The following is a 57671-nucleotide window of genomic DNA, read 5'->3' on the forward strand; positions in this document are numbered from 1 at the left end:
CTGTGAGAGTAGGTCGTTGCCAGGTCTATGCCCGGTTCCATCTTCACCGATGGAACCGGGCTTTTTTTGTGCCATCGTTTAACGCTCTCGTTGGCCCAACCCCAACGCTCTAAGCCAACTCGAATGTTCTAACTAAACTCGAAAGCTTGTGCTCAGCTCAAGGCCCCACGAGCCGACAACAACCTTGGTCTGGTCCCATCGCCCTGAATCAGATGGGCTGACATGCCATACAAACTGACATGGTATACAACGCATGCCGATCTGACACAGCCATGTGTTGGAATACACCATAACTTGGAAGCTCGCGCTGAATTCGGCCACAAATGCGCGAGAGTTAGGATGAATTCAGTCACAAATGCTAACTGGAGAGTTGAACATAACCGGCCCCTTTGCCCGTTAATTGAATGTCAACCGAATCGATCAGCAGACCGGCGAGGCTTCTTGCTCACCGGGGCGCGGGATGATCGGACACTTACTGTAGGTGGTAATGAAATCTCGATGTTTTTATGGCTTCATGGAGAGATGAGATTGACTGCTTAGGTCAAAACGGGCAGCTTGAGAGCGTGCAGGCAATGCTGATTTGGTTGAGCTAAAATTGTGCATACTGAATTGTAACTAAGCCATGATGAGGGAACTAAGAATATGGGTCGTGTTCATGCTGGTGGGGATGTGTTCCACTGGTTGGGCATGGGCTGAAAAGCCGAAGATGGCCACTGTGGATATGCAGAAGCTCTTTAAGGAGTATCATCGCACGGTGACGGCTCAAAAGCACTTCAATGCCGAGTATGCGAGCATCCAAAAGGACTTGAACGAAAAGTCAGAGGCTGTGAATCGGAAGCGGGCGCAACTGCAGAAAATAGCCGAAGAAATCAAAGGGAACGATCTGAGTGATGAGCAGAAGTTGCAACGCCGTTATGAAGGCCAGTTGGTTGCTCAAGAGATCAAGATTCTACAACGACGCTTGAGTGCCATGACTCAGGCCGAAAAAGGCAAGGTTGCTCGGAAAAAGGCGGCGAGTATGCAGGGCATCATGACTGACATCAAAGCCAAAGTGGTGGAGCTTTCTGATAAACTCGGATATGATTATGTCTTTGATCGTTCGGGTCTAAATACCAACCAGGTCTCGTTTTTTCTCTACTTGAAAGATGTTCCCGATGTCACTGCAAATGTGCTCAAAGAATTGAACAAATTCGCCCCTGGCGCGGATTCCGAATAAAGCATCATGACACCGCTTCTGCGTAAAATTCTGGGCATGAACTGGCTGCTGGTGCTGACCATGCTAGGACTGTGTATTTTTGGAGTTTACGCGATTGAGAGTGCCGCCCGCCATCTTCCTAATGGGGGGGGGTATTATGCTGAGCGACAGAAGATCTGGATCATTGGTGGCTGCGTTGTGTTTTTCATCACAGCCTTGGTGGATTACCGTTGGATTCGCTGGTTGGGTATCCCGATGTATCTCGTGGGCTTGGCCTTGATGATAGTGGCCATGCTCAAAGGGAGTGAGGTTCATCAGTTGACTTTTGGTGGGCTGTCGTTCCAACCCACCCAGCTGGGTATTGCAGGGGGAATCGTGCTCATGGGTTCGTTGCTGCAGGATCTGCCCCGACTGAATCCCTTTTTTAAACTGCCCTTTGTTAAAGTTGGGATCATCGCTATTTTGGCAGGAATTCCATTTTTGGTCGTTGTGAAAATGGGCGATATGGGGTCCGCGCTGGTCTGGCTACCGGTGACCGCAGTCATCATGTTTGCTGCGGGAGTTCCCTACCGTTATCTGCTCACGATGGCGATCGTGGCATTGGGGTGTTTGGCATTGGCTTATTACATTGTGCTACCCAAGGAGTCGCCTCGGGGAGCAAGCCGGATTGAGCTTTATCTGGCAATGATGCATGACCGCGAAGTGGACATTAATGGTGATGCTTACGCCCCTTATTGGGTTTCCACCGCCATTGGTAAAGCAGGTTGGAAAGGCTTGGGCTGGAATGCCACCAGTGAACAGGGATCTCTACACGATAAGAAATACATCCCGTGGAAAACGGCCCACAATGATTTCATTTTCGCTGTGATTGGCGAGGAGCAGGGCTTCCGAGGGAGCTTGTTGCTGCTGACCGGTTATGCGCTGCTCTTGATTCAGTGCCTATTCATTGCCTTTTACAGTCGAGACAGCTCCGGGCGGATCATTGCCGGGGCGGTTGTGGCCTTATTGTTTGCACACATCTATGAAAACATCGGCATGTGCGTATTGATGACGCCGATTACCGGGATTCCTCTTCCACTGGTAAGTTATTCTGGAACCTTCGTTTTGATGTGTATGTTTCTGCTCGGCCTGGTGCAGAGCGTTTGGGTACACCGCAATGTGGAAACGATCACCGAAGAAGAGGACAAACCTGAGCGACGCTTCCTCTAAAATCAGGGGAGCTTTGGTCTCACGCATGGTGGCTTGTGACGGCCTCGCTCGACGATTCGGAGTCTGGCCCAAGCTTATGGTCGCCGGTGAGTGTGCGAGGCATCATCTTCCCATGGGGTGTCGCGTGTTTCCGGGGACGAAGGATGGAGTACGTCGATTTGTGCCCCTTTGCTGCGGCTGAGCGACCGTCGCATGCGCCGATAGTCATCGTGCAACTGGCTGTTGACGTAATCAAAGGTGACTGCCAAGGCCATTAGGATGGGGGCACTTACCAGAAGGTGGAAGAGCGATGCCTCAAGCTCACCGCGGATGATGGATGAGATCCCTTGAAAAATTTCCCAACATGACGCGAGCACTGCTACGATGGTAGAGACGGTGAGAATGAATTGGCGCATAGGTTGGAAACGGAGGAAGACGCTCGGATGAGCGAGCTTCCCGTGATGTTTTACCACTCGATGGCTGAAGCGGCCCAAGTGAGGCCGGCTCCGAAGGCCACCATGATGATGTTGTCGCCGCGCTTGATTCTGCCTTCGCGGTTGGCTTCATCCAGAGCGATGGCGATCGCTGCCGCTGAGGTGTTGCCGTATTTGTGAAGGTTGACGAAAACTTTTTCATTGGGGACGTCGAGGCGTCCTGCAATGGCATCGATGATGCGCAAGTTCGCTTGATGGGGGACCACCAGTGAGATGTCTTCTGCAGACAGGCCCGCACGTTCGATGACCTTCTCCGACGCCTGGCGCATGGCGGTGACGGCGAGTTTGAAGACTTCACGGCCCTGCATGGAAAGTGTGGCCAGTTTGTCGTTGGCGTTGCTCATGCTGATGGGGCAGGCCGAGCCACCTCCCTTGATGTCGAGAATGGCGGTGTGACGTCCGTCGGTGCCTGTTTCCGAGGCAAGGATGCGGCCTTCACCTTCTTCCGACTTGCGCAAGACGGCCGCTCCGGCGCCATCGCCGAAGAGCACGCAGGTGTTGCGGTCCTCCCAGTTGACAAAGGCGGAGAGTTTCTCGGCACCGATGATCAGGGCATTTTTGTAAGCTCCGTCAGAAATCAGACGTTTGGCCAGCTTCATCGCGTAGAGGAAGCCGGAGCAAGCGGCGGAGATATCAAAGGCGACGGCGGAAAGGGCTCCAAGGTTCGCCTGAACGTAGCAGGCTGTCGATGGCGTCAAGGTGTCCGGCGTGATGGTTGCGACGATGATCAGTTCGATGTCTTCGGCGGCCATGTTGGCCTGCTCCAGTGCCTTTCTGGCGGCATTGGTGGCCATGTGCGAAGTGAACTCATCGGCGGCGGCGATGCGACGCTCTTTGATGCCGGTTCGGGAAACAATCCATTCATCGCTGGTATCGACAATTTGTTCGAGGTCCGCGTTGGTGAGGACTTTTTCCGGAACGTAGCTGCCGGTTCCGGCAATGGTGACAGGGATGACAGAAGTGGTTTCGTTCATTGAGAAAATTCAGACGTTAATTGACTGCGGGGCAAGGGTAATCGGCTTTTGGCAGATGAACAGCGAAAATAGAATACGCCTGTCTCAATTTCCGCTAAACCCTTGGTATTCAAGATCAGGCATTGGCCGCTTCGTCTTCACTTGGACGATGCATGGCGGCCAAGGTCTCCTCAATATGGGGATTCACCTTCAAGCTGACGGTCTCACGGGCGACCCGGATGGCGTTCTGGATCGCGAGGGCCGACGAGCTGCCGTGGCCGATGATGCAGACGCCGTTGACGCCGAGTAGGGGAGAGCCGCCGACGTATTCGTAGCTGCTTTTCTTTTTCACCGCCTTGAAGGCACCGCGGGCAATGGCAGCCCCCATGATGCGGAACGGGCTGCGTTTGAACTCGAGTTTGAGCCACTTGGACATGGCTTTGGCGGTGGCTTCACAGCTCTTGAGAATGATGTTACCGGTAAATCCGTCACAGAGCACGACGTCGAGTTTGCTCTCGAACAGATCGTGGCCTTCGACATTGCCGACGAATTCAAAAGGTGCGCGGCCGGTGGACTGAAGGTGTTTCAGTAGAGCAAAAGTTTCCTTGGTAAACGTGGTTCCTTTTTCGTCCTCCTCGCCGTTGGACATCAGGCCGACTCGTGGGACGTCGACTCCGAGCACGTTCTTGGCGTAGACGGCGCCCATCACCGCGTAGGTAATGAGGTGTTGAGGTTTGGCCTCTGGGTTGGCTCCGGCATCGAGGATCTGGCAGATGCCGTGCTCGTTGGGAATGGCGGAAGCGATGCCAGCGCGATCGACACCTTTGAGGGTGCGCAGTTTGACCGTGGCGGCTGCGACGGCGGCTCCGGTGTTGCCGGCACTGACGACGGCATCGGCCTCGCCGGACTTGACCATATCGGTGGCGATGGAAATTGAGGACTTCTTCTTTCTCCGCAGCGTTTTGGCTCCGGACTCATCCATGCCCACCACTTCGGGGGCGTGGGTGATGACGGCTCTAGGGTCGGTCAGTTTGCACTCGGCCATTTCCTTTTCCAGAGCATGGGCGTCGCCCACGAGAAACAGCTTATCAATGTCAGCATAAAGTTTAAGCGCGTTGCGGGCGCCGAGGACGGTGACGTGCGGGGCGTTGTCGCCGCCCATGGCATCGAGTGCTATCTTCATAGAGAGGAGAAGGGTAGATATGAAACAAGCGGAATGCCTGGGCATTCCGCTTATGAAAAATTATGGATGGAAGCGGAGGGAGCCTTAGAGGGCGTCCACTTCAAGTACCTGGCGCTCACGGTAGGTGCCACAGTGAGGGCAAGCAATGTGAGAAGGAACGCGGCTTTCGCACTCCGGACAGGTTTTGAGCTTAGGTGCACGCCAACGGTTTGCGCCGCGACGCATTTTTTGCTTCATTTTGGATGTTCTACGCTTAGGAACGGCCATGGTATTGGTAGGTTAAGTGTTTAAGGTTGAGTTGATTAAATGGTCTTTATCGAGGTCTTAGCTGCTAGTGTCAGCGTCATCATCGAAGGCGTCAAGTGCGTCCCAAGGATTGGGTGCTTCATCGCGGGGGGGCGTCTTTACCTCATCTTCGGTGGGTTTGTCCACTGCTAAATAGCGGGAATCTAAAATACATTCCTTCGGCTCGTCGCCTTCATCGCAGTGGGGGTAGTCTGGGTAGAGCACCACAATTTCCTCGCGGAGGTCATCGGCAAGGTCCACCTGGGAGGCGGTGATCTCGCTGGAGATGGCGCAGTCTTCGATGGCAATCGTCTTCACATAACGGCTCAGGCAGCGCACGCAGCTGAACTCGATGGGTACGGAAATGCTCCCGCGGACCAGTAATTCCTGGTCAAAACGCTGCACATGCAAGTCGTAGAACAACGGATCAGTGGCGACGGGGGCCTCTTTGTTGCGCTTGTGGCTATGCGTCGGTTGCAGAGCGAAAATAGACGGGTCGAGCTCACCGGAGTAGACTTTGCCTTCTTCGGGGAGCGAGTTGAGGTCGATGTTGAGATGTTTTTTCACAGGAAATTGGGAGGGCTGGCGTTGATCAGATTAGGCACTGCTGCTGACGTAAATCGCTTGATCGCGCTGTTCGGTGGTCTTGCCGATGATCACTGCGCACGGAGCACCGGTTTCTTCAAGTGTTTCCATCACTGCATCCAGATTTTCGTCTGGCACGCTGAGCAGTAGGCCACCCGAGGTTTGGGCGTCGGCAAAGATGAGCTTTTCGCGATCGCTCACGTGCTTGTCAAAGTGGGTGTGCGGTTCGCTATGGCTGAGGTTTTTCTTGCTGCCACCCGGCACGCAACCGGCGTCGATGAGATCTAGCACTTCCGTAGACATCAGTGGCAGGAGATGGGCATCGATTTCTGCCGAGACCTGACTGCCGTGGCACAGTTCGATCAAATGACCGCCTAGGCCGAATCCGGTGACATCGGTGCAGCAGCGCACCAGGTCCCGCTCGGCCAAGGTGGCGCCGGGTTTGTTCAGGGTTGCCATCAGTTCGCTGGCTTTCAGTGCGAGAGCTTCGCTGCATTCGCCGCGCTTGATTCCGGTGGAGACGATGCCGCTGCCGAGTGGTTTGGTCAGCACGAGGGTTTCTCCGGGGCGGGCATTGGCGTTGGCCAGATGGCGCTCCGGGTGCACCAGGCCGGTGACGGCGAGGCCGTAGATGGGCTCCGGATTTTTAATAGTATGCCCACCTAACAGGCTGCACTCCGCCTCCACGCACATCTCAGCACCCCCGCGGAAGATGTCTTGGATGGTCGCGTTATCAATGATGTCCGACGGCATACCGGCGATCGCCAACGCCGTGATGGGCCGTCCGCCCATGGCGTAGACGTCCGAGAGTGCATTTGCTGCGGCGATGCGACCATAGAGAATCGGGTCGTCAACAATTGGGGTGAAGAAATCGGTGGTCTGGACCAGTGCGAGCTCGTCGCTGATTTTAAACACACCGGCATCGTCAGCGGTGGCGGAGCCAACGAGTAAGCGGTCGTCCTGAAATTGAGGCAGCCCATGCAAAACTTGCGTGAGTGACTCTGGGTCAAGCTTGGAAGCTCATCCGGCGCAGGATGCCAGTGAGGTAAGGCGTTTGATATCTTCGCGGGTCATAAGAATGGTGGCAGTGTCGTTTCTAAGAGGGGAGATGGCCAGATCATATTGCATCGTTTTTTGCTTCTAGCCAGTGGGGTTTTTCTTCAAGCTTTGCGCATCTAACGACATGAGCTCTACCAGTCCCACCCAAGAAACGATTATTTGCAAACCAACCAAGTGGTTTTTGTGGCGGGCACTCGCCATGCTGACGATGTTTAGCGTCTTCGCCTTCCTCTTTTTCCAAGACGGAATGTGGGGCTACCGCAAAAAGAATCTGCACTTCTACGTCCATCAGGCGTTTATTCAAGCGGGGGTGGAATTCCAGAAGATGCAAAATGAGGCATCGGGCAGTAAGTTGCTCGAGACCGATTGGGAAAGCTTCGCCTCTCAGCAGACCGTCAACCTGCCTGATGATGCCGAGGCCATTTTGCCGAAAGACACCGAGCTGCCGATTGCTTGGCCCGAGATGTTGGTCGATGGGCATGCGGTGATGGCGGAAAAAGGTGGCCAGAATGGTGCCACTCAGCTGTGGGAGGACTACACGGCGTCGATGGAGCAGGTCGAAGGTAAAGCCTGGGACATCGATCCGGGTGAAAAGCCGATGAAGGCGGGTAAAATCCGCGAACAATTCATCGCCATGGGGGTGGCCTTGGCGCTGATTGCCGTCACCTTATTCTTCCTGATCCGGACCTTGGGGCGCAGCATTCGCGCGGATGGCACTAAGCTCTACACCCAGGACGGGCGGGAAATCCCCTACGCCGATATGGTCAGGATTGATAAGCGCAAGTGGGACAGCAAGGGGCTGGCCTTGGTCTATTACACCGAGGACGGCGAGGAGAAAAAGGCCAAGATCGACGGCATGGTTTACGGCCAGTTCAAGGAGGAAGACGGAGCCCCGGCGGAGCAATTGTTCTCGCGGATCATGGAAAACTTCAAGGGCGAGGTCATGGAATACGTCAGTGCCGATGAGCTGGATGACGATGACGATCAGGGGACTGAAGCAGAATCCCCTGCAGATAGCGCCAAAGCGTAGAAGAATATTCACTATTTCTGGGTTGCCAAGCCCAGCACGTGAGGGTAAATCACTTGCAAGTAACACCCGTTATTAATCAACCCAAACTATACCTATCAGTATGTCTGACAACATCGAAGCCAAAGTAAAAGATATCATCGTCGAGCAACTCGGCGTCAGTGCCGATCAAGTGAAGCCCGAAGCCAAGTTCATTGAGGACCTCGGCGCAGACTCCCTCGACACCGTCGAGCTCGTCATGGCATTCGAAGAAGAGTTCGGAATCGAAGTTCCTGACGAAGACGCTGAGAAGCTTCAGAGCGTTGGTGACGTTGTCACTTACGTTGAAAAGGCCAATGCCTAACACATAGCAGGTAACTGTTTTAATTTTCAAAACAGGGCAGGCTCATTGTGAGTCTGCCCTTTTTCTTGCAAGACTCCCACGCTGGGCGAGCGTGGGAATGAAGAATTCGCCCACACCTAGCCTCATATCGCAGATGGAACATTCACCAGACAGCATTCAATACGCCATGGAAACGGCCCGCCTCCTGCGCGAGCCAGACCGCAGGATTGATACCTTCGGGTCCACACGATTCAAATTCACCATGCTCAGCGAGCCGATGGATACGACTGGTCAGGTGCGTGTCCGCCGAGGGGAAATGGAAGCCCAGAAGCCGCAGATCATCCGCCCCCAGGACATGGGCGGGGTGGAGCTGGACGGTTTCAATGACAAGGCGGCAGAATATCTCGATTTCCTCAAGGAGAAGAACCTCGAGCCCGTCTTCTTTCAGTATGGATTTATGTTCAAGCGTGGCAACGTCACCGAGGAATTGATTCACGATCGGATTGAGGCCGTGCGCGAACGGGTGCTGGAGGATGTGCGTATTTCCGGCGATCCCATGCTAGCCGTGATGGAAGGGGTCGATGATGCTTGGGAAATCGGGTTGCTAAAATTTGCCATCGATATGATTAGCAAGTCGTCCGATATCAATACCTTTGATTTTAAACGAAAAGGTTTGCTTTAGAGTAGCGCCAGACCGAATTTTCATTATCATCTGGGCATGCGGATCATGTTACTCATCAAGGCGATTGCCGGACTCCTCGTGCTTGGCGCGATGGGCGGCACCGCTTATTTGATGAAGCAATACACTGGCACCGTGAAAGACCTGCCGGGCACCATGATGGAGCGTCAGCGCGAGATCGAACTGTCGCTGAAAAAGAAAGCCGAAGAAGGCGTCCGCTCCGATAACGAACCGGGCGAAAAGGCCTTCCAGCGCGCGCGCGAGCTGCTGGCGATGGAATCGATGGCTGAAGCGGAAGAAAAGCTGAAGTACATCGTCAGTTTTTACCCCTCGGCCAAGTCGGCTACCGAGGCACGTCATATCCTCGGGGAGATCAATATGGATCGATTGTTAGACCCTGAGTGGAAGGAGGGCAAGCGGACCATTACCGTGCAGCGTGGCGATAGTTACTCGGCGATTATTCGCAAAAATAAAACCACGATGGATAGCATGACCCATCTCAGCAAGCTGCGCGATACGGATGCTCGAGGTTTGCGCCCCGGGCAGAAGTTATTGGTCATGCCGCTGGATTTGCGGATCAGCATTGATCTCCGACGCAAGAATCTGACGCTCTGGAAAGAGGGGGACTTTGTGAAGGAATATCCGCTGCTCAAGGTGGAATACGAGCACAAGGGGAAGGATAAACACCTTCAGGTCGGCAGCATTCGTGGCTGGTACAATGACGAATATGTGTCGGTGCATTCACCGCACTACCGCGCCGCCACCAAGACCATTATTCTCAGCGATAAATCACTCGCCATCCGCGCTTTACCCAGTGATCCTGAGCAGGATCTGGGTCGTGGATTTTACCTTTCACCGGTCGATATGGAAGAGCTCCCGCTGGTTCTTCGTCCGGGCAACGATGTAGAAATCAAAAACTGAACACCTAATCCGCATACTGAAATATGAAACCTCTCGATTTTGAAAAACCGATTGCCGAGCTCGAAACTGAACTCGAAAAACTCAAGAATAAGGCTCAAGGTCAGGATATTGACATGTCCGATGAGATCACGGCCATGGAAGGAAAACTGACGGATACCAGAAATCGTATTTACGACAATCTCTCGCCATGGCAACGTGTGCAGATCGCTCGTCATACCAGCCGCCCGTTCATGCTCGATTACATTTCCCACGTGTTCGATGACTTCTGTGAGCTTCACGGAGATCGCCACATTGGAGATGATAATGCGATGCCTGGTGGCTTCGCCACTCTCGGTGGTCAGCGGGTTGTGGTGATCGGTCACCAGAAAGGCCGCGATACCAAGGAGAACCTCAAGCGCAACTTCGGCAGCGCCCATCCGGAAGGTTACCGCAAGGCGCTTCGCTTGATGAAGTTGGCCGAGAAATTCCACCTGCCAGTAGTCGCCATGATCGATACTCCTGGTGCTTTCCCTGGCATCGGTGCCGAGGAGCGGAACATTGCGGAGGCAATTGGCTTCAACCTCAAGGAAATGATGACTCTCAAGACCCCTACCGTGGCCATCGTGCTGGGTGAGGGTGGCTCCGGCGGAGCTCTCGGAATCGGCGTCACCGATCGCGTGCTGATGATGGAAAATGCTTACTACTCGGTGATTAGCCCCGAAGGTTGTGCTGCGATTCTCTGGAAGCACCGCAAGCATGCTCCGGAAGCGGCCGAGGCGATGAAAATTGCCGCGCCCGACCTTGGTGCACTGAGTTTGATCGATGAGGTCATCTTGGAGCCGAAAGGCGGAGCCCATCACGATCACGTGCAAGCAGCGGAAAACCTCCGCCACGCCGTGAACTCCCAAATCCACGCGCTACAGCAGCTGAGCATGGACGAACTTCTCGACCAGCGGTATGAAAAATTCCGCAAATACGGCGAGTGGCAAGGTGAGTAAACCGTGGTTCGTTTCAAGGCGAAGGCTCAATGGCCTTCGCTTTTTTTATGCCTTCGATACATAGTTGTTAGAAGGAGATGTTTCAGCCGATCACCGAGGAAGAGAACCTAAGCTGCTCGATTCGGTGGGGGCGCACGATGCCTATGTCTAAAGCTCTCGCTTCAGTGCCGCAGGCGGTGCCAGCTGGAGATGTCCGGGTGGATCAACATCTCTACCGATGCGTCGGTGAGCTGGAATTGCTCGATGAGGTGCTCTAACAAGATCAGCGATGCGGTGGCGTCGTAGAGGGCGTCGTGCCAGGTTTTGTCCGGGATGAGTGCGCTGACTTTGTCTGTCAGTTGGAAATGTTCGCAGAGCTCGCCCAGTGCGTGCGACGGTAGTTCCGGCCAAGCAGCGCGTGCGATCAGCAGGGTGTCGACCCACGGCCCAAAGCCGTGACCAGGGAAGGCTCGGAGGTAGCGTTTTTCCGTGCCGTGACCGTGGGCCACGACAATTCTGTCTCCCAGTGTGCCCTTGATCTGCGACCAGAGTAGCATCAATTTCGGCGCATCGGCCAGGTCATCGCTGGTGATGCCGTGCACTTTTTGTGCTGCCCAAGTGATTGAGCGGTCGGTGTGGATGAAGGAGGTGAAATGATCCGCGTGTCCGGCGGTGGTGGACCAGGTGGCCATGCCAATTTGCACCGGCACATCAGTTTTCCCCCGCGCGGCTCCGGCCGATTCAAAATCGATGGCCGCGAAGGTGAGATCAGAGATGGTCATCAAGGCTAGCGGATATCGTGCGCTTGCAGAGAGCTTGAGCGTTTTTCGAGCTTAGCCTGCGACTCCGGCAGCTTTCAGCTGCTCGGCGGAGTTGCGCACTAAGATTTCGGTCGTTTCCCAGTCGATGCACTGATCGGTGATGGATTGGCCATAGGTGAGCTCTTCTATTGGGCGTGGGAATTTCTGGTTTCCAGCCACCAAGTTGCTTTCTAACATCGCGCCAATCACTTGCTGATTCCCGGCCGCGCGTTGACGCACGATCTCGCGGAACACCGCGGGCATTTTCTCCTGCTGCTTACCACAGTTCGCGTGTGAGGCATCGATCATCACCGATGGCTGCAGGCCGTGTTTTTCGAGCAGGGCGGTGGTTACGGCGACGTCGTCGGCGCCGTAGTTCGGTCCGTTGTCGCCACCGCGTAAAATGATGTGGCAGTCCGGGTTTCCGGAGGTGGTTACAGCGGAGGCCACGCCTTGCTCGCTGACGCCGAGGAAGGTTTGCGGTTGGGTGGCCGCCTTGATGGCATTGACCGCCGCCACGAGATCGCCGGTGGTGGTGTTTTTGAAACCGAGCGGCATCGACAGTCCGGACGCCATCTGACGGTGGGTCTGGCTCTCGGTGGTGCGGGCGCCGATGGCGGACCAGCTGATCAGGTCGGCAATGTACTGCGGCGTGATCGGATCGAGAAGTTCGGTGGCGGTAGGCAGGCCGAGGTCAATCACCTCGCGCAGGAACAGGCGCGCTTGGCGCAGTCCTTCGGGGATGTTGTCGGAGCCATCGAGTTTGGGATCCATGATTAGACCCTTCCATCCGGTGGTGGTGCGCGGTTTTTCAAAGTAGACACGCATCACGATGTAGATCTGGTGCTTCACCTCCTCCGCAAGCTGGGCAAGTTTTTTGGCGTATTCGATACCGGCTTCGGTGTCGTGGATCGAGCATGGTCCGCAGATCAGCAGGAGGCGGTGGTCTTCACCGTTGAGGATGTTGCGGATATGTTGTCGGGACTCCGCCATAAACTCCGCCTGCTTTCGCGAGCGCTCCACTTCGGAAAGCAGAAGGGCTGGAGCAGGCAGGGGGATGTTGCTGGAGATATGAAGGTCGGTGACTTGAGCCATGGTTTGAGAGTTATGAAGGATCCACGAACAATCAAGATTGAAGTGTGCCCGTTGCCTGTTAAATTCGCCACATGCGAGAAAGAGCGATTGGATTATTACGCGAGTTGACAGAGGCCCATGGAGCACCTGGATTTGAAGATGAAGTGAGAGCTATTTTTGCCGATGAAATGGCAGAGACGGGCGAGATCAGCACGGATGGGTTAGGTTCTGTCTTTTGCGAGCGTGGTGAAGGTCCGCGTGTAATGGTCGCTGGCCACATGGATGAGATCGGATTCCGCGTGCAAAACATCACTCCGGAAGGTTTCATTCAGTTTGTCACCCTCGGCGGCTGGTGGCCACACACCTTGTTAGCTCAGCGGGTGGAAATTAGCACCCGCGATGGGCGTAAGATCCTTGGCGTGGTATCGTCCAAGCCCCCACATTTCCTCCCTGAATCAGAGCGGGGCAAGGTGCTGAGCATCGAACAAATGTTCATCGATGTCGGCGCTCAGAGTGATTTCGATTTGGAAAAAAACTACGGTGTTCGCGTGGGCGATCCGGTGGTGCCTCTGACTCCGTTTTCAGTGATGCAAAACGAAGACCTTCTAATGGCCAAGGCCTTCGATAATCGGGTCGGCATGGCCTGCGCCATTCAGGCTTGCCAAGCTGTCGCAGCCACGGGTCACCCCAATACCATGATTTCCACCGGCACGGTGCAGGAAGAGGTCGGCGTGCGCGGGGCCACCGTGGCGGCGAATTATGCCAAACCGGATGTCGTGATCGTGCTCGAAGGACCTCCGGCGGATGATACTCCGGGTTTCAATCGTCATGCCTCCCAGGGGGCGATGGGAAAAGGTGTGCAAATCCGCATGCAAGACCCGTCCGCGATCATGAACCCGGCCTTGTCCGATCTTGCGGTGAAGGTGGCGGAGGAAGAGGGGATTCCCTATCAGGTGACCGTGCGCAGCAGCGGCGGCACGGATGCGCGCGCATTCCAGCTCTCGGGCATCGGCGTTCCGGTGATCGTGCTCGGCGTTCCGGCCCGCTACATCCACTCGCATAACTCGATCATCGATGTGAACGATTACCTTGCCATGGTGAATCTGACGATGGCGATGGTGCAGCGCCTCGATCAGAAGCAGGTGGATGCCCTGACAACCTTTCTGTAGACCCTGTTCAATCGGATAAAGACAGCTCTTGCCAGCGGGTTTGAAATGGTGTGAGTTGGCGACGTGTTCGCTACTTACATCCACAACATGGACCCGGTGCTCTTCGATGTCGCCGGGCCAGTGAAACTTCGCTGGTATGGGCTTGGCTACTTGCTGGGATTTGTCCTCGGTTATTACTTGCTGCGCTGGCAGGCACGAAAAAAGCTTTGGGTCCTTCCGGAGACCAAGGTGGCGGACTTCATTGCCTATGCCGCAGTGTTCGGTGTGTTTGTCGGTGGCCGACTTGGCTACATCCTCTTCTACCAGATTCCCAAGGAAAACGGTTGGGCTCAGTTAGTGGCGGACCCCTTCATGGTGTTCCGCGTTTGGGACGGGGGCATGGCAAGCCATGGCGGCATCTTGGGGCTCACCATTTTCACCCTGATTTATGCCAGGATGCAAAAGGTCTCGTGGACTGGTGTCGGCGATGGTCTTTGCGTGGTGGCACCTTTGGGGATTGGTCTCGTGCGTGTGGCCAATTTCATCAATGGCGAGCTCTATGGCCGCGTTGCGCACGGCTTTAGCTGGGGCATCAAGTTCCCAGCCTCCCTGCATGAAGATTGGCAGGATAACCCGGCGATGATTGATAAGGCCTACGATGCCTGCCGACAGGTGGACCCCAGCATCGATGGGCATTCCTACGAGTATCTGGTGGCGCAGTCGCGTGAGAACCCGGAGCTGCTGCAGACGCTCGGAAGTTTTCTGAAAGCGCGCCACCCTTCCCAGCTGTATGAGGCGGCCTTGGAGGGCTTGGTGCTTTTCCTGATTCTGTTCATCACACGGATCAAATTCCCCAAGCTGCCTCACGGCGTGCTCACTGGGATGTTTTTCCTTTTCTACGCCATCTTCCGCATCATTGTGGAAAACTTCCGCCAGCCGGATGAGGGCCAGGCCTTGGTGATGGGGCTGACCAAGGGGCAGTTCTACTCGACATTTATGGTGGTTGCCGGATTGGCATTTATCATCACCGCATTCCGCAAAAACAACGGCTCGGTGAGCTCGCTGCGTCCCTAGGAAGCTTCGGGCAGCGGTTCGAAACTACGCTGTCTCTGGTCGAACAGCACTGTCTCGGTGTAGCCGGCCTCACGCGCCCAAGTGATGGCGCGATCGAAGTCTCTGGCCACTTCGCTGGGGTGGTGGGAGTCCGATGAAATGACCAATGGGATTCCGGCGGAAAATGCCAGGTCGAGAAAGTCGGGTTCCGGATAGGCTTCTGCACAGGGTTTGTGCCAGCCGGCTGTGTTCAGCTCGATGGCGCAGCCGCTGGAGGCGATGGCATCCACCGCGGGCTCATAATAGCGACGGAGGTCGCCGGTGGGTTTGTAACCAAACTTTTTGATCAGATCGGCGTGCCCCATGATGTCGAACATGCCGCTGTCTGCCATCTTGGCGTAGGTTTTCCAGTAGCGATCCCAGGCATCCTCGACGTCGGTCTTGGCCCACTTTTCCAGCCAGGCCGGGTTGTCGAAATCCCAGTCGGAGAGGTAGTGCACGGAGCCGATCAGGTAGTCCCAGCTGGTGAATTCCGCCAGGGTGTCGATCCAGCTCTCGTGGCCGCTTATCCAGTCGCATTCCAGTCCGATGCGAACTGGGATTTTTCCTTCTGCTGCCGACTTGGCGCGGTCGATCCACTGCATGTAGTCGTCGAGCTCGGCGAAGTCCATGCGCCAGTCGTCAAAGCCGTCGACATGAGCGGGCGCGTGATCCGAGATGCCGTATTCGCTCACTCCGGCGGCGATGGCGGCGGCGATGAATTCCTCCGGTTCGCCCTCGGCGTGTTTACAGAGAGGGGTGTGCGTGTGGTAATCGGCAGGCATGCGGGGATTTAAGCTCTAAAATGGAAATGCAAAACTCTAAATTGTGGAAAAACGGAGGCTGAAATCGAGGTGCGTGCACGCAGAAAAAGGGACACAGCGCAAGGCCGTGTCCCTCTTTTTAAAGTGCGTTTCAACACTACAGATCCTAGAAACTAGGACTTGTAACGAAGACGCTTCTTGTGGCGATTAGCCTTCATACGCTTTTTACGCTTATGTTTGCTAATTTTCGTCTTACGACGTTTTTTAAGACATCCCATGGTATTTAGTATTCTAGGTTGGGTTGATCAGCTTGTTACGGCTGGAGAGTAGGCAGGAAAGTGGTTGGTTCCGAGAGAGGGGGGGGAATTAAAGGACGATTTTTGAGAGTGGATACTCAATGATGCCTTCGGCTCCCAAGTTTCTGAGATCGGGGATGAGCTCTCGGGCTACATCGTCACGAATAATGGTTTCAATGGCCACCCAATTTTCTTCACCCTCAGTGACTGCGAGGTGAGAAACCGTTGGACGGCGGAGAGAAGGTAGTGTATCTAGGACGGCTTGCAAGGACTTTTCTGGCAAGTTCATCTTCAGGCCCACTTTACCGCGTGCTTCGAGGGCTGCTTTCAGCATCAGCACTATGCGATCCATCTTCTGGCGTTTCCAGTCGTCTTCATACGCTTCCTTGGAGCCGTAGAAGTGCGGGAAGGAGGTCAGCAGGGTGTCGACGATGCGCAGGTTGTTGGCGCGGATCGAGTTACCGGTTTCGGTGACATCCACGATGGCGTCGACCAGATCGGGCACTTTCACCTCGGTGGCACCCCATGAATATTCCACATCGGCGGTGACGCCGTGCTTTTTCAAGTAGTTCTCGGTGATCTCCACCCCTTCGGTGGCGATGCGCTTGCCTTCCAGGTCCTTCACGCTCTGGATGGGGGAGTCCTCAGGGACAACCAGCACCCACTTGGTGGGGCGGACGGTGGCGCGGGAATAGGGGAGTTCGGCCAGATCAACCAGAGCTTCGTCATGCGCGGTGGCCCAGTCGAGACCGGTGATGCCGCAGTCGATGAACCCTTGGGCGAGGTAGCGGCCGATTTCCTGAGCGCGAATCAGATAGATATCCAGATCCCCGTCATCCGAATCGGGGCGCAGGCCGCGGGAGGATAAATAGACATTGAATCCCGCCTGCTCCAGCAGTTTGATCGTTGGATCTTGCAGGGAACCTTTGGGGAGTGCTATTTTTAGTTTCTGGGACATGGTCTGATGAGCCAAGGTCGGCGGGCGGCCTGTTTACCTTTAAAATCACAGGAATCAACGCGAAATTTTGTATTTATCGTCAAAATGACGTGAAAATCGCGTCAAGCCGTGAGTTGACAAGTTTCAGGCTTGCCGCCAGCGCCTCTGATGTGGATTCTGCGCGCGACATGAATCAGGAAATTCTCGCACAATCCGCCAACGAGGCCAGAGGTCTCGCCATCGACGCCGTTCACGCATGCTCATCCGGTCACCTTGGCCTGCCACTGGGCTGCGCAGAGATCGGTGCTGTTCTTTTTGGCAATAGCCTCAACTTCAACCCCGACGCCCCCAAATGGCTCAACCGCGACCGTTTCATCCTCTCCGCAGGACACGGCTCCATGTTCCTCTACAGCTGGTTGCACCTTTCCGGTTATGATCTGCCACTTGAAGAGCTGAAAAACTTCCGCCAACTCGGCAGCAGCACTCCCGGTCACCCGGAAAACTTCATGACTCCCGGCGTGGAAGCCACCACCGGCCCACTCGGCCAGGGGGTTGCCAATGCCGTTGGTTACGCACTCAGCGGAAAACACGCTGCGGCCAAGTTCAACACCGCCGAGCACACCATCTTCGACAACCACATTGTGGCTCTGTTGGGCGACGGCTGTCTGCAGGAGGGCGTTGCCAAGGAGGCCATCGCCTTCGCTGGGCACAACCACCTCGACAACCTCATCCTGATCTACGACAGCAATGACGTCACCCTCGACGCCATGGCGGAAATCAGCCAGGGCGAAGATGCCGAGCAGTATTTCAAATCCCAGTGCTGGGATGTCGCTACCATCGACGGCCACGATCTCACTGCGGTCGCTGAAGCGGTCGACCAAGCGAAGAAAAACGACAACGGTCGCCCCACAGTCATCATCGCCAAAACGGTCATCGCCAAGGGCATCCCTGAAGTTTCCGGCACCTCCGCCGGTCACGGTGAAGGTGGTGCCAACCACGCCGAGTCCGCCCGCAAGGGACTGGGTCTTCCCGAAGAAACCTTCTACATCTCCGATGCCACCAAATCCTTCTTCGCCGAGCGCAAGGAGCAACTCATCGCTGAGTTCAACGCGTGGAACGAAACTTACGAAGCCTGGAGCCAGGCTAACAGCGAGCTGGCCGAAGAGCTGTCTGCTAACATCGCCAACGCCGTGCCTAGCGACCTGCTAGACCAGATCCCTGAGTTCGATGCCGATTATAAAGGTGCTACCCGCGCCTCTGGTGGCGAAGTCATCCAGCACGTGGCCAAGGCCATGCCATCCCTGGTCACCGGTTCGGCCGACCTTTACGGATCGACCAAGAACTACATCAAGGACGGTGGCGACTTCAACCAGAACAACTACGCCGGACGCAACATCTGGTATGGTATCCGCGAGCACGCCATGGGAGCGATTTCCAACGGCATCGCCTACGACGGTCTGTTCCGCGCCAGCTGCGCCACCTTCGCGGTGTTCGCTGATTACCTGCGCCCATCGATCCGTATTGCGGCACTGTCTCACCTGCCTGTGACGTATATCCTGACTCACGACTCCGTGGGTGTGGGCGAAGATGGACCTACCCACCAGCCGGTGGAAACCGTCAGCGGCCTTCGCGTGATTGCTGGTCTCGATGTCTTCCGCCCTGCGGATGCCGAGGAAACGGTCGGCGCCTGGGCAGCTTCCATGCACCGCACTGACGGACCGTCCGCTCTCTTCCTGACACGTCAGAACGTGCCAAACTACAGCGAAACCCCAGTGACCGTTCGTCGCGAGGGTGCCTACTTCGGTGGTTATGTGCTGAAGAAGGAAAGCGGTGAGCTCACCACCATTATCATGGCCACTGGCTCTGAGGTGGAACACGCCATGAATGCCGCCAAGGAACTTGGCGACGGCGTCCGCGTGGTCTCCATGCCCTGCCTTGAGCGCTTCGATCGTCAGAGCGACGAATACAAAGAAAGCGTGCTTCCTGCTTCCTGCAAGAAACGCGTCTCCATCGAAGCCGGTGTCACCGGTCTCTGGTGGAAATACGTCGGCTGCGAGGGCAAGGCTCTCGGCATCGACCGCTTCGGCATCTCCGCTCCCGGCGGCACTGTGATGAAAGAGCTCGGCATGACCGCCGACCACGTCGTAGCCGCCGTCAAGGAACTCGGCTAAGCCGATTTTCTGAATACTGAATACTTCTAACTGAATACTACCAAGATGAACATTGCCTTAGGAGCCGACCACGGTGGCGTGGATCTCAAACACGCCATTGTCACTCACCTGCAGTCCGCTGGTCACAGCGTCAAGGACTTCGGCACGGACAAAGAGGAATCTGTCGATTACGCCGACTATGCCAATGACGTCGCTCGCGGCGTGGCCTCCGGTCGTTTTGACCAGGGGATTCTGATTTGCAAATCTGGCATCGGCATGTGCCTGGCTGCGAACCGCTTCAAGGGCGTTCGCGCTGCCAATGTGCGCACTGTCGAGGAAACTCAGACAACACGTGAGCATAACGATGCCAACGTGCTCTGCCTCGGTGCCGGGCATCTGGAAACGGATGTGGCCCTAGCCATGGTGGACGCGTTTATCGCGACTGAGTTTGCCGGTGGTCGTCACGAGCGCCGCCTGATTAAAGCCTCCGGCAGTCGCCTTGCGGTGACCGACCCGGAACTCTATGCCGCGATCGAGAAGGAGGAAAAACGTCAGAACCAGAACATCGAGCTGATTGCGTCTGAAAACTTCACCAGCGAGTCCGTGATGGAAGCGCAGGGGAGTTTGCTGACCAACAAGTATGCTGAAGGTTACCCCGGCCGCCGCTGGTATGGTGGTTGTGAGTATGTCGACGTGGCCGAGCAATTGGCCATCGATCGGGTGAAGGAAATCTTCGGTGCCGAACACGCCAACGTGCAGCCGCACTCCGGTTCCCAGGCGAACACCGCTGTTTACTTCTCCGTGCTCAAGCCTGGTGACAAGATCCTTACCATGGACCTTGCCCACGGCGGTCACCTGACCCACGGCCACAAGGCTAATTTCTCCGGCAAATTCTACGAGGTCACCCACTACGGTGTCAGCGAGGAGGACGAGCGCATTGATTACGATGCTCTGGAAAAAGTCGCCGAAGAGGTCAAGCCGAAGCTGATCACCACCGGTGCCAGCGCCTATCCTCGCGAGATTGATTTCAAGCGTATGGGCGAGATTGCCAAGAAGGTGGGAGCCTACCTGTTTGTCGATATGGCGCACATCGCCGGACTCGTCGCCGCCGGCGTGCACCCGAACCCCGTGCCTCACGCGGACTTTGTTACATCGACCACCCACAAGTCCCTGCGCGGACCACGTGGCGGAATCATCCTGTGCAAAGAAGAGTATGCGAAAAAAATCGACGGCACCGTCTTCCCTGGCATTCAGGGTGGACCGCTGATGCATGTCATCGCTGCCAAGGCTGCCTGTTTCGGTGAGATCCTGAATACCAACTTCAAGGCCTACTCCGAGCAAGTGGTGAAAAATGCCCAGGCCATGGCCGCACGCCTGTCTGAGCACGGATACCGCATCGTTTCCGGTGGCACTGATAACCACCTGATGCTGGTCGATCTCCGCCCGGCGGGACTCGATGGTTCCATGGCCCAGCACGCGCTGGACGAGAGCGGTATCACCGTGAACAAGAACTCCATCCCGTTCGATACCGCAGGCCCATTCAAGCCCAGCGGCATCCGCATCGGAACGCCTGCTGTCACCACCCGTGGCATGAAGGAAGCCGATGTCGAGCAGGTGGCCGATTTCATCCACGAGGCGCTGCAGAACCACGATAACGACGAGAAACTGCACGAACTGCGCGAGAAGGTCTACACCTTCAACCGCGACTTCCCTCTGCCGAAGTAGTCAGGAAATACCAATCATCCCAAAAGGCCGCATCCTAACAAGGTGCGGCCTTTTTTTGCCCGGGTTTGAAATATTCCTCACCTCAAGGTCTCTGATGAGTTCGGACACCTTCTGAGTGCGGAGATTGCAAATCACCGGTTTTTCATATTCGGCTGATGCCATTTCATCAAACAGGCGCGGCTATGATTGGCAAAGGGATCTATGATCGTGGTTTTACAATGCCCTCTGCGCCTAGAGCCGCCAGATATCAGGGATTCGAGATCAGGGGATGATGAATTGGACATCGGAGGCATGCTCCGGATACTCTGGCAACGCGGAAGTGGTTCACGCAAAAGGCCGCATCCGGTGAGGATGCGGCCTTTATTTTGAATAGGCTGGAGTAGGCAGGTGTTGGGTATGCCGTAAGCTTGGGCTTACGCGCCTTTGATTTGAAACTCCTCCACCGGCTTGCCGCCGATGAGATGCTCGTCGATGATTCGCTCTAACACGTAAGGGGTGCAGGAGTGATACCAGACACCTTCCGGATAAACCACGGCGATCGGTCCCTGGGTGCAGACTCGCAGGCAGTTTGCCTTGCTGCGGAAGACCTTGCCGGCAGGTTGGATATCGAGCTCGTTGAGGCGCTTTTTCAGGTAGTTCCAAGCGACGATGCTGTCGCCTTTGTTACAGCATTTGTCCTTGGTCTGATCGGCGCAGAGGAAGATGTGGCGTTCGATTTGGTCGGGAACCCCCAGGCTTTGGGCGGCTTTGGCAGTCGCAGGTAGCATCATAATGTATCGTGATTAGTCCCAATCGAGCACAACTTTGCCCGACTGTCCGGAGAGCATGGTTTCGAAACCTTTGGCAAACTCGGTGTAGTGATACTTGTGAGTGATCACCGGGGAAATATCAAGTCCGGCGCGGATCATTGATGTCATCTTATACCAGGTCTCAAACATCTCACGGCCGTAGATTCCCTTGAGCACGAGACCTTTGAAAATGACCTTGTCCCAGTCGATGGCGACGTTCTCCGGGAAGATGCCCAAGAGGGAAACTTTTGCACCGTTCGAGGAGTGCGTTAGAATGTCGTTGAGCCCACTTGGGTGACCGGACATTTCCAGACAGACGTCGAAGCCCTCGTTCATGCCGAGCTCCTTTTTGACCTCATCGAGGGACTCCTTGGAAACGTCCACCACGCGGGTGGCACCGAGAGTTTTGGCCAAATCGAGGCGGTAGGGGTTCACATCGGTCACCACCACGTGACGGGCACCGGCGAACTTTGCCACGGCGGCGGCCATGCAGCCGATCGGGCCGGCACCGGTGATCAGCACGTCTTCGGCCACCATGTCCCAGGAGAGGGCGGTGTGCACGGCATTGCCGAGGGGATCGAAGGTGGAGATGATGTCTTCCGGGATGGAGGCATCCACCTTGTAGGCATTGCGTGCGGGGATGGAAAGGTATTCGGCAAAGGCGCCGGTGCGGTTGACTCCCACGCCCTGGGTGTTCGGGCACAGGTGGCGTCGACCTGCCAGGCAGTTCCGGCAGTGGCCGCAGACGATGTGGCCTTCACCGGAAACGCGCTCGCCGACTTTGAAATCGGTCACCCCGGAGCCAACTGCGGCGATGGTGCCACTGTATTCATGGCCCACGGTCATGCCCACGGGGATGGTTTTTTGTGCCCACTTGTCCCATTTCCAAATGTGCACATCGGTGCCGCAGATGGAGGTTTTGTTGATTTTGATCAGAACGTCAGCCGGTCCCACTTCTGGTTCCGGAACGTCCTCCAGCCACAGGCCTTCTTCGGCCTTCGATTTGACAAGTGCTTTCACGCCGCCCTTTCAAGCGGCGAAAGCGCAAAATTGCACGCGATTTCTTTTGAGCAGAGGGATCAAATTTGATCGCTTTTTCGGTCGGGGCCGCGAATTCGATCCCACATGCGATTACTTTTTCTGCCAGAGGTCGCCCGGTTCCAGAAGCTTCTTTGGCTGTCTGCCGTTGAGCCATGCGCTGGCCTGGTGGTTCTGCTTGAGGGCACTGTCCCAGAAGGCGGTGCTGATGAGTTGGATGACGCGGTGGTGGTTGGGGTTTTTGTTCGCTGCTTTACCTGTTCGGTGATCGGAAAAGGCGGCGTGTTCGGCGTCCTTGAGCACCAGTTCGTAATGTTTGGTGGCGACCGATGGTTCGGACTTGGGCAAGGCCACAAAGACACCGCGACGCGACTCCGGGGGCTCGTTGTTCATCGGGTTTCCGTCTTTGGTGCCGGTCATCAGGAGCATGGGCACGGAGACTTGGCCGTAGGCCCGGGCGGCATCCCCCTTACGCGGAACGCTGGGGCTCATGGCGAAGCCGGCATCGATTCTTTCGTCTCTGTAGCGTGGTCCCAAGCGGCCAAAGTGCTGACCCACCAGAGCCTGAGTGGTTACCGCGCCGTAGGAATGACCGGCGATACCAATGTGCTCCATGTCCATTCGCTTCTCTAACACATGACCCTTTGATACATTCCATTTTTCCAGTTGATCAAGCGTGGCCGGCACGTCCTTCATGCGGTCAACAAAGGTGGAAAAGCTGGCGGCTTGCTTCAGAGCACGCTTGCGCTGCAGGGCGGGGGTGTCTTTCCAGATGCTTTCATCACTGCCGATGTGTTGCATGGCGACCACCACATAGCCGGCACTCGCCCAGCGAACACCCAGATAGGTGCCAATCTCACGCGAACCGCCAAGGCCGTGGCTGAGTAGGATCAGCGGGGCGGGCTGCTGGGTCGGGGGAAGGTAAATTTTCAGCGGCACCTCACGGCCGTTGTAGGAAAAGGAGGTCAGCCGAGTGACGATCTGGCTGTCTGCCGCAGTCGGCTGGTAAGGTTTTTCTTCCTTGGCGATGAGGCAGGTTGAGAGAGCGAGGAGGGCGAGCAGGGATTTCATAGGAAATCAAACCACCGCCGGACGGAATAGTTTCGGTTCTCCACCCAGCAGCGGCCCTAAGGCGTCCGCACCGGCTGGATGCGCCGATTGACAAAGCGGATGGCGAGGAAGCATTTCCCCTTGCTGATGCCGGGCCCCATGAGGATGGATTCTCCTGAGCCCTTGTGCCAGATGTGGGAAATGAGGATGTCGCTATTTTTAAAGTCTGACTGGCTCGGATAGCCTGCATTCTGAGCTGGCGCATTGTAGACGCGAGTGAACAGCGTGTCGGCCTCGGACCAGGCATTCTTGATGGAACTGCCATACTCGGACATCGGCACCTCCGCCGAGCGCAGGGTGACCTCGTTCAACCCTCCATTGTCGTCCCAGCCGAAGTAGAGGTGATAGCTTAGTCCGGCAAGCTGAGCCTTGCACTTGAACACGCCGTTTAATCCGGTCCTGCCAAAAAAGGTGCTGTCGAGCTTCTGCTCCACGAGTTCACTGGACTGGAGTTTTTTCGTCACCGTCTCCCGGCTGTCGCCAAACTCGAGGCTACCATACACTCCGGCCTGGAGGAATGGAATGAAACCGAGGAAGGTGATGATGAGGATTTTGAACATGGCGTGAGAAGCTGTTGGAGAGTGATGAGTGGGTATCGACAGTATCGTGAGTTAGGCCTCGCTCCGGGCCGCAGGGCGTTCAACTCGGTTGGACGCTAAAAGTTGCTATGGAAGTTCGGCTTTTACCAGTTTCTCGAATGGGAGCATCCTCGTTGGCCTCTCGCTGCTGTGATGAAACTCGGCGCAGTCATCCTCGCTGAAGTTAGGATAGCGGGGAGGTTGGAAAGTGCGGTCCGGAAGACCCAGTGAGTTGTATTAGAGGATTTTGGATTTGATGGTATCGGTCACCATCTTGGGGTTGGCCTTGCCTTTGGAGGCTTTCATCACTTGTCCGGTTAGGAAATTGAGCAGCTTCTCGTTGCCCCCCTGAATCTCGGCGACCTTGTCTGGGTTGGCGGCGATGACTTCATCGATGATCCCTTCGATGGCTCCGGTGTCAGCCGGTTCAAAGCCCATGGCCTTGGCGGTTTCAGCCGGTTTGGCATCAGGTTTTTCCCACAGGGCGGCGAACACTTCGCGGGCCTGGTTGTTGGAAATGGTGCCCGCTTCGACGAGCTGCACGAGTTCCAGAATGTGGCCGGCGGGCAGGGGACAGTCGGTGATGCTGGAGTTGTCTTCGTTGAGCTTGGCGAGCACGCTGTTGGTGATCCAGTTGGCGACTTTCTTGCCGAGTTTCGGGTCGCTGGCGGCTTCTTCAAAGTAGTTCGCCAAGTTCTGGTCGCTGGTGAGCACTCCGGCGTCGTAGGCATTGATGCCGTATTCGCTTTCAAAACGATCGCGCTTTTCATGTGGCAGCTCGGGCACCAGCGGGCGCATCTTGGCGACGAGGTCGGCGGTGCGGATCGGGAGCAGGTCGGGCTCAGGGAAGTAGCGGTAGTCGTGGGCGTCTTCCTTGGTGCGCATCATCTGGGTTTCGCCCAGATCGGCGTCCCAGCGGCGGGTCGATTGGATTTGGGCGATGCCGGCATCGAGTTCCTCCGCCTGGCGGACGATTTCGTGATGCAGCGAGGCGCGAACGGCGGAGATCGAGTTGAGGTTTTTCAACTCAACCTTTTCGCCGAGCTCTTCCTGACCGTGTGGTCGCAGCGAGACGTTGACGTCGCAGCGCATCTGGCCTTTTTCCATGTCGGCATCGGAAATGCCGCCGTAGATGAGGATTTGCTGAAGCGACTTGAGATAGGCGTAGGCCTCCTCGGGGGTGTCGATGTCAGGGTCGGAGACGATCTCCATCAGTGGGGTGCCGGCGCGGTTGAAATCGATGGTCGAATTCTTGGCGTGGTGGGTAGATTTGGCGACATCCTCCTCGAGGTGAATGCGGGTCAATTTCACCGTTTTTCCAGGGTTGGGGATGTTTTTCTGCACCTCCTTGGGGTAGGCGAGATCGTAGAGCGGCACGCCTCCGCCGATACAGAGGGGGAGATCGAACTGGGTCAGCTGGAAATTTTTCGGCATGTCCGGGTAGAAGTAATTCTTCCGGTCCCACTTGGAAATCTCCGGGGTGGTGCAGTTGATCATCATGCCGGCGAGGATGGTTTGCTCAATGGCATGTTTGTTGAGAACGGGCAGGGCACCGGGCAGGCCGAGGCAGACCGGGCAGACATTGCTGTTTGGTTCCTCGCCAAAGCTGGTCGCGCAGGAACAGAACATTTTACTGTTCGATTTGATTTGGCAGTGAACTTCGAGGCCGATGGTGACGATGTAATCTGAGACAGGCATGTGATCTGGCAGGAACTAAGCGGAAATTACACCGATCATCAACGCTGGATTTACTCTGGCGAGAGCAATATGACAGAATCTCAGGAAATTGGCTAAATCCACTGGCATTTTAGTCGGAATATGACATGTTTTGTGAAGTTAGATTTCGGCCATGTGGTTGAGATCGACGACTCACCAGAACACATTCATCACTATGAAAAATCTTATTATCACATCACTGATCGCCGGTTTGGGGATCGCGTCTGCCACCGCTGAGGAAAATGCCGACGGCAAAGCTGCTTACATGACATGCTCCGCCTGCCACAGCGCAGACGGTAAAGGTCTTCCTATCGGCGACAAAAAAATGGCCCCTTCACTGGCCGGTTCGAAAATCGTCACCGGTGACCCAGCCGTGCTCGCCCTGGTGGTGCTGAAAGGCATCAAGAAAGAAGGAACTGATTACATCGGCGCCATGGCTCCTCTCGAGGGTGTGTATGCCGACGACAAAAAGCTGGCCGACGTGCTGACTTACGTGCGTCAATCATTCGGCAACAGTGCCGAAGCCGTCACTCCTGAAGATGCCGCAAAATTCCGCGCTCAGTGGAAGGACGAAAAAGAGCCAGTGACCCGCGCCAAGCTCGGCGAACTCGAGAAGAAGTAATTCGCTACTTTTTTCCGAATTGAATTTCAAAGCTTTCCGAGTGCTTTTACCAGCGCTCGTGAAAGCTTTTTTTTGTGGCTACTGCTGGCGAAATCAGGAGACGCCCGTTTAGTCGATCTGGCGAAGCTGTGGACGCACGCCTTGGCTTACCATCCAGTTAGCTCATCCAAGTTAGCTGGCTTTTTTATTCAGATCCTGAACTTCCTCACGATAATGGCTGGGAGAGCCACCGTGGAATTTGGCGAAACTGCGATTGAACTGCGACAGGGATTGGAAACCGACCATGAAAGCGATCTCCGAGATGCGGGCATCCGGTTTGTTCAGTTCGCGCTTGGCCCAGAGAACACGTGCGTAGTTGACGTATTCGGTGAGGGTCATGGCTGTGGACAATTTGAATTGTCGGCAAAAATGGGATTCACTCATGCCCGCCGCGCTAGCTGCTTGGGCCAGCGTGATCGTTTCGTTCAATTGCCGGTGAATGAACTCCTTGGCCTTGCGAATACCTTCCGGTTCTTGATCGGCCGATGCGATGACCAGTTTTTCCGATTTCTCCGATAGCTGTCGGCCGAAGTGTTCTAACAAAGTAACCATGCTTTGGTAGCGTTCGGGGGACACGGTTTGGGTGGCAAAGTAGGTGTCACGAAGTTGCTGCAGCTGCTTTTCTGTGAAGTGCGAGAGGCTAAGTGAGTCCAAGGTCTTTTGGAAGTCTTCCTCGGTGGGTGTTTTCTCGAAAACTTGGCCTGTTTTCAAATATCCCACCACCAGCGTGCCTGCGTAGATCGGCACGGCGGTGGCGCTCATGCCCGAGAAACAATGACAGGAAAGGGGGCCTTCCACGGCGGCACGGATCATCAAGTCTCGGTTGACCTTAAGGCAGGCCTGGCAGGCCGTCTCACAGGTATTCAGCAGCTCACAGAAGGAACTGCGGTTTGCTGCTTCGTCGGTAATGCACCAGCTGTTAGGGTCGGCGGAGACGATTCTCAGTGGTAGACCGGTGGCTGAGGTGAAGGCCCGCTGATACTCGTTGTAGGCAGGGCTTTCCAACAGTCGCCGATAGATGACATCTGATAAGTGATGGGCACGGTCGTTCGTCATTGCAGCGCAGCCTATGTCAGCTAGGAAACGATTGCAACATTAGTCGGGTCGAGATTTGCGAAACGCTTGTTTTTGGCAAGAAAGCCCGCGACGAGTGTGAGCGAGACAATGGAGCTCAGCGGCATGAGGATCGCCGCTAAGAGTGGATTCATATGCCCGGCCAGGCAGAGTGCCACGGCGCAAAGGTTATAGATCAGGCTGAACGTGAAGACCGCACGGACCGCCAAGGCATGGCGGTCGGCCAGCTGGAACATGTTGGGAAGGAATTTCAAGCCTGAGGAGAGGAAGTAAAAATCAGATTTAGCCTCTAACAAACCTCTTCCGGCTACGGCACCCGACATGGCGGCCGCATCGAAGGCCAGCGAGTCGTTGGCGCCGTCACCCAAGAATAACGAGTGATCTGGATCGGTCTCGCGAACCACGCGGGCTTTATCGTCAGGGCTCAGGCCTGCGTGGACATGTGGCTCAGGCACGCCCAGAACCTTCGAGATTGTTTGGACACGCTGGTTTTGATCCCCGCTGAGAATGTAAATCTGCTTGGTGCCGAGTGCTGCCAATGTTTCCGCGGTTTCGGGGCGCAGACTTTCTTCGAAGGTGAAGGTGGCTATTGGTGAGCCATTGCAACGCAGTTCACTGCCGGCGTGGGGGGCGGAGACTTGGCTTTCGTCCATCCCGCTCCATGAGCATTTGCCAAGCGACCAGCGATTACCATCTGGCCCGATGAGCCAGGTTCCCAGTCCGGGGACTTCGTGGGTTTCCAGCTTGGGATCGATCAGTTTCTGCCCACGCAGTCCGAGGCTTCGCAGCAACGAACGCGAGAGCGGGTGGCGGGATTTGGCACAGAGGGAGGCGAGCATCCCGGATGAAGTTTCATTCAGCTCTTTCAAATCCGAGACATTGGAGAGCGCAGGGAGATCCTGTGTTAGGGTGCCGGTTTTATCGAAAAAGATCGATCGGATACGGCGGATCCGACTCCAAAAGGCTGGCTTGCGAATGAACACACCGAGCGTGCGCATCGCGGAGGATGCCATGTCATCAGCCAAAGGAAGTGCCACACCCAGCGCGCAGGGGCAGGAGATCACAAACACGGAAATCGTCACCTGCAAGGCGGTCGGAAGATCCGCACCTGTGAGGAGCCACGCCAGACCTCCGCCGAAGCCTAACACCAAGACCACCGAGAGGTAGACTTTGAGGATTTTTGCCAACACTGGCGACTGCGCCGAGCTGTCGCCCTCGCGCAGGAGTTGTGCCAGCAGGGAGTCGGTCCAGTTTTCCTCCGCCCTGAGAACGATGCTCGCCTGACTCAACTTGATCGCCCCCGCAGGCACGTGGGTTCCGGTCTGGTGGTGGCATGGTTCCGGCTCTCCATTGATCCATTCCAGGCTGAAGTCGGCTTCACCCTCGGCGAGGATGGAGGCCACAGGGGTCGTTTGCCCAGCTGGAAGCGCGTAGCGGTCGGCCGACTGCAGATCGGCGAGGTCGATCGCGTCGCCCTCGGGCACACGGGTCAGTGAGCGGGGCACGGGTGTCTGCTCGAGCAGTCGATTCCGGTTGCGCTCCACTGCAGCAGTTTGCAACCAGCGCCCGCCTAACATTAAGAAGATAAAGATTGCGACAAAGTCGAAATACAAGAGCCCCTCATGTTTCCACAGCCAGCCTGCCAGCGACCCGAGAAAGGCCAAACTGACACCCAGCGCGATGGGGGTGTCCATGTGCAGCACTCCGGCTCGGAGGCTCTGCACAGCACGTTGAATGAACCATGATCCACCGACTAACATCGCCAAGGTCGCCGAGAGCATGGCGATGAGTTCAAAAATACCGGCAAACATGAAGTCCGCGGGCATCCCCAGATAGCGCGGTAATGAAAATCCCATGGCATTGAGAGCAAAGGCGCCGCAGATGCCGAGCTTGTTGCCCAGCTTTCTGAGTTCGTCATGCTGGCGTTTGCCATCGCGTGGACGTCCTATGATGTAGCCAAACTTTTGGAGCTCGTGGGCGAAGGAGAGCATATCGAACTCGGCCGCTTTCCACGCCACATGCATGGCACCGGTGGCAGGTGAAATATCGCAGCTCAGGCTGCCTGCTTGGCGCAAGAAAAGCTTTTCGACCAACCACACACAGCCGACACAGGAGATCCCTTGCAATGAAAGCTCGATCTCGCACCGATCGCCGGCAGAAACGTCCTGCTCCCGCTGCTCGATCTCATCGCCTAGCCAGGAAAAATCATATTCCTGAAACGGTTGATCGTTCAGAGGAGAGAGTCGTTCTTCCTGCTTCAGGTCATAAAAGCTCTCCAATCCTTCCTCGTGAATCAGGCCGTAAACAAATTCACAGCCGGTGCAACAGAACCCAGACTCCTCCTGGCTTTTTTCCAAGGGAGTGTTGCAGTGAATGCATTCCTTCACGGTTGAATGAGTGGTTGTCATGAGGATGGCGCGACCAACCCTGTTATTGTGTCAGCAGAGTGCGCATGGCATCTGATTTCTTGTCGATTAAATTGCCCACTCGATACTTGTTGAGAGACTGATAGAAAGTTGCCTGCACCTCGGCTAACAGGCCTCTTAAATGACAGGCGGGGCTGATGACGCAGGGCGCTTCTTGGGATCTACCACAGCAATTGGCCAGTTCCGTGACCGACTCCAGTTCTTTGACGAGATCACCCAGCCTCCATTCCAAGGCAGACTTGGTAATTTTGATGCCTCCGCCACGGCCGCGCTTGGCCTCCAGCATATTCAGCTGCACTAATTTTTGGCTGACCTTATTGAGATGATTGGGAGAAATACGATAGGCTTCGGCGATTTTGCGGGTGCTCACCGTTTCGCCAGGATGTAAGAGCATGTAGATTAGGATCCTGAATGCGTAATCTGTGTAGTAGGTCAGCTTCATCGTTATCCAAGATAATGAAGGAAACTCAGGTATTTGCAAATGTTGATCTGCTGCAAGCCGTCGTCACTGTCATTGCATCTTGGGCGAAAACTGGAGGCTCCGGTTAGAGCCTCCAGCCACTATGAGTTCGAGAACGATGAATGAATCGTTTTAGAAGGTGACGACCAGGTCCACCGTGATGCGGTCTTCCATCAGGCCGTCTTCTTCGTCAGTAAGTGGGATTTCGTAAGCGATCCCCAAGTCGGCGTTATCGGCAAGTTTGTAGCGCAGGCCGATGGCGGCGGTGACGATGTTGCTTTCAGGGTTGCTGGCACCGAAGTTGACCAGATCTCCTCCTTCGAAACCAACGACAGAAGGAACTGCTCCGCCGACGTGATCGGTGAATTGATTTTCACCATTGCCATCGGAAATGACGTGATACCAGTTCATTTCAGCAAGTGCGTAGAGTCGATCGGTGACGTTGTAACCCACGTGGGCAGATGCAAATCCGGTGGTGGACTCGGCATCGGTATCGAAGGGAAGATGCACCCCTACGGCACCGGCAAACTGCCAGCTGCCACTGAGTTTCACTGCCGCCACATTCAGGCCTACGGCTCCATCGCCATTGCCTTGCCAGACATCATCATCGCCAGTTGGAAACTCGACGGTGAGCGATCCGGAAACTGCGAGTTGCTTCACGGGATCCAGAATGAAAGCGTATTTCACTCCAGCTGCAATGTCAGCAAATCCGGAAGCATTGCTCAGAGTGTTGTCCGGATTAAAATCGATGTAGCCATCCTTCATCGCCACGATGGAAAAGCGCTCGTTCAACGCGTATTCAAACTGTAGAGCGTAGACACTGAAGTCACCACCAAGTGCTAGCTTGCCCAGTGAGCTGTTAATGCTGTTAGGCATGCTTTGATGGATGTAAATCGGTCTCACCTGTGTGCGGGGGATCGCCAGGTCAAAGAGGGTAGGGTTGGTGATCGGGCGACGGACCTGATCAAAGCCACTCTCTGTGGCTGGTGGGGTGAGTGTGACGGCGTCTGGTCCAGCCAGAACTCCTGATGTCAATGCGGCAGCGCCAAGGGCTGTGGTGAGTATATTCTTATACATAATAAAGTGCTTGGTTGAAGCGTGTGCACTCTATGGTTTGAGGCTGAAAACAGCTACCCATCACAGCCCATTCGCCTTGCAGATTTTGCTCCCATCAATAGGGCGGAAAATCTCTAATAAATACTTTTTATTCTTTATTTGGTGGATGGGTGTTTTACGGTGCTTTTATCGAGATGGAAAAGAAAGAAGTCTACCGCTGGTTGGCATCGGAGCCGTATCGCGTCTTTTTCCCCAGTGCGCTTTTGGCTGGGATAATTGGAGTGGCATTGTGGCCGATGTTTTATAGCGGGCATCTGAGTTTTTATCCGTCCTTTGCTCATGCCCGACTGATGATCGAGGGATTTGTCGGTGGTTTTGCGGTCGGGTTTCTAGGCACGGCATTGCCGAAAATGCTGTCCACTTCGCCGCTGAAAAGTTGGCAGGTTCTGGTGATGTTCGCGCTGCATCTAGCCTACTGCACCGCGCATTTGTTAGGGGAAATCAGATTGGGCGACGCGTTGTTCACCGCAATGATGTTCTGCCTCGTGCTGTGTATGGCGATCCGTGTTGGCCACCGCAAGAAGCTGCCTCCTCCGGGTGTCATTCTGGCTGCGATGGGGCTGCTCAGTGGCATGTTTGGTTCGCTCTGGGGCGCGTTGTTCACCTTTGATGGCAGCATCTTTGTCACCGCCTTTGCTTATCGCTTACTGTATCAGGCATTCATTCTCCTGCCGCTGTTAGGGGTGGGCACGTTTATCTTCCCAATGATTCTAGGCACGCCGAACAAGAGCGCCATGCTCACTGGAAAAGATTGGCGAAACAAAGCCTTGGAGGCAGCTCTCATCGGGGCGCTGATCATCGCCAGCTGTTGGATCGAGATTAAAGGCCAGCAGCAAGCCATGGCCTGGGTGCGCTTTGCTTTGGCTTCAGTGTGGCTGGTGAAAGAGTGTGATGTTCTGAAAATCACATCCGGCAAGGGTGTCATGAGCCATTCTCTACGTGCGGGAATCGGCTGCTTGCTGCTGGCATTGGTCGCCGTGGCGGTGGTGCAGCAGCAGAAAATTGCGCTCGATCACATCCTCTACGTCGGCGGCTTCGGCTTGATCACCATGATCGTTGCCACCCGCGTGATCTTCGGCCACAGCGGCCAGGGGCATCAGTTTAACCGCTGGAACAAGGCCTTGGTCATCTGCGTCGGCCTTCTCCTGCTAGGCATGGCCACCCGTGTCTCGGCCGATTTCCTACCACGCGTAAGAAACTCCCACCACGTTTACGCCGCCATCTGCTGGGTAGCCGTCAGCATCATCTGGGGCATCGCCATTTTGCCTTCGGTGCGGAGACGACCCACCTCTGGCCCGAGTAAACCTTCCCCTAACAGACTTTCCAAGCTGCCGAAGCTCACCACTGATTACACTGATTTTAAACTGACGAAGAAGCCTTGAAGCAAGGGCTCTGTATTGAACCGCGAAGGATCGCCAATAAACGCAAACATCAACCCATTCGCGTCAATTCGCGTTCATTCGCGGTTAAAAAAAACAAGTCTCAAACCGCCTGAATCGTCACCTCTTTCTGCGCCGCTGCTTCAATAAATTCAGGGTCCTTATTCAGTTCCTCGTGCATGGCACAGGCGATGTTCATGCCGTATCCCATAGCTCGCAGCATCACACGCCGGTCACCCTCTGAAAGTTCTCCGTCCTTTGGTGTAAATCCGAAAACAAAGTAGTAAGGCACCCGACCCGCCTGTGCCAGAGCCGTTCCCAGATTCCGGAAAACAGGAATTTTGTTCGGTTCATTCTTCAGAACCTTGCCGGAGTCTTTGCCGGCATTTTCATCATCAATCACCGAGATCACCGTGTATTGATCCGAGTGCCGAAGCAGACCATCAGTGATCTTGCCACCGTCCTCACCCAAATGCCCCTCACAATAAACAATCGCCCGTCGAGCCGGGCGCGGTTCAGGAACAGCCACCTGCTCCTCAGTGAGAGTGATGGCCTTGGAAACAGGCATCTTGTTAAAAAAGATGGAGTTAGGATCGGGTTGACGTTGTTTAGGGTGCATGGGAACAAATGGTTGAAGTTCAGCAGAGCCGAGAGTGACACCCAGCCAGAAGTAGCTGAAAATCAACGCGAAAACGAATCAAGTGAACCAATAAGAGCCTCCTGTAACACGGATTTTCGAAAGGGATAGGATTATCTTTGTTGTTTGCGGGGGCTAGGCATTCACGATCCCTTTTAAAGGAATAGATGCTGCATTTCTATGCCCGTCCCCTTTAATCTGCCCGTCCCCTTTAATCTGCTTTGTGGGGGTGGCTTATCTCTCGAAATCGGATAGATGCTTACCCGCGCTCTGCAAGCCCTCTTCGCACATGCGGTCGATTAACGTCAATGCCCGCTTTCTTAGGGGCTGGGTTTCAAGTTGAGAGTAGGCGCGAAAGGCGAGCTTTCCGACGGTTGTTTCGTCTGCTGCCATCGACGTTCTGATGTCCTTTGCTTTGTCGGCACATTTTGTGACGAAGGTATCGCAAACATCCAGAATCGTTTCGGGCACACGCTGCCGTGTGTCGTTAAGCGCGTGCAACAGATAGGTTGGTATTTCAGCGAAGGCTTTGCTTTCTAAAAAGGAGTCAATGAGAGCCTCATAGTCCCCGAGTGGAAGGTCTGGCTGTTTCCATAAATGCCTAAAGCAGTCAGCTGCGGCACGCCGAACGTCGGAGTCATCATCGTTAAAGAAGCGGATCAGCGCGGCTTCGCACCAGGGTTGACAATCTGCGTGATTGAGATTTTGGCTAGCCACCTCAGTAGCCCCGAGTCGGCACGCGGAGTCGCCCGACATGGCCGTCTCCGAAAGGTCATTGAGTTCTGGGTGGTGGAGACGCGACAAGCAGGCTAGCCGGCCACCGGCTTGAAGAACTTCCTTTATTTCGGAAAGAAGCATCCGGTCAATAATCGAGCGGAAATCCTCGATATGATTTTGCAAGCCGCGAGCAAGAAAGTCCTCGACATAGAGAGTGTCCAGAAGTTTATCGTCGGACTCCAGAAGATCTTTGAAATGAGTAATTGCCCACGGCTCATCGTGAACTGCGGCAGCCGCAAGTGTTGAAATCATACAGGCTCGGACAGATAAGCTTGTGTCAAGCAAGCAGGACTCGATAGTTGTTTGGAAAATATTCAAATAGGCTTCATCGGAAAAAATAAGATCTCGAATGGCACCTACTGCATGACCTCGGACTGTATTGATGCCGTGTGTGACGGGATCATGATCATAGTTAGTATCCGCCTCGGAATGGGGATATTCCGTCGTCATTCGCTGAATAAAATGAATTGTATCGTCAGGAAGTGCCATATCTTCGATAGACGCGAGGAGATCCAGCGCAGCCATTAGGCACGCGGGTTCATCCAAACCGAAAACACACCGGGCTACTTGGATCTTCAGCTCTGAGTCTGCATCTGCACCTTTGAGTCCGTAAAGCGCATTCATGAAGTAACTTGGGTTGGTTCCCGTTGGAAGTTGGAGAATCAACATAGCAAATCGTATGGGCTCCTTCTTGATGAATTTTTTGAGCATTCCTGCGAGTTCAGAAGCTCCGCCTCTTTCTGGATTCTTATCGCTGTAGTGCCAGCGGTCCGACTCATGTTTTGCAATGGCCTGTAACCATTGTTCATCCGTCATATGCTCCGCAGCTTCCGCAGGGATTGGTGATTTAACGCTATAGGCGCGAACCTCGCTAGGAGTGCTCGAAATAACACCGAACTTTCGTTGCCATTCGGCCAAGCGCCTCTTTGTGCTATTTTGACACCTATTTGAATCTAGTGCGGATGCCAATGAGTAGGCAGAGTAACCTCGACGTCGAAACCCTTCCTTCGATCGTTCAAAGGCGGTATTGTAATCAATTATGATCTCTTCAAGGCGGCGGAAACTTGGATCCGAGCAGTGTGGTGAACACTTTTTGATTAGGTTTATTGTGGACCAAAATGGGCTTCCATGCACGCCACAATAGATACGTTCTGGTTCATCCACGAGGAGTGTAATTGCTAGATCGGAATATATTGTCGGTGCTGCGGTATATGCGCTTAGGAGCAGTTGATTCCCAATACAGAGCTGGCTTCCACTCAACAGGTCGATAAATGGTTGTAGCTCTTCTGGGTGACTGTTACCGAGAGATTCGATGGCGATTTCGCAGCCTCTTGGGAACGCCTCGGTCATCCCGATATGACCTCCAGTAAATCGCAATGGCCAGACTGCGTTTGAGCGGAAACTTCGAGTATCATCCTCATTTACGAACGCTTCTGCTGCGTTGAGCATGGCTGGGAGCACCTGTTCCAAAAATCCTTTGGGATTCCCTCTGGCACTTTGCAAGATATAGTCGACTCCAAATTGATCATCTAAGTTAGGTCTCTTTCCTTCGCTTTGGGAGGCTTGCGCTAGTGCAACTTTTCTATTCAACCAATGTGCAGCAACCTCTGCGCACCACATTGGCTGCTTTTCCGCAAGTCCATGAAGGAGGCTCCAAAAGGTGCTATTTACTGCGATGGGCTCTCGCGCATCGTCAAGCGTTCCATCGTCGAGTAGGCGCAGAAAAAGTTCAAAAAATAGGCGGCTTTCTCCAAGATCCGCCCATTGCATGATGAAGCGGAGTCGATTATCCCAATCTTCGCCCCTTCCAACAAAAGGTTCGAGTAACTCAGCTACACGGTCGCTATGAAATCTCATCTGACCTCTCATGTACCACGCCATGCTGTTCTCCAAGGATTCGTCACCAGAATGGAGCCAACGTTCGATATGCCCGCCCTCGTCAGCTAATCCGAACAATGAACTTGAACCGAAAAAGGCATCCCAGGCGCGTGAAGCCGTCTTGTTCTCGCTGCGGTCAGTGAGGAGGAATCCAAACACTCCCCTTAAAAAGGTTAGCCATCTCGGGCGCTGTTTAGGTCGTTGAGTGCTCTCACGGCGGTAGGCTAACTCTGTTTCCAACAGCGGCATAAGTAGATTTAACTCCTCACAGTGAGGGTCGGTAAATGCCGCTACTAGTTCGAGCACGAGCAGCTTTAAATGTGGCCGGATTTTCTGGCTCTCCAGAGCTCGCTGAACATTGCGCAAATACCGAGGAAAGTCATCCTCGCGGAGATACACGAGTAACTGACGCAGTTGAGCTCGGCGAAATAACTCTTGGTCGTCTGCTTCGAGGAATTTTACAAACTCTGTTGAAGAAAGAGCAGCTTGGCGGGCGAAACAATAGTCAAAAAAACTTTCATGCCCGAATCCATATCTTTGTCCGTCGAAGGTCAGGACTCCTTCAGAAACCATCGCTGCCAGTAATGCAGGAGGGTAATCGTCCATTCGTGATTTAGGGGCGGATAGCTCCTGTCGCTCGCTCATTTCGTTGGTGAGTTTCGATAGGGTCTGCGTCCACTGCTCAGCATTTTCTGGACAGCGACGAGAGACTTCACGGCGCTTGTAATCCCAATATGTATCCAGTAGCTCTTTCTGCGTAACAAAGGCTGCTTGATGATCGTTTGCCAGACCTGAATCTACGAACAATGCAAGATTCTGTGGCAGGTGAAGTAGCTCTAGCTGTTTTGCGGAAAGTCGGCTCGGATCCCCACCTTCTTTAATTACAATACTTTTGACCTCCTCCTCTGAAAAGGGACCGATGCTGACAGGTCTTTCATTGATCGGTAGCAAGCGGAGTATTCGGCTATCATTCTGAAAATCGAATTCCCGACAGGCAGTGACGAAGTGAATTTGCCGAGTTCCGCGAAGGCCCCGGATTTCGTCAGCTAAAGCAGCGACTACTTCAAAAAAATCGGGATTCCTTCCAGAGGTCGAACTGACAAAATCAAGCTGATCGATAACAAGAACGACTGCGTGATCTGGGTGACATTGCGAGAGGACAACTGCTGGAGACTCTGGTAGACCAAGCTCCTTGCCAAGAGATTCGGTCGAGGCCACGGGTTCGACCCTATCCAAGCGAAAGGCGAGCACCGGAACACCTTTGGCTGCCAAACCGTTAACTACCTGAAGTAAACCTGCGCTTTTTCCACCTCCCGCTGGACTGGTAATTAGAGTGTCGGTCGAGTGTTCGCTATCGCATATCTTCTGCACGATGTCGGAGCAGATTTGGCGGGGAATACTCTCTCTACGAATGAGCTTTGACTTTTGCCCTGCGACATAAGTTTCTGTGATACCTTGGACAAAATCCATGAGCTCGGCGCTCACTTGCAAAGAACGAGGTTTGATTCCGTGTGGAGACTCAAGATGTTGTATAATATCTTGAGCTGTTAGTTTTTTGTGGATGCTCTTCGTGTAGAGATTACTCAATACTGAAAGCACGCTCTGCGGCGCCCCAGTGAACGATGCGTTGAATACAGGAAGCAGTAGCGCCTCAATCGTTGACTCACGTCCCCCCTCGACCCTGACTTTGCGCAAGAATTCAAAGCAGCGCTCAGCTTCGGCGTAGCCGAGATGTTTGTGGAGTTCATTAAAATGCTTTTTCCAGTTTTTGGCTGCGAGAAACTTATTTTCAAACTCTAACCAGTCTATTGCCGCACGTGCGTTTTCAGTGAGGCCTCTGAGTTCTGGGGCGTCGCTAATCGAAACAAAAACGCAAGACTCGCCAGCATCGATTCGTTGTTTGAAGAAGCTAATGATTCCTTCCTTATGGAGTAGTTGGATTGACCACGTTTTTTGGCCAAGTATCTGTCGCTTGGCTTGCCAGTGTTCATGAACTTCAGCTTTTTCCAAATAGAACTCTGCGCCATCGGTTCCAGGTTCTTCAATACGGATGGCATCGGCTTGTCCTCCAATCACGGAAGCCATTCCGACAACGCCCCAAAGCGTCTCGTGGTTGTTGCCTGCTTTGTCCGCAGGGCCGCCAGGTAATGTACTCATTTTATGATGATTATGCGTAGGCTTTGGAAACTCTGCTTTGAGCAACAGAACTCTGAAAAATCTGTATACTGGGGCTGTAGAATTTCCGGTCTTGAGAGACCAGATCCGGCTGGAGGAATAGCGGAAAACAGTTTAGATGTGGTGTGGAGGTTTTGGTTGTCGAATCTTTGGTCAATCCACATATCATCGCTCAAATGAGCGCCGATGAATAAGCGATAACCGGATTCCAAGGTGCTCAAGGCGGTCACATAAATAACAAGAAATTGATCAAGAAACAAGAGTAAGGGGATTATTGTAATAAGGGGTCTTCTACATCCAAAAGCGTTGCCCTGTGGAATGATACAATATGGTGTTTTTTTGTGAAACAATGGTTGTTGCAAGCACCATCAGCGTCACTAATGGTGAGAGGTTTGGCCCTTAGTTATTCAGAAACAGCTAGTTGTGATAGTATCATATAATACTATCGCTGGATGACGTAACCTTTTTCAATTACGCCAAAGATGCTTAGCGACGAGAGTGTTTAAATGCCCGTAGCGAAGTTTTTGCAGACTTCGACGGTTCACGCTTCGGTGGGCCTTGCACGCACGAAGGATGCAAATCCTTCGCTACGGAAGCTTCGCTTGGTAGGGAGGGGCGTTAGCGAGTTGCTTTCGTGATGGCTTCTACGCTGTCAGCCGCGTCAGCACCTAGTCCTTCCTGGCGGTAGATGATTTCGCCGTTGGGGTTGAGGATGGTGATGACGTTGGAGTGGGCGAAGTCTTTGGCGATGATTGAACGAGGGAGGGGATTCGCGCTTTACTCTGTGCCCTTATAACTAGGAGAGTGACCTGATTACAGAGTAAAACATGTTTTATTCTTTAATTGCTGTGAAGGGAGGTTTGACGGACACTTCGCCCGCCTTGATAGACAGGTAAAAGGTGTCAGATCATGATCCAGATAGGAAAAACCGCGCAGAATGCGATCTCCGTGATGAGCTACCTCACGGAGTGTCAGCGTGATGAACTGGGGCCGGTGAATTCGCAGCAAGCGGCTGATGCGCGCGGGATTTCGAAGGCACTGGCGGCTAAAATTCTCACCACGCTTTCCCAGGCCGGGTATATCAAAGGGTCGACTGGTCCGGGGGGAGGATATGTTTTGGCCCAAGAGCCATCGTCGATTTCCTTAGCGAACGTGGTGATGTGCTTTGAGGTGCAGAATAAGGAAATGATGTGTCCGTTTGGCGAAGGCTGGTGTGGCACGTATAAAAAATGCCCGCTGCACGATGAAATTTTCCGCCTCAAAGACGAGGTGCAGGAATTTCTCAATGAAAACGATTTTGGAGGTTTCTCCGAACCGGGCGTGACCTCAAAACGGACCGAAGAGAATCGGTTAAAATAAGCCGACGACGATCAGTGGCAGCAGCTGGGGAGCTCGGCTTTCGCGGGCTCTGGAGCAGCTTCAGTGCTGGGTTGTTCCGTGGGCGCGGCGGTGGCGCTGGGGATCAGAGGGATGGTATCGTGCAGTCGCCAAGCCATCATCAAGGCGGCGGCGAGGGCCAAGCCTTTGCGACAGCGGGCCATCCAACGGGTGCCGAGTTTCATTTGCAACTTATGAAAACCTAACTGAGTGGCCCAGAGTAAGGGCACGGTTCCCAATCCAAAGGCGAGGGCAAACTCGGCGCCTTTGATCGCCGAGCCGGTGGCAAAGCAGGCGGCAAAAAACAGGTAGAGTGGGGTGCAGGGAAGCAGGGGCGTGGCGAGGCCCATCACCAGTGAGCCGCGTGTGGCGGATATACGCATCGCCTTGAACCGTAGCCGCGCAGTGAAACGATTGAAAAAGGCGGGGCGGGGGATTTTTTTCTCCAAGCCAAACGCAATGGCCACGAAGACCAGCACCATGAACCAGGGCAGCACCACGGCCGGGGAGTTGAAAAATCCAATCAACACCTGGTCGCCCACGGCACCAAAGATGGCTCCCAGCGACGAGTAAGAAACCAGCCGGCCGCCGTGGTAAGCGATGGCTGATTGCATGCGACTGTTTTCATCTTTTTTCAGCGCAGTCAGCGAGCAGGCAATCGGGCCGCACATGCCGGCGCAGTGAATGCTGGTGATCAAGCCGGCGACAAAAGCCACCGCGGGTGTGTTGATATTCTCGATCATGGCTTGGGCTGGGGATCGGTGTTGTTTGGCTGGGCGGCAGCAGCTTCCTTTTGCTTGCGGATGTGCAGTTCGGCTTCCTCCGGAGTCATCCGTTCACCTTGTCGGTTTCCGAGAATAATGAAGGTGGTCCAGACGGCGATGATGACGATGTAGAGGAAAACAAGAATCAGCCACGGGCGTTTTTTAGGGAGTTGAATCATGGCGATGCAGGTTGGTTCAGAGAGCTTTTGTAGAGCGTGGCATTGGGGCCTTGGAAACTTTCTTTGAGCTCAATGGTGGACTGATCGTTTTCTGATTTCACTTCGATGATGAAGTCGAACGGGCCATCGTAATCTTGCGCGGGGGCGAGCACGACCAGGTTGTATGTTTTTTCCTCGAGCGGCTCTAACACGATGTGTTCGGTGGTGCCGCTGGTTTCCACCCACTCAGGGGCTTCGAGCAGCTTGATCGAAAATTCCGCATCCACGGAGCGTTTGTTGAACAAGTGGATCTGATAGATATTGCGAACTCCGGTGGCATCTTTCTGAAATGGCACACCGCGCATCTTGTTGACCTGAGCGTTGAAGGGGCGGGCTTTCTGATAGACGGTCACCGCAAAGGCGCTGGCTCCCACCATCATCAGGGCGCAGTAGGCAAAGATGCGTGGGCGGAGGATGCGGCGCGGTTTTTGTTTCAGACCGTTATCCGAATCGTAGCGAATCAGCCCGGCTTTGCGATCGAGCTTGGTCATGATGTCATTGCAGGCGTCAATGCATGCGGCACAGCCGATGCATTCCATCTGCAGCCCTTCGCGGATGTCGATGCCGGTGGGGCAGACGTTGACGCAGCGTCGGCAGTCGATGCAATCGCCCGCATTGGGGTCACTGGCTTTACCGCGAGGTTCGCCGCGGATTTCATCGTAGCCGATGATCATGGTGTTGTCGTCCGAGAGGGCCGACTGGATCCGTCCGTAGGGGCAGACCACGATGCAGAACTGTTCGCGGAACCAGGCGAAGCAGAAGTAGAGCACGAAGGTGAGGAAGACGACCACGCCAAAGGAAAGTGCGTGCTCGCTGGGGCCGCTCTGGATGTTCTGATATAATCCGGGGAGCGAGACGAAGTAGGAAATAAAGATGTGCGCGATCAGTGTGGCGCAAAGCAAGAACAGGGAGTGCTTGACGATGCGTTTCAGGATTTTGCTAGCACTAAGTGGTGCGGCCTGAAGACGTTTTCGAGCGGGCGCGTCGCCATCGATCAGGCGCTCGATACGCCGAAACACATGATCGAGGAAGACGGTGTAGGGGCAGGTCCAGCCACACCAGATACGCCCTAACAAAGATGTGATAAAAAACAGCGTGAAGCCCAAGCCGGAGATCAGGAAGAAGAGCACCCAGAGATCCTGCACCCCGATGGTGATACCGATCAGGTGGAAACGGCGGTTTGCTGTATCGAGAAAAACTGCCGGATTTCCTCCGATCTTGATCCACGGCAGCGCCGCGTAAATCAAGATCAGCAGGGCGCCGGTGACTCGGCGCCAGAAGGTGTATTTACCACTAACATCGGCAGGATGCAGGGTGTAGTGCGACCCGTCACGGTTGATGCTGGTGACGGAGTCGAGGTTAGGCTGTTTTTTGCTCACTATGGTGTGCTACCACTGAGGGGTAGCTCTCGGTTATTATTTTTCGATGTGGGGGTTTTGACTGATGAGATAGGCGGTGACTTTGGCGCATTTTTCCGGGCCGAGGGCATCTTTCCAAGGTGTCATTTTCTGACCATTGTAGCCTTGGGAATCGGCCGGTGTGCCATCGAGAACGATGTTCAGGATATCCATGGGCTGACTACCGTGGGCCCATTCAGCATCGACCAATGAACGTCCGATGCCGCCTTCCAAGGTGGCGCCGTGGCAGGCGATGCAGAACTGCTTGTAAACGTCCTCACCCTCTTTGGTGATGCTGTCTTCCTGGCTCCAGGTGAGCAGCACGGAGTCGTCGAGCTTGTCCATCATCGCTTCCAGTTCTTTCTTCTTGGCTGTTTCGATCACAGTCATGCGGGCATTGATGCTCTCGACTTCGGTCGGCAACAGATCGGTGCTGTAGTAGATGAACCAGTAGCCGATGTAGAAAACAATGGCGCCATAGAAGCTGAACAACCACCAGTTAGGGAGTTTTTGGTCAAACTCCTGGATGCCATCGAACTCGTGTTCACGGAGGACGATTTCGTTTTTGCCAAGTTTTTTGGGTAGTTTTTCAGTGCTCATTGTTTGCTTGGTTAGAGGTCTCTTCGAGTGGCAGGGCTGAGAGGTAGGAGGATTCTTCCTTATTCATTCTCCACGCCCGGACCATGATGCCTCCGAAAATGGAAGCGGTGAGGACGAAGGAGGCAATGGGTGCCCAACCTTCCCAGGTGTCTACGATGATGGTCTTAAACATGATGGTCGATGGGGTGGTGGTTATTCAGCGTTGGCGCTGTGATGCTTGTGGTCGGGGTTAGCCAGTTTTGGTCTGTCTTCGTTCTCCTCGACGACATCGTAGGCACCGAGTTTCTGAAGGTAGGCGATCATGGCGATGATTTCCCGTTCGGAAAGGCGGCGAGCCACCTCGTCACCAATGGCGTTGAGGGCCTCTTGGTCGTTAGCTTTTCCTTCTTCCTCGAGCTTTGCCAGTTCGCTGGTGATGTATTCTTCGAGGTCGGCGGGGTATTGCAGCTCATCGCTGAGCTTGCCGTCTTTGAAGACGAGGCCGCGTGCGATCTTCAAAGCTTGCACGATGGCTTTGTCTCGGATGGTGTGCTGATCCATGGGCTCAAATGGGACACCGAGCTGACGTTGCACGGCGATCTTTTTGGGCAGCGCAGCGATGTCGGTCTTCTTGTCCATCATGAAGTGGTAGGACGGCATGACCGAGCCGGTGGAGGTGGAGCGTGGGTCGACCAAGTGATCGTAGTGCCACTTGTCGGGGCGCAGGCCTTGCTCTCTGGCAAGATCCGGGCCGGTGCGCTTGGACCCCCACTGGTGCGGGTAGTTGTAGATGGACTCGCCGAGGCGTGAGTAGTCGCCATAGCGCATGATGTCACCTTCCAGCATCCGAATCATCTGTGAGTGGCAGGTGTTGCAGCCTTCTGCCACGTAGATGTCGCGGCCGGCGAGTTCCAGTGGAGTGTAGAGCTGCTGGATCCGCTCATCGACATACTTGCCTTTCTGGGCGACGACGGTGGGGATGATCTGGATCGCTCCACCGATACCGGCGGCACCGATCACCAGCAGGGTGAAGGGGACCCAGTTCTTTTCCAGGCGTTCGTAGAAATCAGCCCACTTTGGCGTGTGCTTGTGGAACAGCCATGCGGCTTGGGCACTGAGGCCGATGACCACAATCAAAGCTCCCACGTCCATGCCCTTCGGCAGGAAGATCCACAGGATGATGAACATGATGGCGAGCACGACATAGATGACAGGATCGGCAAAGAGGACTTTCTTCCAGTCTTTTGCATTGTCGGCAGACGGGTCGTTGAGCTTGGCCACTTCCACGGTTTCGGTCACAGCTTTACCCATGCGAATGGTCATGAAAATGTTGATGGCACACATGAGGAAGCCGATCAGATAAAGGGTGCCGCCGAGGGAGCGGAACAGCATGAGTGGCTTGATGGCCTGGAGGGTTTCCAGGAACTCAGGGTGCTTGAGCTGGGTGCCGGCTTCGTTGGTGGCGCTGAGCATGAGGCCCTGCATGATGCCGGATGCCCACATGGAGGCGACGTAGAGGAGGATGCCGATGAGGCCGATCCAGAAGTGCATGTTCGCCCAAGATTCACGCCAGAGCACGCTTTCGCCATTGGCGCCCTTGTTGTTTTTCCATAGGCGAGGAGCCATCCAGTAGAACATGGCGGCGGCCATGAAGCCGTTCCAGCCTAGGGTGCCGGAGTGAACGTGGCCGATGGTCCAATCGGTGTAGTGGGAAAGCTGGTTCACGCTTCTGATAGAGAGCAGAGGTCCTTCAAAGGTGGACATGCCGTAAAAGGTGAGGCCGGCGACGAAGAACTTGATAATGGGGTCGGTGCGGAGGCGAACCCAGGCACCACGGAGAGTGAGTAGACCGTTGATCATACCACCCCAGGATGGAGCCCAGAGCATGAGTGAGAAGAGCATGCCGAGCATCTGCAGCCATGATGGCAGCGAGGTGTTCAGCAGGTGGTGAGGACCGGCCCAGATGTAGATGAAGACCAGGCCCCAGAAGTGAATGATGGAAAGTCGGTAGGAGTAAACCGGACGATTTGCCGCCTTCGGCAGGTAGTAATACATGATCCCCAGAATGGGCGTCGTGAGGAAGAAGGCGACGGCATTGTGGCCATACCACCACTGCACTAGAGCATCCTGAACCCCGGCAAAAATCGGGTAGGAGTGAGTCAGGCTGGTGGGGATGGAAAGGTGGTTGACGATGTAGAGCATCGCCACGGTGATGATGGTGGCGATGTAGAACCAGATCGCGACGTAGAGGCTGGGTTCATTCCGCTTGGAAAGGGTCCAGAAGAAGTTGATGGCGAAGATCACCCAGATGACGGCCACTGCGATGTTGATGGGCCAGATCAGTTCGGCGTATTCTTTGGCTCTGGAAAAGCCAGCCGGCAGGGTGATGGCGGCGGCGACGATAATCGCTTGCCAGCCCCAGAAGTGGATGCTGGAGAGTTTGTCCGAGGCCAGTCGGCATTTACACAGCCGCTGGGTGGAATGGTAAATCCCGGCGAACATCATATTGCCCACAAAGGCAAAGATTACCGCGTTGGTATGCAGCGGGCGAAGTCGGCCAAAGGTGAGGAAATCAACCCCTTCCGTCTGGAACGCACCAAAGGTGATTACTTCCAGAAAGTGGCCGTTCATTTTCCAGAAGTTCAGCTGGAAGGCGCAGAGCAGGCCCACGCCCATGCCAACGAGGGCAAAGACAATGGAGGCGATCATAAAACGGCGCACCGTTTTATCGTCATAGGTCACTTGAATCGTGGCGGCGGAGGCAGGTTGGTTCATGGTTTTTCCGTTGTGTTGGGTAAGACTGGCTGGGCGTCATCCAATGGCATCAGGGAGTCCTGCTCGATCCCACGGGTACGTGGTTTTCTCAGCTCTGCGACACAGCAGACGATAAAGATCGCAGCGAGGCAGACACTGATGAGGATGGTGAGCGCAAGGACGTTCATTGGGGACGAGTCTCGTTGAAGAGAGACGGCCGCATTCTAGCAAATTTTGGCGAGGATGCGCGGCGTATTCTGCACAAGGCTGTGCAGATTATGGCAAGAGCTCTTGAAGCCCCAGATGGTCAAGCATCTGAAGCTTTGTGGCGAAGCTTGAGTGGGTCAGTGCCGTGATGACCGCGACATCGTGGTAGAGCTCGCGCGGTCGGCCTGATTGGCTATGTGTTGCAACGTCCTGATCGTAGGCGGCAGCGATGAAAATGGGGTCATTCAGTAGCTCGTTGAGCTCCCGGTCGAGGAGCATTTTCTGCCGGATCTGGGGGTGGTGATACATGATCAGCAGCTTGCACAGCGCGATGCGGTCCGGGTGATCAAAGGGGTCGGTCGTTCGTTGCCACTGGCCGACGCTGCTAGAGTCCAGGCTGTGTTTCGCCTGCATGAGCAAGGGTTCTGTGACGGATTCCGCATCGCTTCCGTGATTGGCCAATACCAGGTGTCTGGTGTGCCTGATTTCCGCCAAGCTACCGGCATAACGCACACCGGTGAAGGCCGCCCAGAGAACGATCAGCCCGGCGCAAAGGCTCATTAGGGCGGCGGGGAGACCGAAGCCGAAACGCTCTCCGGTTTTGGAGCGATCGAAGGGATCGACGAGAAATTTCAGCAGAAAGCGGCAAATGAAAAACACCACCAGGCCGGTGATGACGGCGATGATTTTGGGGAGCCACGGGCCGGGGTTGGAGATCCACGGCCCGGTGAGTTCGCTGGCATGTTCGTGGCCCCAGAGTGCGGTGTAACCGCCGATAGCCAGGCAGATGAGGGCCAGAACGGTGCGAATCAGCCCCTTGAGGAAGCCAATGACAAAAAACGCAACGATGATGACCCCGATGATACCAGTGGCGCCGAGATCTGGGATGTTCATCGCGAGTCGTTGAGTCTAACTAGCCTGCGAGCTGCCGCATTGTGCCGCGTGCAGCAGGGCGTGATCGCAGAGGGTGAGGGCGGTCATGGCCTCGACGATGGGCACCGCGCGTGGCAGCACGCAGGGATCGTGCCGACCACGACCCTTGAGTTCCGTGTCCTCCTTCTGCGAGCTGACCGTTTGTTGCTCGGTCATGATCGTGGCGGTGGGTTTGAAGGCCACCTTGAATGAGATGTTTTCGCCGTTGGAAATGCCACCCTGCACGCCGCCGGAGCGGTTGCTGGTGGTGCGCACAGTGTCGCCGTCCATGTAGAAAGGATCGTTGTGTTCCGCGCCGGTGAGCTGGGTGCCGCCGAAGCCGGAGCCAATTTCGAAGCCCTTGGTCGCTGGTAGGCTCATCATCGCTTGGGCGAGGGTGGCTTCCAATTTTCCGAACACAGGGTTGCCCAGACCGGCCGGTGCGTTGCGCACGATGCATTCCACCACGCCGCCTACGGAATTGCCTTCCGAGCGCATCATTTTGATCAGATCGGTCATTGGGCCCACGGCTTCAGGGTCGCCAGTGCGGACGATGTTGGATTCGATCATTGCGGAGGTGACCGTTTGACCGTCGACTTGAGCTTCGATGTCTTTCACCGATTGCACCCAAGAGAGAATTTCAATGCCGGGGTAGAGCTGGGCGAGCACCTTTTTGGCCACCACCGCAGCAGCGACCCGACCGATGGTTTCCCGTGCCGATGCCCGACCGCCACCGTGCCAAGCGCGGGTGCCGTATTTGGCATCGTAGGTGTAATCGGCGTGTGACGGGCGGTATTTGTCCTTCATCTCGTTATACGATGACGGACGCTGATCCTTGTTGCGCACGAGGATGGCGATGGGAGTTCCGAGCGTTTTGCCCTCAAACACACCGGAGAGAATCTCGCAGCTGTCGCTTTCCTTGCGTGGAGTGACAATCTCACTTTGCCCCGGCCGGCGGCGATCGAGATCGATTTGGATTTCTTCTTCCGAGAGGGGGATCTGTGGCGGGCAGCCATCGATGACGACACCAACACCTCCACCGTGGGACTCACCCCATGTGGAAATACGAAATATTTGACCGAAGCTATTGGACATATCTGGGCAGGAACTTGGCAGATCACGAAAATCTTTCAATGCGAGATTGCGTCGGAGTGGCTGAAATTGTGTCGCCGCGCTTCAGGTATCATATTTCCAACGTTTTTCCTCTGGCGAGGTCTATGGATCTGATGAATAGTTCCGCCATGATTCGCCGAGTATCTCGCAGCTCCACTGTCGCTCTCCTTGCCTCTCTCAGTCTGAGTTTCACACCGTATTTGTGTGCTGAAGAAGTGGAGGTGACACCGGGAAAAGAGCAGCCGGCGGAGGTGGAGAAGGCTCCATTCAAGATCGAGATGGTGATCGCTCCCCGGGTCAGCAAGATGCCGGAACCCAAGCTGCTCCCCGGGAGTGTGGGGATTCAGATGGATGTTTCATCGCCTTCGGAGGCGGCCAGGGCGCATGTTAAGCAGGGATTTGCACTGGTGCACGCGCAATGGGACTTCGAGGCCTACCGCCACTTCGCCGCTGCGATCAAGGCTGATAAGGACTGCCTGTTAGCCTACTGCGGAGTGACTCTCGCTCTGGCTCGCCCATATAACGAAGATGTCGATTACCGCCGAGCTGCGGTGGATCGGATGCTGGATCTCATGGAGTCCGATGTCGCGGCGATGAAAAAAGGACACCCGGAGAGATTTCCTAAAATTGAAAAGCAATTCTGCGCCGCCACCGCCACGATGGTATCGGATAGCCCCGTGGATGCTGGTGCCATGTTCATGGCTCTGGGGGAGAAGTTTCCCAACCTGCTGCAGGCTCGCTTGCTCGGCGTCTTTCTCACCCGTGGTAGCTACGATGTTAGCGGCAGTGCCTCGCCTGCGCAGCTGCGGGCGATTGAGCAGACAAGAACTTTGCTGAAGGAGAACCCTGAAAATCCTCTCGTGCTCAGCTTCTGGCTGTCTCTCTGTGCCGAGGCTCCCACCACTGCGGTGAATTTGAAGCAGGACTTACTGCCGGAAGCTCGCCGATTGGTGACCAAGTCTGCCGAGGTGCCGTCCTGGTGGCACACTCTGGGTCATCTGGAATGGCGGGCGGGCAATTACTTGCTCGCTGAGCGCGCCTTCACCAAGGCAGCAGACCTCTATGCCGCCTGGATGAGCGATCACCAAGTGTCGCTTCACGACTGCCCGGGCTTCATCAAAGCCAGATGCTACCTCGCCAACACCCACTACCAGCGCGGTAACTTCACCGGTGCGATGAAGGTGGCCAAGGAACTGCGGGCGATCACTCCGGATATCTCGCGTCCGCAGTCGCAGGGGAATCATATCTTGCTATGGCGAGCATACAGCTTGCCAGCCCGACTCTATATCGCCCACGGTGCCGATGGCGATATGAACCGTGCTTTGAAGGACCTACCATCTGCTGAGATGCTGAAACCTTTTGCGTCCCATCCGAATTATCCGTCACTGGTGGGCACCTATATCAATGCCCTGCGAGTTTATCTCGGATGTCGTAAGGCGATCGATGATAAGGCGCTTACTGCTGCCAAATCACTGCACCAGCGGACATTCAGAAATCACATTGTGAACCTGGTCAAGGTCTTCGAAGGGGCGAAACGGAGTAGTGATGCCTCGCACTACTTTCATGCCGGTCGCTGCCTGGCGATCTATGATAAAGAGCTCGCCGGCTTGATTCGGATGAACGATCTCGTAGCCACCCGAGTAGCTGCCGCTGGATCGTTTTACTCCGCGAGGGACCTGCAGTATGTGCCCACCCTGATGCTTCCCCCCATGGTGCTGACACCGATGGAAAACCGCCTGGGTGAATACTACCTGCACATGGGTAAAAATACAGAAGCCTACGAAGCGTTCACCTCCGGCCATTTACATTACCCTAACAATATGGGGTCGCTGCTAGGGATGAAACGCAGTCTCGAGTTGCTCGGCAAAAAAGAAGATGCCGCAATGATTCAACGACACATCGATTTGGTAAAACCAAAAGCGTAAGGCGTCAGCCTAGTCGATGGCGTCCAGCTGATCGCGCGAGATGCCACGGAGTTCGAGTGCCCGGATAATGGTCGATTCGATCAGGTTGTTCGGGCAAGATGCGCCCGCAGTGACTCCGATGATGGCTGGTTTGTCCTGCAGCATCACACCTGTGTATTCGCTTTCGATCTCTTGCTTGTGCTCCAGATCGTAGTGCATGATCCGCTCTAACGATTCCATGCACTTGGCATTGCGAATGAAGAAGGTGGGCAGGTTTTCCTGACCGATTTCTGCCAGGTGGGTGGTGTTGGAGCTGTTGTAACCTCCAACGACGAGCAGAATGTCCATCGGCTTTTTATCCGAAGTATCGAGCATGTTGAAGAGCGCTCCCTGACGTTCTTGGGTGGCGCCGCAAATGGTATCGAAGACGTGGTAGTTGGCATCGTCGCCGTCGCGATCGACCACGGCTTTGCGAATGCGGTTTTGCAAATCTTCGGTTTCGCTCTGGAGCATGGTGGTCTGATTGGCCACACCAACGCGCTGCAGGTGCTTTTCCGGATCGAATCCTTCGGAGCAATCGTTGCGGAAGCGGGTCATTAGCTCTTCGGAGCTGACCTTGCCTCGGATGTAGTCGCAGACCATTTCGCAATCGCTAGTGGTCAGGATCACGATGTAGTGACCATTTTTCTGCGTCCCTAGGGCACGTGATGCCGTGGCCCGTGTTTCTTCGTGATCAGCCTTGCCGTGAATGATGGAGGTCACGTCGTTTTTCGCGTAATCGCGCACACGGCGCCAGACTTTCATGACATCCCCGCAGGTGGTATCGATGACGTGGCAGCCGATCTCGGCCAGTTTGTCCATGAAGCTGGTGGGCGCGCCAAAGGCGGGAACAATCACCACGTCCTCGTCGTTCAGGTCATCATATTCCTTGCCCATGTCGCGCCAGGGGAGGGAAACGATGCCCATTTCGCGCAGCTGCGCATTGACCTCAGGGTTGTGAATGATCTCTCCGATCAGGAAAATGCGCTGTTCCTCGAAGACCTTGCGGGTGGCGTAGGCGAGATCGATCGCGCGCTCGACCCCGTAGCAAAAACCAAATTTCTGAGCCAGCCGGATAGTGGTGTTGCCAATGGTGAGCTCGCCGCCGTGACTGCGGAGTTTTTCCACGATCGACGACCGGTAATGTTGCTCCACCTCGGATTGCACCAGTGCCATGACATCCGGGCGCCGGACGTTGACACGTTTACGTTTTTTCGCTGCAGGCTTGGCTGGTTGAGGTGAGGAATCGCTCATGATTTGGGAAAGTTTCTCGCTCCGAGTCCGACTCGTTGCGTCTGCCCCAACTAAGTCCAAAAATCGACTGAAAGCACGCGCTAATTTTTCAGAGCAGACTCATTGCTCCGTTTGAATGGCAGGGAGAGCAGATAAAACAAAATACCCGCGACTACGATCAGGCAGATCACATACCATGGCCAGGCTCCCATCACGTCGAGGAGGCTCGCCTGCTCCGGCTTATGCATTAAGAAACCAAAATTGGTGTCCAGGAGAGCATTGATGGCGAAAGCAAAGGCTGCATAGACCAGCACCCCGAGGAATACCCGGCGCACGGCTCCTTCGCGCGGTCTCCAGCCCAAGCCCAAGGGCAAAAGTAGTGCTGTGATCACAATGACGCCGTGCATCAAGAAGAAGGTGATGAAAATGGGACTGGGGAAATCGTGTCCCAGGTTGGGGGTTAGTAGCCCCTGCAAGGTGCCGGCGAGGCCCCAGAAATAAGCCAGCTCACAGAGTAAAGGTTTTCGTGTGGTGAGGGCAAAGCCGCAGATGATGGCGGCGACGTCACAGAGGTGAAAAGGCAGGTGTGAATCCAGTTGGTAGCTATCATCGACTGCGGCCAGCGCCGCTTGACTCATGGGATAGGACGCAAAACAAAGAAAGGCGAGCAGCGCAAGCACCGCATGAGTGCGGGAGGCATGCGGCTCCTTGCGACAACGGCGAATCAGCAGATAGGCGATCACGAATAACAGCGCCAACACTCCAAGATGGGAAAAGCCGAAGAGTTGAAACGCGAGAAGCATGCCGGATTTTTAGGCAAATTCCAGTGAGTAGCAAACTGAAAACTTGAATCCTGCTAGGTCGTCCCCATGATGCTTGCAGCCCATGTCTGCCATGATCCAAAGCACCATGATCCGCGCCTCCGCAGGTAGCGGCAAAACCTGGCAATTAGCCAATCGCTACCTCAGCCTGATGGTGCTCGGTGCCGCACCGGAAAAAATCATCGCCCTGACGTTCACGCGCAAAGCTGCCGGCGAGTTCACCAGCAGGATTATGACCCGGCTGGCCGATGGCGCGGCGGATGATGAGGCCGCTGCCAAACTCTCCGCAGAGCTCACCGAGGTGATTGTGGGGACCGATTCCATACCGCCGCTGGTGACGGCCAAGAGCGATGGTAGCCCGGTGGTGCTGCCGACCATGGACGCGGGGTATTTTCAAAAGAAATTGGAACAGCTGGTGGCCGCTCTGGATCGGCTCGCCCTCTCCACCTTGGACAGTTATTTTGTCAGGATCGTGCGGAACTTTGCCCTCGAACTCGGCCTGAGTGGTTTTGATTTGATGGACGACTCCGCCATCGCCGCCGAGCGTATGGCGGTGATGACCCAGATCTTTTCCAATCGGCTCACCTCCGAGAAGTCGCGCGAAGCCTTTCTTCAATCGTTCAAGCAAGCCACCTGGGGCGAGGAGGAGAACCGTCTGGCCCAGACCCTCGAAGACTTTGTTCAAAACCATCAAAACCGCTGGCTCAGTGCCCCCGAGGCGGAAAAGTGGGGCGGTGAGTCTCTGCTCTGGCGATCAGACCAAGGCGGCTGCCCTTTTGGCGATGGTAAACTGGCAGAGCTTTCGCAGTTGTTGCGAGCTTCCTTGGGGCCGCCTGTTAGCCCGCATGTGACCTACATGAAAGGCTGGCACGTGGTGTGTGATCTTCTCGAGCAGCATGTGCCGGGGGCTGCCATCAAAATGAATGCCCAGCTGAAGCGTGCCTTGCCGCGGTGGCAGGAATTTGCGCAAGGAGGACTCATCGATAATGCCAAATATGAAATCACTCCGGAGCAGGGGGCTCTGATGTCGGCTCTGCTGGGGGTGTTTATCAAAGGAGAAATCGAAATCCGGATGAAGCGCACCCAGGGGCTTCACGCGGTGATCTCAGCCTACGAGGACAGCTACCACCAGCATGTGCGCAGTAGGGGCCGACTTTGTTTTTCCGATCTCACCATGCTCTTGGCCGGCGAAGGAGCGATGGAGATTTGGGAACCCGACGCCCGCGAGCTGATTGATTACCGACTCGATGCCCGCTACGATCACTGGTTGTTAGATGAATTTCAGGACACCAGCCAGCCGCAGTGGAAAGCGGTCGGAACTCTCGTGGATGAGGTGCTGCAAGACCCGGAAGGGGAGCGCTCCGTGTTTGTGGTCGGGGATAGTAAGCAAAGCATCTACGGCTGGCGTGGTGGGGAACCTCGTCTATTCGACGACCTTCAGGAACACTACGGTCAGGCCCTGGCCGAGTGGAACATGGATCGATCCTACCGCTCGTCCCAGCACGTGCTCGACCTCGTCAATTGCGTCTGCGATCTGAGCGACCCCAAGTGGCGTGAGATTTTCCCAGCCAAGTCGGTCGACCGCTGGAGCTTTCATTCCCACATGCCGTCTGGCGAGAAAGCCGGGCACAGTCTGGTGCTGGAAACCACCGCCGACCCCAGTGCGGATAGTGCGGAAAAACAACAGGCACGATACGCGCTGGTGAAGGAGCTGTTAGTAAAAACCCAACCGCTGAAAAACCATCTGACTTGCGCGGTGCTGGTGAGTAAAAATGCACAGGCAGCTGGACTGGTGGAATACCTGCGCTCCGAACTGCCCGAGATGCCCGTGGCGCCCGAGACCGAGACGCTGGTCAGCGACGGTCCGGAGGGAGCTGTGATCTTGGACCTCTTCCGTTGGCTGAGAAATCCCTCCGATGACTTTGCTCGGCATCACCTCAGCTACACTCCGCTCGCGCAGGTGGTGCAGACCATGACGGGGCATGAGAAAGCGAGCGCTCAATGGTCGTGGCTGACCGCTGAGATCGCACGCAAAGGTCTGGCGCCGCTGGTGCAGGATTTAGTGCACGGCTTGCGCGAGCAGGTGGAAGTTTCAGACTATGGCGAGAGTCGACTTGAAGAGATCCTCACTGCTGCCTGGGACTTCAGTGCCAGAGGTGGAAGTCTGGACGACTGGATAAGTTTGTTAGAATCTCGCAAGGTCAAGGAAAACACCCGCGACGGAATGATCCAGATCATGACCGTGCATAAATCCAAGGGGCTCGGGTTTGATATGGTCATCCTTCCAGAACTGGGTGGCCAAGACTTTGCTGCAACCAGTCGCTTGGAGATGTTAGAACGCAAGGGTGAGCTGGGGAAAACCGAGTTCATCATCCGCAAGCCGGCGAAAGAATTCTGTGAAGCAGACCGAGCATTGAGCGAAATGCTCAACGATTGGGAAGCAGATCAATGTTATGAGCGGTTTTGTAACCTCTACGTTGCCATCACCCGTGCCAAGCACGCCACCTATTGCATCCTCGATCCGGTGAAAGACAGCTGGACTCCGGGGCGGAAATATGACGACTGGATTCGCGAAGCCACTGCTCGAGCAGGCGATGGCGAAATTGAAATTGCCGGCCAAATTTACCCACTACTTTTCGCCTCCGGTGATTGGTTGGATATTTCTGGCGATGGCGAAGCGGACAGCGAACAAGAACCGGCACCTATCGTTCTTCAGCCCGCGCAAGCACGCATGGGCCGGAAGATTGCCAGCGGGGCGAAGGCTGCCAAAATTGGTTCGTTGTTAGAGTCGGGCAAAGGCCTCGCGTTCGGGAACAGAGTGCACGCCTTGTTTGAAAAAATCACCTGGCTCGACGAACTGCCCGATTTTGATGATCAACCGTCGTCGCAAGCGGTGAAAGCCTGTCTTGAATCTGCGGGAATCAGCGAGTTCTTTCGGCGCCCGTCCGGCGAGTTTCAGCTGCTTAGGGAGCAACCGATCGAGACCCAGCACGAGGGCCAGTGGGTCAGCGGTATCATCGACCGCGCGGTGATTCATTTTGAAAACGGCCAAGTGACTGAGGTCAGCATCATCGATTTCAAAACCGACCTCAAAGATGCTGCCGAGCTGCGAGACGCCTACTCCCAGCAACTGGCGATCTACCGCCAAGCCATGGCCGGCATTTTTCAGATTTCAGAAGATCAAATCACCTGCCACCTGCTCTCGACTTCTCTCAAGCAGATGGTGGAGGTATAGGGGGGCTTTGTTAACCCCGAGAAAGGGCTGGAATACCGCGCTTCAACAGCTCGGCATCGATCGCATCCGAGATGCGGGCATCCAGGTAAATCGTCTTCGGTTGGCCATCTGCGAACTCGATGGTGTGGAGCCTGTCGCTACCTGGAGTTTCGAAAGCCTTGATCAGCGATGGGATGTCGGCGATTTCCTGACCGTTGATTTTGGCGATGATAAAGTTGCGTAGGCTCTCGTAACCGGTGGTGGCCGGCGTGGGGATGGTGGCACTGAGGAAGACCAATTTGTTGCGACCTTTTTCATAATCCTCAGGGCTCGCCATGGCGTCTAACAAGTTGAGCGGAGCTGTGCTCTGCCAGTCTTTGCCGAAGGCGCTGAGGTAGCTCACGGAGAGTTCTTGGAAAATGAAGCCACCCTTTACCAGGTAGTTCGGCGATTGGTCCAACGTGTGGCTGGGAATCAAATTTTTACCGGGACGACTGAGCACCGCGGTGAATTCCTTCTTCTCACCCTCGCGTAGCACGGTGACTTTGACGGAGTCGCCCACCTTGTGCTGTCCGCGGATCAGATGGCTCCAGAAAAGTCGGCCGTAGTTATCGTCGTCATAATATCCGCGACGTCCGATGGTTTTTCCGCCGATGGATAACAGCACGTCACCCTTGAGGATGCCGGCCTGATCCGCTGCGCTGCCTTTGCGAACGCGGGTGACGTAGAGTCCGCCGACGTCTTCAGGCAGTTTCAACCAAAGGCGGAAACTGGGGTCCACTGTGCTGTTGATGCCGATACCGAGTGATGGGAATCCGAGGTATTCACCATCGGCCGCATCCGCGATGAAGGCGGCGATGATCTCCGGAGCGATGATATCAATGATCTGGTCTTTGGAATCGTAGCTGGAGAGCAGTCCTAACAGTTTTCCATCCTTCACCGCTGGCAGGCTGAAGCTGCTCGAGGCACTTTGCATCGAAGCTTTCGCCTCGTAAGTGAGGAAGTAGTGACCACGGACGAAGCTGGAAACGATGTCGACACTCTGCACCGTCGCCTGGGTGATCAGTGGCATGCCGTTGTCTTCCAGCTGCCAGATGTCTACCTTGTCGCCAATGTGAGTGGCTTCGCCCAGAGCGATGGGGGAGAGGTCTTTGAAAAAACCTTCGGTGTCACCGTTGTCAGGTGCTAACAGGGCGAGGTTGGATTCATAATCGATGGCCACCACCTTGGCTGGCAAGGTGCGGGTGCTGTCGGCATTTTCCAGTTCGATGTAGGTGCTGTTGGCTGCCATTTCAGCGGTGGTCAGCACTTGCTTGCCTTGCAGCAGCACGCCGAGCGCGCCACGGCTGCTGGGTGCGGATTTGTCCCACGGCTGCGAGGCGCTCCACGTTTGCAGGGTGGAATTCACCCGCACGAGGGAGTTTTTGACGTCCGCCGCAGCGTGCGCCAGACAGAGCATGGCGGCTGAGGTCAGTGAGAGGAGAGAGAAAAATTTCATGATAAGTTAGAGTGAGAATGTGCAGGGTTATTCTTCGAGACGGTAAGCTTGGCTGATGCCGTAGTTGCGCATCGTGCGCTCGCTGGCCTCCTTGGCCTTGTTCCCCGGAACGATGATCGGCCGCTCGACGCCTTCGCATTTGATTACGAAGAATTCGGGCGTGGTGGTCGGATGCAGCAGTTGGTGTGCTTGTTCCAGGCTGGTGACCTTTTCACCATTGATCGACTCGATCGCGCGACCGGCGTGGTTGGAAACATGGGTCGTGACCGGATCGCTGAGCATGCGCGTGAGGATGACGATGTCCTTGCGTTCTTTGAAGATTTCTTCATCGATGTAGTGCGCAAAGAGACGGCGGACGCGGGTGTTCTTGAAGTTGTGTGCGGCGTAGAGGTTCCGATCGAGCGGCTGGAAGACCATGCCGGCGAAGGTGGTGAAGCGCGGGTTGACGCCGTATTGCACCGCATACATGCGCGCTGGTGGGAAGGGCTTCAGGGTGGCCACCTTTTCCATCGTTTCGCCATTGCGGATGATTTGCAGCTTGATTTGGTCGCCGGCAAATTTGCGCTCCACGATTTCGTTCAGGTTCACTTTTTCGCCATCGATCAGGATATTACCTGCCGCATCCACGGCATTGCCATTGATGGCGGTGAGGATGTCGTTGTCTTCTAACACACCATCGCAGGGGCCGTCCGGAGTGACCGCCGCGACCAGCACGCCTGGTGAGTTCGGGCCGAGACCGAATTTTTTCCGCATCGCCGGATTGAACAGGGCGAACTCGGAGATGCCGAGGTCCACGTAGTGATCGTATTGCCCGTCTTTGATGTCGGTGAGAAAACGTTTCACCACCGGTGTGGGAATCATGTAGCCAGTGTTATCGGCCGAGCGCAAACCTTGGAATGCGACGCCAACGACACGACCGTTCTGCAGAACCGGGCCACCGGAGTTACCCGGGTTGATGGCAGCGTCAATTTGAACAATGAGGTGCTGGTCCGAGC

At 55.2% G+C, this 57671-nt stretch carries 50 protein-coding genes and 1 pseudogene (1 of these 51 running past the window's edge); 16 read left to right on the forward strand and 35 right to left on the reverse strand.

The features are described from left to right. The first annotated feature begins 622 nt into the window (after positions 1-622). On the forward strand, positions 623-1216 hold the full coding sequence (locus tag JO972_RS05230; RefSeq protein WP_309488956.1) for an OmpH/Skp family outer membrane protein: 594 nt from the start codon (positions 623-625) through the stop codon (positions 1214-1216). A gap of 6 nt (positions 1217-1222) precedes the next feature. Then, the gene (locus JO972_RS05235; RefSeq protein WP_309488957.1) at positions 1223-2404 is read left to right on the forward strand and encodes an FtsW/RodA/SpoVE family cell cycle protein; all 1182 of its coding nucleotides are present in this window, start codon (positions 1223-1225) and stop codon (positions 2402-2404) included. Positions 2405-2478: 74 nt separating this feature from the next. Here the strand turns inward: JO972_RS05235 and JO972_RS05240 are convergent, their stop codons facing one another. The 6 genes and pseudogenes from JO972_RS05240 to selD all read right to left on the reverse strand — a co-directional run. Beyond that, positions 2479-2799: a hypothetical protein gene (locus tag JO972_RS05240; protein WP_309488958.1), complete on the reverse strand. Its 321-nt coding sequence runs from the start codon at positions 2797-2799 to the stop codon at positions 2479-2481. Positions 2800-2849: 50 nt separating this feature from the next. Then, complete coding sequence (locus JO972_RS05245; protein WP_309488959.1) at positions 2850-3851, reverse strand: beta-ketoacyl-ACP synthase III; 1002 nt, start codon at positions 3849-3851, stop codon at positions 2850-2852. A gap of 115 nt (positions 3852-3966) precedes the next feature. Then, entirely contained in the window at positions 3967-5013 is a 1047-nt protein-coding gene (gene plsX / locus JO972_RS05250) for a phosphate acyltransferase PlsX (protein ID WP_309488960.1), read from the reverse strand. Positions 5014-5097: 84 nt separating this feature from the next. After that, positions 5098-5280, reverse strand: a complete 183-nt coding sequence (gene rpmF, locus JO972_RS05255; RefSeq protein ID WP_309488961.1) for a 50S ribosomal protein L32 — start codon at positions 5278-5280, stop codon at positions 5098-5100. Positions 5281-5337: 57 nt separating this feature from the next. Then, the gene (locus JO972_RS05260; protein WP_309488962.1) at positions 5338-5865 is read right to left on the reverse strand and encodes a YceD family protein; all 528 of its coding nucleotides are present in this window, start codon (positions 5863-5865) and stop codon (positions 5338-5340) included. Between the two features lie 30 nt (positions 5866-5895). Then, positions 5896-6888: pseudogene (gene selD, locus JO972_RS05265) on the reverse strand (selenide, water dikinase SelD); the annotation flags it as partial. Between the two features lie 178 nt (positions 6889-7066). Between selD and JO972_RS05270 the strand changes: the two are divergent. The 5 genes from JO972_RS05270 (at position 7067) to JO972_RS05290 (ending at position 10868) form a co-directional block, all read left to right on the forward strand. Further along, the gene (locus JO972_RS05270; protein ID WP_309488963.1) at positions 7067-7972 is read left to right on the forward strand and encodes a hypothetical protein; all 906 of its coding nucleotides are present in this window, start codon (positions 7067-7069) and stop codon (positions 7970-7972) included. Between the two features lie 100 nt (positions 7973-8072). Further along, positions 8073-8312, forward strand: a complete 240-nt coding sequence (locus JO972_RS05275; protein WP_309488964.1) for an acyl carrier protein — start codon at positions 8073-8075, stop codon at positions 8310-8312. Positions 8313-8445: 133 nt separating this feature from the next. Next, a complete protein-coding gene (locus JO972_RS05280) occupies positions 8446-8973 on the forward strand; it encodes a hypothetical protein (protein WP_309488965.1) in 528 nt (175 codons plus the stop codon). Between the two features lie 45 nt (positions 8974-9018). Further along, positions 9019-9891, forward strand: coding sequence for a LysM peptidoglycan-binding domain-containing protein (locus JO972_RS05285; RefSeq protein WP_309488966.1), 873 nt, complete (start codon positions 9019-9021; stop codon positions 9889-9891). A gap of 23 nt (positions 9892-9914) precedes the next feature. Next, entirely contained in the window at positions 9915-10868 is a 954-nt protein-coding gene (locus JO972_RS05290) for an acetyl-CoA carboxylase carboxyltransferase subunit alpha (protein ID WP_309488967.1), read from the forward strand. A 161-nt stretch (positions 10869-11029) separates the two neighbouring features. Here JO972_RS05290 and JO972_RS05295 read toward each other — a convergent pair whose 3' ends face one another. Then, positions 11030-11629: a 3'-5' exonuclease gene (locus JO972_RS05295; RefSeq protein ID WP_309489320.1), complete on the reverse strand. Its 600-nt coding sequence runs from the start codon at positions 11627-11629 to the stop codon at positions 11030-11032. A 51-nt stretch (positions 11630-11680) separates the two neighbouring features. Then, the gene (locus JO972_RS05300; protein WP_309488968.1) at positions 11681-12742 is read right to left on the reverse strand and encodes a 3-deoxy-7-phosphoheptulonate synthase; all 1062 of its coding nucleotides are present in this window, start codon (positions 12740-12742) and stop codon (positions 11681-11683) included. Between the two features lie 71 nt (positions 12743-12813). On the opposite strand from JO972_RS05300, the gene JO972_RS05305 reads away from it, so the two are divergent. Together JO972_RS05305 and lgt are read left to right on the forward strand one after the other, a co-directional pair. Further along, positions 12814-13890 carry a M42 family metallopeptidase gene (locus tag JO972_RS05305; RefSeq protein ID WP_309488969.1) on the forward strand — a complete coding sequence of 359 codons (1077 nt, stop codon included), beginning with the start codon at positions 12814-12816 and terminating at the stop codon, positions 13888-13890. Positions 13891-13953: 63 nt separating this feature from the next. Beyond that, entirely contained in the window at positions 13954-14943 is a 990-nt protein-coding gene (gene lgt, locus JO972_RS05310) for a prolipoprotein diacylglyceryl transferase (protein WP_309488970.1), read from the forward strand. On the opposite strand, the gene JO972_RS05315 is transcribed toward lgt, so the two are convergent. The 3 genes from JO972_RS05315 to hisG all read right to left on the reverse strand — a co-directional run bounded on the left by JO972_RS05315 (position 14940) and on the right by hisG (position 16979). After that, complete coding sequence (locus tag JO972_RS05315) at positions 14940-15746, reverse strand: histidinol-phosphatase HisJ family protein (protein ID WP_309488971.1); 807 nt, start codon at positions 15744-15746, stop codon at positions 14940-14942. The two genes, lgt and JO972_RS05315, sit on opposite strands and share 4 nt — an antisense overlap. A gap of 152 nt (positions 15747-15898) precedes the next feature. Beyond that, positions 15899-16003 (reverse strand): AURKAIP1/COX24 domain-containing protein, encoded by a 105-nt coding sequence (locus JO972_RS16790; RefSeq protein ID WP_343221542.1) that lies wholly within the window; start codon positions 16001-16003, stop codon positions 15899-15901. Between the two features lie 88 nt (positions 16004-16091). Next, the gene (gene hisG / locus JO972_RS05320) at positions 16092-16979 is read right to left on the reverse strand and encodes an ATP phosphoribosyltransferase (RefSeq protein WP_309488972.1); all 888 of its coding nucleotides are present in this window, start codon (positions 16977-16979) and stop codon (positions 16092-16094) included. A gap of 149 nt (positions 16980-17128) precedes the next feature. Between hisG and tkt the strand changes: the two genes are divergently transcribed. Beyond that, positions 17129-19129, forward strand: a complete 2001-nt coding sequence (tkt, locus tag JO972_RS05325; protein ID WP_309489321.1) for a transketolase — start codon at positions 17129-17131, stop codon at positions 19127-19129. Positions 19130-19174: 45 nt separating this feature from the next. Beyond that, a complete protein-coding gene (rpiB, locus tag JO972_RS05330; RefSeq protein WP_309488973.1) occupies positions 19175-20833 on the forward strand; it encodes a ribose 5-phosphate isomerase B in 1659 nt (552 codons plus the stop codon). Positions 20834-21246: 413 nt separating this feature from the next. On the opposite strand, the gene JO972_RS05335 is transcribed toward rpiB, so the two are convergent. The 5 genes from JO972_RS05335 to gatB form a co-directional block, all read right to left on the reverse strand. Then, positions 21247-21603 carry a (2Fe-2S) ferredoxin domain-containing protein gene (locus JO972_RS05335; protein ID WP_309488974.1) on the reverse strand — a complete coding sequence of 119 codons (357 nt, stop codon included), beginning with the start codon at positions 21601-21603 and terminating at the stop codon, positions 21247-21249. 12 nt (positions 21604-21615) lie between these two features. Beyond that, a complete protein-coding gene (gene tdh, locus JO972_RS05340) occupies positions 21616-22641 on the reverse strand; it encodes an L-threonine 3-dehydrogenase (RefSeq protein ID WP_309488975.1) in 1026 nt (341 codons plus the stop codon). A 111-nt stretch (positions 22642-22752) separates the two neighbouring features. Beyond that, positions 22753-23730, reverse strand: coding sequence for an alpha/beta hydrolase family protein (locus JO972_RS05345; protein WP_309488976.1), 978 nt, complete (start codon positions 23728-23730; stop codon positions 22753-22755). A gap of 56 nt (positions 23731-23786) precedes the next feature. Continuing rightward, a complete protein-coding gene (locus JO972_RS05350) occupies positions 23787-24329 on the reverse strand; it encodes a hypothetical protein (RefSeq protein WP_309488977.1) in 543 nt (180 codons plus the stop codon). A gap of 255 nt (positions 24330-24584) precedes the next feature. Beyond that, positions 24585-26045, reverse strand: coding sequence for an Asp-tRNA(Asn)/Glu-tRNA(Gln) amidotransferase subunit GatB (gatB, locus tag JO972_RS05355; RefSeq protein WP_309488978.1), 1461 nt, complete (start codon positions 26043-26045; stop codon positions 24585-24587). Between the two features lie 193 nt (positions 26046-26238). Between gatB and JO972_RS05360 the strand changes: the two genes are divergently transcribed. After that, complete coding sequence (locus JO972_RS05360; protein WP_309488979.1) at positions 26239-26685, forward strand: c-type cytochrome; 447 nt, start codon at positions 26239-26241, stop codon at positions 26683-26685. Between the two features lie 171 nt (positions 26686-26856). Here the strand turns inward: JO972_RS05360 and JO972_RS05365 are convergent, their stop codons facing one another. The 4 genes from JO972_RS05365 to JO972_RS05380 all read right to left on the reverse strand — a co-directional run bounded on the left by JO972_RS05365 (position 26857) and on the right by JO972_RS05380 (position 31761). Then, positions 26857-27780, reverse strand: a complete 924-nt coding sequence (locus JO972_RS05365; RefSeq protein ID WP_309488980.1) for a PocR ligand-binding domain-containing protein — start codon at positions 27778-27780, stop codon at positions 26857-26859. 20 nt (positions 27781-27800) lie between these two features. Then, entirely contained in the window at positions 27801-30206 is a 2406-nt protein-coding gene (locus JO972_RS05370) for a heavy metal translocating P-type ATPase (protein WP_309488981.1), read from the reverse strand. A 22-nt stretch (positions 30207-30228) separates the two neighbouring features. After that, positions 30229-30666, reverse strand: coding sequence for an RrF2 family transcriptional regulator (locus JO972_RS05375; RefSeq protein ID WP_309488982.1), 438 nt, complete (start codon positions 30664-30666; stop codon positions 30229-30231). Between the two features lie 150 nt (positions 30667-30816). Further along, entirely contained in the window at positions 30817-31761 is a 945-nt protein-coding gene (locus JO972_RS05380; RefSeq protein WP_309488983.1) for a transporter, read from the reverse strand. A gap of 173 nt (positions 31762-31934) precedes the next feature. Between JO972_RS05380 and JO972_RS05385 the strand changes: the two genes are divergently transcribed. Then, positions 31935-33182 (forward strand): NnrS family protein, encoded by a 1248-nt coding sequence (locus JO972_RS05385; protein WP_309488984.1) that lies wholly within the window; start codon positions 31935-31937, stop codon positions 33180-33182. A gap of 100 nt (positions 33183-33282) precedes the next feature. On the opposite strand, the gene JO972_RS05390 is transcribed toward JO972_RS05385, so the two are convergent. Further along, entirely contained in the window at positions 33283-33798 is a 516-nt protein-coding gene (locus JO972_RS05390) for a DUF1611 domain-containing protein (RefSeq protein WP_309488985.1), read from the reverse strand. A gap of 252 nt (positions 33799-34050) precedes the next feature. After that, complete coding sequence (locus JO972_RS05395; protein ID WP_309488986.1) at positions 34051-38673, reverse strand: hypothetical protein; 4623 nt, start codon at positions 38671-38673, stop codon at positions 34051-34053. Between the two features lie 882 nt (positions 38674-39555). On the opposite strand from JO972_RS05395, the gene JO972_RS05400 reads away from it, so the two are divergent. After that, entirely contained in the window at positions 39556-40005 is a 450-nt protein-coding gene (locus JO972_RS05400; RefSeq protein ID WP_309488987.1) for an Rrf2 family transcriptional regulator, read from the forward strand. Positions 40006-40016: 11 nt separating this feature from the next. Here the strand turns inward: JO972_RS05400 and JO972_RS05405 are convergent, their stop codons facing one another. From JO972_RS05405 to aroC, 9 genes are all read right to left on the reverse strand, one after another. Next, on the reverse strand, positions 40017-40766 hold the full coding sequence (locus JO972_RS05405; protein WP_309488988.1) for a sulfite exporter TauE/SafE family protein: 750 nt from the start codon (positions 40764-40766) through the stop codon (positions 40017-40019). After that, positions 40763-40966: a hypothetical protein gene (locus JO972_RS05410; protein ID WP_309488989.1), complete on the reverse strand. Its 204-nt coding sequence runs from the start codon at positions 40964-40966 to the stop codon at positions 40763-40765. Before JO972_RS05410 ends, JO972_RS05405 begins: the two co-directional genes overlap by 4 nt. Continuing rightward, positions 40963-42384: a cytochrome c oxidase accessory protein CcoG gene (gene ccoG / locus JO972_RS05415; protein ID WP_309488990.1), complete on the reverse strand. Its 1422-nt coding sequence runs from the start codon at positions 42382-42384 to the stop codon at positions 40963-40965. The genes JO972_RS05410 and ccoG overlap by 4 nt, the downstream gene beginning before the upstream one ends. A gap of 36 nt (positions 42385-42420) precedes the next feature. After that, a complete protein-coding gene (locus JO972_RS05420) occupies positions 42421-43002 on the reverse strand; it encodes a cbb3-type cytochrome c oxidase N-terminal domain-containing protein (protein ID WP_309488991.1) in 582 nt (193 codons plus the stop codon). After that, positions 42992-43174 carry a hypothetical protein gene (locus tag JO972_RS05425; RefSeq protein ID WP_309488992.1) on the reverse strand — a complete coding sequence of 61 codons (183 nt, stop codon included), beginning with the start codon at positions 43172-43174 and terminating at the stop codon, positions 42992-42994. Before JO972_RS05425 ends, JO972_RS05420 begins: the two co-directional genes overlap by 11 nt. Before the next feature lie 20 nt (positions 43175-43194). Then, on the reverse strand, positions 43195-45756 hold the full coding sequence (ccoN, locus tag JO972_RS05430; protein ID WP_309488993.1) for a cytochrome-c oxidase, cbb3-type subunit I: 2562 nt from the start codon (positions 45754-45756) through the stop codon (positions 43195-43197). After that, positions 45753-45923, reverse strand: a complete 171-nt coding sequence (locus JO972_RS05435; RefSeq protein ID WP_309488994.1) for a hypothetical protein — start codon at positions 45921-45923, stop codon at positions 45753-45755. The genes ccoN and JO972_RS05435 overlap by 4 nt, the downstream gene beginning before the upstream one ends. An 88-nt stretch (positions 45924-46011) precedes the next feature. Continuing rightward, positions 46012-46836 carry a CvpA family protein gene (locus JO972_RS05440; protein ID WP_309488995.1) on the reverse strand — a complete coding sequence of 275 codons (825 nt, stop codon included), beginning with the start codon at positions 46834-46836 and terminating at the stop codon, positions 46012-46014. A 15-nt stretch (positions 46837-46851) separates the two neighbouring features. Then, positions 46852-47949, reverse strand: coding sequence for a chorismate synthase (gene aroC, locus JO972_RS05445; RefSeq protein WP_309488996.1), 1098 nt, complete (start codon positions 47947-47949; stop codon positions 46852-46854). A gap of 146 nt (positions 47950-48095) precedes the next feature. Here aroC and JO972_RS05450 point away from each other — a divergent pair, with 146 nt between their 5' ends. After that, positions 48096-49892, forward strand: coding sequence for a tetratricopeptide repeat protein (locus JO972_RS05450; protein WP_309488997.1), 1797 nt, complete (start codon positions 48096-48098; stop codon positions 49890-49892). A 9-nt stretch (positions 49893-49901) separates the two neighbouring features. On the opposite strand, the gene JO972_RS05455 is transcribed toward JO972_RS05450, so the two are convergent. Continuing rightward, complete coding sequence (locus tag JO972_RS05455; RefSeq protein WP_309488998.1) at positions 49902-51164, reverse strand: 4-hydroxy-3-methylbut-2-enyl diphosphate reductase; 1263 nt, start codon at positions 51162-51164, stop codon at positions 49902-49904. Between the two features lie 80 nt (positions 51165-51244). After that, on the reverse strand, positions 51245-51946 hold the full coding sequence (locus tag JO972_RS05460; RefSeq protein ID WP_309488999.1) for a YwaF family protein: 702 nt from the start codon (positions 51944-51946) through the stop codon (positions 51245-51247). Positions 51947-52037: 91 nt separating this feature from the next. On the opposite strand from JO972_RS05460, the gene JO972_RS05465 reads away from it, so the two are divergent. Beyond that, on the forward strand, positions 52038-55199 hold the full coding sequence (locus JO972_RS05465; protein WP_309489000.1) for a UvrD-helicase domain-containing protein: 3162 nt from the start codon (positions 52038-52040) through the stop codon (positions 55197-55199). A gap of 10 nt (positions 55200-55209) precedes the next feature. Here JO972_RS05465 and JO972_RS05470 read toward each other — a convergent pair whose 3' ends face one another. Together JO972_RS05470 and JO972_RS05475 are read right to left on the reverse strand one after the other, a co-directional pair. Continuing rightward, complete coding sequence (locus JO972_RS05470) at positions 55210-56676, reverse strand: PDZ domain-containing protein (protein ID WP_309489001.1); 1467 nt, start codon at positions 56674-56676, stop codon at positions 55210-55212. Positions 56677-56703: 27 nt separating this feature from the next. Further along, on the reverse strand, positions 56704-57671 hold the 3' portion of the coding sequence (locus JO972_RS05475) for a S1C family serine protease (protein WP_309489002.1). The gene runs 547 nt beyond the window's last position; the window shows 968 of its 1515 coding nt (coding positions 548-1515); its start codon lies beyond the right edge, outside the window; its stop codon occupies positions 56704-56706.

This window comes from Oceaniferula flava, from assembly GCF_016811075.1.
GTDB lineage: Bacteria > Verrucomicrobiota > Verrucomicrobiia > Verrucomicrobiales > Akkermansiaceae > Oceaniferula > Oceaniferula flava.

Bases quoted from the DNA above. Each gene is read 5' to 3' on its own strand.
- JO972_RS05230 (WP_309488956.1), top strand. From the start codon at position 623: ATGATGAGGGAACTAAGAATATGGGTCGTGTTCATGCTGGTGGGGATG.
- JO972_RS05235 (WP_309488957.1), top strand. From the start codon at position 1,223: ATGACACCGCTTCTGCGTAAAATTCTGGGCATGAACTGGCTGCTGGTG.
- JO972_RS05240 (WP_309488958.1), bottom strand. From the start codon at position 2,799: ATGCGCCAATTCATTCTCACCGTCTCTACCATCGTAGCAGTGCTCGCG.
- JO972_RS05245 (WP_309488959.1), bottom strand. From the start codon at position 3,851: ATGAACGAAACCACTTCTGTCATCCCTGTCACCATTGCCGGAACCGGC.
- plsX (WP_309488960.1), bottom strand. From the start codon at position 5,013: ATGAAGATAGCACTCGATGCCATGGGCGGCGACAACGCCCCGCACGTC.
- rpmF (WP_309488961.1), bottom strand. From the start codon at position 5,280: ATGGCCGTTCCTAAGCGTAGAACATCCAAAATGAAGCAAAAAATGCGT.
- JO972_RS05270 (WP_309488963.1), top strand. From the start codon at position 7,067: ATGAGCTCTACCAGTCCCACCCAAGAAACGATTATTTGCAAACCAACC.
- JO972_RS05275 (WP_309488964.1), top strand. From the start codon at position 8,073: ATGTCTGACAACATCGAAGCCAAAGTAAAAGATATCATCGTCGAGCAA.
- JO972_RS05280 (WP_309488965.1), top strand. From the start codon at position 8,446: ATGGAACATTCACCAGACAGCATTCAATACGCCATGGAAACGGCCCGC.
- JO972_RS05285 (WP_309488966.1), top strand. From the start codon at position 9,019: ATGTTACTCATCAAGGCGATTGCCGGACTCCTCGTGCTTGGCGCGATG.
- JO972_RS05290 (WP_309488967.1), top strand. From the start codon at position 9,915: ATGAAACCTCTCGATTTTGAAAAACCGATTGCCGAGCTCGAAACTGAA.
- JO972_RS05295 (WP_309489320.1), bottom strand. From the start codon at position 11,629: ATGACCATCTCTGATCTCACCTTCGCGGCCATCGATTTTGAATCGGCC.
- JO972_RS05300 (WP_309488968.1), bottom strand. From the start codon at position 12,742: ATGGCTCAAGTCACCGACCTTCATATCTCCAGCAACATCCCCCTGCCT.
- JO972_RS05305 (WP_309488969.1), top strand. From the start codon at position 12,814: ATGCGAGAAAGAGCGATTGGATTATTACGCGAGTTGACAGAGGCCCAT.
- JO972_RS05315 (WP_309488971.1), bottom strand. From the start codon at position 15,746: ATGCCTGCCGATTACCACACGCACACCCCTCTCTGTAAACACGCCGAG.
- JO972_RS16790 (WP_343221542.1), bottom strand. From the start codon at position 16,003: ATGGGATGTCTTAAAAAACGTCGTAAGACGAAAATTAGCAAACATAAG.
- hisG (WP_309488972.1), bottom strand. From the start codon at position 16,979: ATGTCCCAGAAACTAAAAATAGCACTCCCCAAAGGTTCCCTGCAAGAT.
- rpiB (WP_309488973.1), top strand. From the start codon at position 19,175: ATGAACATTGCCTTAGGAGCCGACCACGGTGGCGTGGATCTCAAACAC.
- JO972_RS05335 (WP_309488974.1), bottom strand. From the start codon at position 21,603: ATGATGCTACCTGCGACTGCCAAAGCCGCCCAAAGCCTGGGGGTTCCC.
- JO972_RS05345 (WP_309488976.1), bottom strand. From the start codon at position 23,730: ATGAAATCCCTGCTCGCCCTCCTCGCTCTCTCAACCTGCCTCATCGCC.
- JO972_RS05350 (WP_309488977.1), bottom strand. From the start codon at position 24,329: ATGTTCAAAATCCTCATCATCACCTTCCTCGGTTTCATTCCATTCCTC.
- gatB (WP_309488978.1), bottom strand. From the start codon at position 26,045: ATGCCTGTCTCAGATTACATCGTCACCATCGGCCTCGAAGTTCACTGC.
- JO972_RS05360 (WP_309488979.1), top strand. From the start codon at position 26,239: ATGAAAAATCTTATTATCACATCACTGATCGCCGGTTTGGGGATCGCG.
- JO972_RS05365 (WP_309488980.1), bottom strand. From the start codon at position 27,780: ATGACGAACGACCGTGCCCATCACTTATCAGATGTCATCTATCGGCGA.
- JO972_RS05370 (WP_309488981.1), bottom strand. From the start codon at position 30,206: ATGACAACCACTCATTCAACCGTGAAGGAATGCATTCACTGCAACACT.
- JO972_RS05375 (WP_309488982.1), bottom strand. From the start codon at position 30,666: ATGAAGCTGACCTACTACACAGATTACGCATTCAGGATCCTAATCTAC.
- JO972_RS05380 (WP_309488983.1), bottom strand. From the start codon at position 31,761: ATGTATAAGAATATACTCACCACAGCCCTTGGCGCTGCCGCATTGACA.
- JO972_RS05385 (WP_309488984.1), top strand. From the start codon at position 31,935: ATGGAAAAGAAAGAAGTCTACCGCTGGTTGGCATCGGAGCCGTATCGC.
- JO972_RS05390 (WP_309488985.1), bottom strand. From the start codon at position 33,798: ATGCACCCTAAACAACGTCAACCCGATCCTAACTCCATCTTTTTTAAC.
- JO972_RS05400 (WP_309488987.1), top strand. From the start codon at position 39,556: ATGATCCAGATAGGAAAAACCGCGCAGAATGCGATCTCCGTGATGAGC.
- JO972_RS05405 (WP_309488988.1), bottom strand. From the start codon at position 40,766: ATGATCGAGAATATCAACACACCCGCGGTGGCTTTTGTCGCCGGCTTG.
- JO972_RS05410 (WP_309488989.1), bottom strand. From the start codon at position 40,966: ATGATTCAACTCCCTAAAAAACGCCCGTGGCTGATTCTTGTTTTCCTC.
- JO972_RS05420 (WP_309488991.1), bottom strand. From the start codon at position 43,002: ATGAGCACTGAAAAACTACCCAAAAAACTTGGCAAAAACGAAATCGTC.
- JO972_RS05425 (WP_309488992.1), bottom strand. From the start codon at position 43,174: ATGTTTAAGACCATCATCGTAGACACCTGGGAAGGTTGGGCACCCATT.
- ccoN (WP_309488993.1), bottom strand. From the start codon at position 45,756: ATGAACCAACCTGCCTCCGCCGCCACGATTCAAGTGACCTATGACGAT.
- JO972_RS05435 (WP_309488994.1), bottom strand. From the start codon at position 45,923: ATGAACGTCCTTGCGCTCACCATCCTCATCAGTGTCTGCCTCGCTGCG.
- JO972_RS05440 (WP_309488995.1), bottom strand. From the start codon at position 46,836: ATGAACATCCCAGATCTCGGCGCCACTGGTATCATCGGGGTCATCATC.
- aroC (WP_309488996.1), bottom strand. From the start codon at position 47,949: ATGTCCAATAGCTTCGGTCAAATATTTCGTATTTCCACATGGGGTGAG.
- JO972_RS05450 (WP_309488997.1), top strand. From the start codon at position 48,096: ATGATTCGCCGAGTATCTCGCAGCTCCACTGTCGCTCTCCTTGCCTCT.
- JO972_RS05455 (WP_309488998.1), bottom strand. From the start codon at position 51,164: ATGAGCGATTCCTCACCTCAACCAGCCAAGCCTGCAGCGAAAAAACGT.
- JO972_RS05460 (WP_309488999.1), bottom strand. From the start codon at position 51,946: ATGCTTCTCGCGTTTCAACTCTTCGGCTTTTCCCATCTTGGAGTGTTG.
- JO972_RS05465 (WP_309489000.1), top strand. From the start codon at position 52,038: ATGATCCAAAGCACCATGATCCGCGCCTCCGCAGGTAGCGGCAAAACC.
- JO972_RS05470 (WP_309489001.1), bottom strand. From the start codon at position 56,676: ATGAAATTTTTCTCTCTCCTCTCACTGACCTCAGCCGCCATGCTCTGT.